The sequence below is a fragment of the Teichococcus aestuarii genome, from assembly GCF_003116135.1.
Taxonomy (GTDB): Bacteria; Pseudomonadota; Alphaproteobacteria; order Acetobacterales; family Acetobacteraceae; genus Pseudoroseomonas; species Pseudoroseomonas aestuarii.
This window is the reverse complement of sequence record NZ_PDOA01000006.1, coordinates 168,750-224,558: the sequence shown is the minus strand read 5'-3', so window position 1 is coordinate 224,558 and position 55,809 is coordinate 168,750. Positions and strand designations below refer to the sequence as shown.

At 73.7% G+C, this 55,809-nt stretch carries 50 protein-coding genes (2 of these 50 running past the window's edge); 35 read left to right on the top strand and 15 right to left on the bottom strand.

The features are described 5' to 3' along the window. The 7 genes from narI to CR165_RS11735 form a co-directional block, all read left to right on the top strand. Positions 1-44, top strand: partial view of a respiratory nitrate reductase subunit gamma gene (gene narI / locus CR165_RS11760; RefSeq protein WP_109517175.1) — the final stretch only. 742 nt of this gene lie to the left of the window's left edge; the window shows 44 of its 786 coding nt (coding positions 743-786); its start codon lies off the left edge, out of view; the stop codon is at positions 42-44. A gap of 3 nt (positions 45-47) precedes the next feature. Then, positions 48-878, top strand: a complete 831-nt coding sequence (locus tag CR165_RS11755) for a peptidylprolyl isomerase (protein WP_109517174.1) — start codon at positions 48-50, stop codon at positions 876-878. A gap of 14 nt (positions 879-892) precedes the next feature. Further along, a complete protein-coding gene (locus CR165_RS25020; protein WP_181378121.1) occupies positions 893-1,198 on the top strand; it encodes a hypothetical protein in 306 nt (101 codons plus the stop codon). After that, positions 1,195-2,457 (top strand): molybdopterin molybdotransferase MoeA, encoded by a 1,263-nt coding sequence (locus CR165_RS11750; protein WP_181378120.1) that lies wholly within the window; start codon positions 1,195-1,197, stop codon positions 2,455-2,457. The genes CR165_RS25020 and CR165_RS11750 overlap by 4 nt, the downstream gene beginning before the upstream one ends. Then, entirely contained in the window at positions 2,454-2,960 is a 507-nt protein-coding gene (locus CR165_RS11745; protein WP_245906359.1) for a group III truncated hemoglobin, read from the top strand. The genes CR165_RS11750 and CR165_RS11745 overlap by 4 nt, the downstream gene beginning before the upstream one ends. Next, positions 2,957-3,487, top strand: coding sequence for a molybdopterin-guanine dinucleotide biosynthesis protein B (mobB, locus tag CR165_RS11740; RefSeq protein WP_109517172.1), 531 nt, complete (start codon positions 2,957-2,959; stop codon positions 3,485-3,487). The genes CR165_RS11745 and mobB overlap by 4 nt, the downstream gene beginning before the upstream one ends. Before the next feature lie 151 nt (positions 3,488-3,638). After that, entirely contained in the window at positions 3,639-4,325 is a 687-nt protein-coding gene (locus CR165_RS11735) for a carbonic anhydrase (protein WP_181378119.1), read from the top strand. Positions 4,326-4,497: 172 nt separating this feature from the next. Here CR165_RS11735 and CR165_RS11730 read toward each other — a convergent pair whose 3' ends face one another. Continuing rightward, entirely contained in the window at positions 4,498-5,322 is an 825-nt protein-coding gene (locus CR165_RS11730) for a universal stress protein (RefSeq protein WP_146201888.1), read from the bottom strand. A 1,074-nt stretch (positions 5,323-6,396) separates the two neighbouring features. Continuing rightward, entirely contained in the window at positions 6,397-8,250 is a 1,854-nt protein-coding gene (ilvD, locus tag CR165_RS11725; protein ID WP_109517169.1) for a dihydroxy-acid dehydratase, read from the bottom strand. Between the two features lie 99 nt (positions 8,251-8,349). Here ilvD and CR165_RS11720 point away from each other — a divergent pair, with 99 nt between their 5' ends. Continuing rightward, positions 8,350-9,258 carry a LysR family transcriptional regulator gene (locus CR165_RS11720; protein WP_109517168.1) on the top strand — a complete coding sequence of 303 codons (909 nt, stop codon included), beginning with the start codon at positions 8,350-8,352 and terminating at the stop codon, positions 9,256-9,258. Positions 9,259-9,276: 18 nt separating this feature from the next. Here the strand turns inward: CR165_RS11720 and hisD are convergent, their stop codons facing one another. Then, the gene (gene hisD, locus CR165_RS11715; RefSeq protein ID WP_109517167.1) at positions 9,277-10,560 is read right to left on the bottom strand and encodes a histidinol dehydrogenase; all 1,284 of its coding nucleotides are present in this window, start codon (positions 10,558-10,560) and stop codon (positions 9,277-9,279) included. Between the two features lie 36 nt (positions 10,561-10,596). Further along, complete coding sequence (locus CR165_RS11710) at positions 10,597-12,201, bottom strand: ABC transporter substrate-binding protein (RefSeq protein ID WP_245906357.1); 1,605 nt, start codon at positions 12,199-12,201, stop codon at positions 10,597-10,599. A gap of 238 nt (positions 12,202-12,439) precedes the next feature. Here CR165_RS11710 and CR165_RS11705 point away from each other — a divergent pair, with 238 nt between their 5' ends. Both CR165_RS11705 and CR165_RS11700 read left to right on the top strand, forming a co-directional pair. Continuing rightward, positions 12,440-12,988, top strand: a complete 549-nt coding sequence (locus CR165_RS11705) for a cupin domain-containing protein (RefSeq protein WP_109517166.1) — start codon at positions 12,440-12,442, stop codon at positions 12,986-12,988. 146 nt (positions 12,989-13,134) lie between these two features. After that, entirely contained in the window at positions 13,135-14,631 is a 1,497-nt protein-coding gene (locus tag CR165_RS11700) for a M81 family metallopeptidase (RefSeq protein ID WP_109517165.1), read from the top strand. Between the two features lie 18 nt (positions 14,632-14,649). Here CR165_RS11700 and CR165_RS11695 read toward each other — a convergent pair whose 3' ends face one another. After that, on the bottom strand, positions 14,650-15,708 hold the full coding sequence (locus CR165_RS11695) for an alpha/beta hydrolase family protein (RefSeq protein WP_109517164.1): 1,059 nt from the start codon (positions 15,706-15,708) through the stop codon (positions 14,650-14,652). 256 nt (positions 15,709-15,964) lie between these two features. Between CR165_RS11695 and CR165_RS11690 the strand changes: the two genes are divergently transcribed. Continuing rightward, on the top strand, positions 15,965-17,566 hold the full coding sequence (locus CR165_RS11690) for an ABC transporter substrate-binding protein (RefSeq protein WP_109517163.1): 1,602 nt from the start codon (positions 15,965-15,967) through the stop codon (positions 17,564-17,566). 33 nt (positions 17,567-17,599) lie between these two features. Here the strand turns inward: CR165_RS11690 and CR165_RS11685 are convergent, their stop codons facing one another. The 4 genes from CR165_RS11685 to CR165_RS11665 form a co-directional block, all read right to left on the bottom strand. Then, positions 17,600-19,006, bottom strand: a complete 1,407-nt coding sequence (locus tag CR165_RS11685; RefSeq protein ID WP_109517162.1) for an amidase — start codon at positions 19,004-19,006, stop codon at positions 17,600-17,602. A gap of 184 nt (positions 19,007-19,190) precedes the next feature. Beyond that, the gene (locus CR165_RS11680; RefSeq protein WP_181378118.1) at positions 19,191-19,994 is read right to left on the bottom strand and encodes an IclR family transcriptional regulator; all 804 of its coding nucleotides are present in this window, start codon (positions 19,992-19,994) and stop codon (positions 19,191-19,193) included. 165 nt (positions 19,995-20,159) lie between these two features. Further along, positions 20,160-20,870 carry a FadR/GntR family transcriptional regulator gene (locus CR165_RS24505; RefSeq protein ID WP_181378117.1) on the bottom strand — a complete coding sequence of 237 codons (711 nt, stop codon included), beginning with the start codon at positions 20,868-20,870 and terminating at the stop codon, positions 20,160-20,162. Then, positions 20,867-22,276, bottom strand: a complete 1,410-nt coding sequence (locus CR165_RS11665) for an FAD-binding oxidoreductase (RefSeq protein ID WP_109517159.1) — start codon at positions 22,274-22,276, stop codon at positions 20,867-20,869. Before CR165_RS11665 ends, CR165_RS24505 begins: the two co-directional genes overlap by 4 nt. Before the next feature lie 243 nt (positions 22,277-22,519). On the opposite strand from CR165_RS11665, the gene CR165_RS25385 reads away from it, so the two are divergent. The 11 genes from CR165_RS25385 (at position 22,520) to CR165_RS11605 (ending at position 33,667) form a co-directional block, all read left to right on the top strand. Beyond that, on the top strand, positions 22,520-24,355 hold the full coding sequence (locus CR165_RS25385; RefSeq protein ID WP_219929732.1) for an amidohydrolase family protein: 1,836 nt from the start codon (positions 22,520-22,522) through the stop codon (positions 24,353-24,355). 62 nt (positions 24,356-24,417) lie between these two features. Then, positions 24,418-25,299 carry an NAD(P)-dependent oxidoreductase gene (locus CR165_RS11655; protein WP_219929731.1) on the top strand — a complete coding sequence of 294 codons (882 nt, stop codon included), beginning with the start codon at positions 24,418-24,420 and terminating at the stop codon, positions 25,297-25,299. Between the two features lie 60 nt (positions 25,300-25,359). Further along, positions 25,360-26,355: a TRAP transporter substrate-binding protein gene (locus CR165_RS11650; protein WP_109517157.1), complete on the top strand. Its 996-nt coding sequence runs from the start codon at positions 25,360-25,362 to the stop codon at positions 26,353-26,355. Between the two features lie 20 nt (positions 26,356-26,375). Beyond that, complete coding sequence (locus CR165_RS11645; protein ID WP_109517156.1) at positions 26,376-26,927, top strand: TRAP transporter small permease; 552 nt, start codon at positions 26,376-26,378, stop codon at positions 26,925-26,927. A 9-nt stretch (positions 26,928-26,936) separates the two neighbouring features. Further along, entirely contained in the window at positions 26,937-28,250 is a 1,314-nt protein-coding gene (locus CR165_RS11640; protein WP_109517155.1) for a TRAP transporter large permease, read from the top strand. Positions 28,251-28,432: 182 nt separating this feature from the next. Then, entirely contained in the window at positions 28,433-29,086 is a 654-nt protein-coding gene (locus CR165_RS11635) for a hydrolase (protein WP_109517154.1), read from the top strand. A 21-nt stretch (positions 29,087-29,107) separates the two neighbouring features. Then, complete coding sequence (locus tag CR165_RS11630; protein ID WP_109517153.1) at positions 29,108-29,365, top strand: XapX domain-containing protein; 258 nt, start codon at positions 29,108-29,110, stop codon at positions 29,363-29,365. A 74-nt stretch (positions 29,366-29,439) separates the two neighbouring features. Beyond that, complete coding sequence (locus tag CR165_RS11620; protein WP_109517152.1) at positions 29,440-31,311, top strand: amidohydrolase; 1,872 nt, start codon at positions 29,440-29,442, stop codon at positions 31,309-31,311. A gap of 3 nt (positions 31,312-31,314) precedes the next feature. Further along, the gene (locus tag CR165_RS11615; RefSeq protein ID WP_181378116.1) at positions 31,315-31,533 is read left to right on the top strand and encodes a hypothetical protein; all 219 of its coding nucleotides are present in this window, start codon (positions 31,315-31,317) and stop codon (positions 31,531-31,533) included. Next, positions 31,523-33,124 carry an MFS transporter gene (locus tag CR165_RS11610; RefSeq protein ID WP_109517151.1) on the top strand — a complete coding sequence of 534 codons (1,602 nt, stop codon included), beginning with the start codon at positions 31,523-31,525 and terminating at the stop codon, positions 33,122-33,124. Before CR165_RS11615 ends, CR165_RS11610 begins: the two co-directional genes overlap by 11 nt. A 132-nt stretch (positions 33,125-33,256) precedes the next feature. Next, complete coding sequence (locus CR165_RS11605) at positions 33,257-33,667, top strand: helix-turn-helix domain-containing protein (protein ID WP_109517150.1); 411 nt, start codon at positions 33,257-33,259, stop codon at positions 33,665-33,667. On the opposite strand, the gene CR165_RS11600 is transcribed toward CR165_RS11605, so the two are convergent. From CR165_RS11600 to CR165_RS24500, 4 genes are all read right to left on the bottom strand, one after another. Next, positions 33,649-35,235, bottom strand: a complete 1,587-nt coding sequence (locus CR165_RS11600) for an ABC transporter substrate-binding protein (protein ID WP_109517149.1) — start codon at positions 35,233-35,235, stop codon at positions 33,649-33,651. The genes CR165_RS11605 and CR165_RS11600 overlap by 19 nt on opposite strands. Before the next feature lie 56 nt (positions 35,236-35,291). Then, entirely contained in the window at positions 35,292-36,065 is a 774-nt protein-coding gene (locus CR165_RS11595; protein WP_245906354.1) for an SDR family NAD(P)-dependent oxidoreductase, read from the bottom strand. 93 nt (positions 36,066-36,158) lie between these two features. Next, positions 36,159-38,972: an ATP-binding protein gene (locus CR165_RS11590; RefSeq protein WP_181378115.1), complete on the bottom strand. Its 2,814-nt coding sequence runs from the start codon at positions 38,970-38,972 to the stop codon at positions 36,159-36,161. 404 nt (positions 38,973-39,376) lie between these two features. After that, positions 39,377-40,066: a GntR family transcriptional regulator gene (locus tag CR165_RS24500; RefSeq protein ID WP_181378114.1), complete on the bottom strand. Its 690-nt coding sequence runs from the start codon at positions 40,064-40,066 to the stop codon at positions 39,377-39,379. A gap of 91 nt (positions 40,067-40,157) precedes the next feature. Between CR165_RS24500 and CR165_RS11585 the strand changes: the two genes are divergently transcribed. The 7 genes from CR165_RS11585 to CR165_RS11555 all read left to right on the top strand — a co-directional run bounded on the left by CR165_RS11585 (position 40,158) and on the right by CR165_RS11555 (position 47,691). Next, the gene (locus CR165_RS11585; protein WP_109517147.1) at positions 40,158-41,885 is read left to right on the top strand and encodes an acetolactate synthase catalytic subunit; all 1,728 of its coding nucleotides are present in this window, start codon (positions 40,158-40,160) and stop codon (positions 41,883-41,885) included. Then, a complete protein-coding gene (locus CR165_RS11580; protein WP_109517146.1) occupies positions 41,885-42,916 on the top strand; it encodes a zinc-dependent alcohol dehydrogenase in 1,032 nt (343 codons plus the stop codon). The genes CR165_RS11585 and CR165_RS11580 overlap by 1 nt, the downstream gene beginning before the upstream one ends. Then, a complete protein-coding gene (locus tag CR165_RS11575) occupies positions 42,913-43,686 on the top strand; it encodes an SDR family NAD(P)-dependent oxidoreductase (RefSeq protein ID WP_109517145.1) in 774 nt (257 codons plus the stop codon). Before CR165_RS11580 ends, CR165_RS11575 begins: the two co-directional genes overlap by 4 nt. A 65-nt stretch (positions 43,687-43,751) precedes the next feature. Next, the gene (locus tag CR165_RS11570) at positions 43,752-44,702 is read left to right on the top strand and encodes a tripartite tricarboxylate transporter substrate binding protein (RefSeq protein WP_109517144.1); all 951 of its coding nucleotides are present in this window, start codon (positions 43,752-43,754) and stop codon (positions 44,700-44,702) included. Between the two features lie 8 nt (positions 44,703-44,710). Then, positions 44,711-45,193, top strand: a complete 483-nt coding sequence (locus CR165_RS11565) for a tripartite tricarboxylate transporter TctB family protein (protein ID WP_109517143.1) — start codon at positions 44,711-44,713, stop codon at positions 45,191-45,193. Positions 45,194-45,197: 4 nt separating this feature from the next. Continuing rightward, positions 45,198-46,688, top strand: a complete 1,491-nt coding sequence (locus CR165_RS11560) for a tripartite tricarboxylate transporter permease (RefSeq protein WP_219929729.1) — start codon at positions 45,198-45,200, stop codon at positions 46,686-46,688. A 109-nt stretch (positions 46,689-46,797) separates the two neighbouring features. Then, positions 46,798-47,691, top strand: coding sequence for an MBL fold metallo-hydrolase (locus tag CR165_RS11555; protein ID WP_109517141.1), 894 nt, complete (start codon positions 46,798-46,800; stop codon positions 47,689-47,691). Between the two features lie 15 nt (positions 47,692-47,706). Here the strand turns inward: CR165_RS11555 and CR165_RS11550 are convergent, their stop codons facing one another. After that, positions 47,707-48,318: a TetR/AcrR family transcriptional regulator gene (locus CR165_RS11550; RefSeq protein WP_109517140.1), complete on the bottom strand. Its 612-nt coding sequence runs from the start codon at positions 48,316-48,318 to the stop codon at positions 47,707-47,709. 267 nt (positions 48,319-48,585) lie between these two features. Between CR165_RS11550 and CR165_RS11545 the strand changes: the two genes are divergently transcribed. The 3 genes from CR165_RS11545 to CR165_RS11535 are packed head-to-tail and all read left to right on the top strand — an operon-like array spanning position 48,586 to position 51,694. After that, complete coding sequence (locus tag CR165_RS11545) at positions 48,586-49,032, top strand: (2Fe-2S)-binding protein (protein ID WP_109517139.1); 447 nt, start codon at positions 48,586-48,588, stop codon at positions 49,030-49,032. Positions 49,033-49,049: 17 nt separating this feature from the next. Then, a complete protein-coding gene (locus CR165_RS11540) occupies positions 49,050-51,302 on the top strand; it encodes a xanthine dehydrogenase family protein molybdopterin-binding subunit (protein ID WP_109517138.1) in 2,253 nt (750 codons plus the stop codon). Then, entirely contained in the window at positions 51,302-51,694 is a 393-nt protein-coding gene (locus CR165_RS11535) for a c-type cytochrome (RefSeq protein WP_109517137.1), read from the top strand. Before CR165_RS11540 ends, CR165_RS11535 begins: the two co-directional genes overlap by 1 nt. Before the next feature lie 40 nt (positions 51,695-51,734). On the opposite strand, the gene CR165_RS11530 is transcribed toward CR165_RS11535, so the two are convergent. Next, a complete protein-coding gene (locus tag CR165_RS11530) occupies positions 51,735-53,288 on the bottom strand; it encodes an acyl CoA:acetate/3-ketoacid CoA transferase (RefSeq protein ID WP_109517136.1) in 1,554 nt (517 codons plus the stop codon). Positions 53,289-53,428: 140 nt separating this feature from the next. Between CR165_RS11530 and CR165_RS11525 the strand changes: the two genes are divergently transcribed. The 3 genes in view from CR165_RS11525 to CR165_RS11515 are tightly spaced (each overlapping or abutting the next) and all read left to right on the top strand, a layout consistent with a single transcriptional unit that may run on beyond the window. Beyond that, the gene (locus tag CR165_RS11525) at positions 53,429-54,196 is read left to right on the top strand and encodes an enoyl-CoA hydratase/isomerase family protein (protein WP_109517135.1); all 768 of its coding nucleotides are present in this window, start codon (positions 53,429-53,431) and stop codon (positions 54,194-54,196) included. Further along, positions 54,193-55,212: a Gfo/Idh/MocA family protein gene (locus CR165_RS11520; protein WP_109517134.1), complete on the top strand. Its 1,020-nt coding sequence runs from the start codon at positions 54,193-54,195 to the stop codon at positions 55,210-55,212. The genes CR165_RS11525 and CR165_RS11520 overlap by 4 nt, the downstream gene beginning before the upstream one ends. Beyond that, positions 55,209-55,809 carry the 5' portion of a shikimate dehydrogenase family protein gene (locus CR165_RS11515; RefSeq protein ID WP_109517133.1) on the top strand. It continues 233 nt past the right edge of the window, so the window shows 601 of its 834 coding nt (coding positions 1-601); it begins with the start codon at positions 55,209-55,211; its stop codon lies off the right edge, out of view. Before CR165_RS11520 ends, CR165_RS11515 begins: the two co-directional genes overlap by 4 nt.

Genomic DNA, 55,809 nt, shown 5'->3' with positions numbered 1-55,809 from the left:
AGCCCGTGGCCGAGGCGCCTGCCCTGCCGGCCGGGGGGAACTGAGCCATGCGCCGCGTCACCCTCCGCGAGGCGGCGGCGGCGCCGCCGCCTGCCGTCGCCGTCAATGGCCATGTCATCGCGCATGCCGCCATCGCCCAGGAGGTGCAGCACCATGCCGGGGAGAGCGCCCGGCAGGCCTGGGATGCCGCCACGCGGGCGCTGGTCGTCCGTGCGCTGCTGGCGCAGCGCGCCCGGGCCCTGGGCGTGGTCGCCGCGCCCCAGCCGGGCGAGGGCCCGCGCGAGACGGAGGAGGAGCGGCTGATCCAGGCCCTCCTCCAGGCCGAGATCCGCACGCCGCAGGCCGATGAGGCGGCCTGCCGCCGCTACTACCAGGCCAACCCCGCCCGTTTCCGCGCCCCCGACCTGTTCGAGCCGGTGCACATCCTGTTCAAGGCCGCGCGCGGTGATGCCGCCGCCCATGCCGTGGCGGAGGCGCGGGCGCGCGCGGTGCTGGCCGAGGTGGCAGGCCACCCGGAGCGCTTCGAGGCCCTGGCCCGCGCCCTGTCGGACTGCCCCTCCGCCGCCGAGGGCGGCCGGCTGGGGCAGGTCGCGCGCGGCGAGACCACGCCGGAATTCGAGGCCGCGCTGCTGGCCCTGCGGCCGGGCGAGACCTGCGCCGCGCCAGTCTGCACCCGCTACGGCGTGCATGTGCTGCGGCTGGAGCGGAAGGTGGAGGGACAGGCGCTGCCCTTCGCGCAGGTGCGCGCGACGATCGCGCGCTACCTGGAGGAACATTCCTGGCGCCGCGCCGTCGCGCAGTATGTCGCCCTGCTGGCCGGGCAGGCCCGGATCGAGGGCTTCGACATGCCGGGCGCGGCGACGCCGCTGGTGCAGTGAGGAAAGGGGCCGCCATGCTCGGCGCAATTCTCGAGGGCCTGACCGATCCCGGCCGGGCCGAGGCGTTCCTCGCCATCGTCGGCCCCTCCGCGCTGCGGGAGCGCGTCGGGCAGGCGGCGCGGGCGGAAGGCGTGGCGGCCGGGCCGCTGCTGGCAGAGAGGGTCCGGCACCTGGTGGAGCATGGCGGCGAGGAGGTCTGGCTGGACCTGATGAGCGCCATGGCCGCCTCCCCGCAGCCCGCCGCCGCCGCGGTGGAGCGCCTGCTGCGCCAGGCCTTCCCAGATCCGGTGCGCGTCCGCATCACGCGGGTGCCGGCATGAACGCCATCACCCCCGGCTTCGCCCGCGCTGACCTCACCTGTCCCGGGGGCGGCATGCCGTTCGAGGAGGCGCGGGCGCGCGTCCTGGCCCTGGCGGAGGCGTCTCTGCCCGCCGAGACGGTGCCGCTGGAGGCGTGCTGCGGCCGCATCGCCGCCGCCCCCCTGCAGGCCCGGCTGGACCTGCCCCGCTTCGACCAGTCGGCGATGGATGGCTACGCCATCGCCATGGGCGCGGCCCTGCCGGGCGCCTGGCTGCCCGTCGCCGGCCGGACGGCGGCGGGCGAGGCGCCGGGATGGCTGGCGCCCGCCACGGCCCACCGCATCCTCACCGGCGCGCCGCTGCCGGAGGGGGCGGACGCGGTGATCGCGCAGGAGCATGTCGTCCTGCGGGAGGGCTTCATCCAGCTGGCCGGGCTGCCGGCACCCGGCACGAACCTGCGGCGCCGCGCCGAGGACATCCGCGCGGGCGAGGTGCTCATCCATCCTGGCACGCGGCTGGACTGGCGGCACGTCACCCTGCTGGCCGCGCAGGGCGTGGAGGCTGTCCCGGTGCGGCGCCATCCCCGGCTGGTGCTGCTCTCGAGCGGGCGGGAACTGCGCGGGACAGGCCAGCCCCTGGCGCCCGGGCAGATCCATGATTCCAACACGCCCATGCTCCGCGCGCTGCTGCGGAGCTGGGGCGTGGCGGTGCAAAGCCGCCCGGCCGTGGCCGACGAGGCCGGCGCCATGCGCGATGCCTTGCGCGAGGCCGCGGGCAAGGCCGACCTCGTGCTGACCACCGCCGGCATCTCGGTGGGCGACGAGGACCATGTCCGCGAGGCGCTGCGGGCGCTGGGCGGCGAGCTGGCGGTGCTGAAGGTGGCCATGAAGCCGGGCAAGCCGCTGGCGGCGGGGCGGATCGGCGGTGCCCTCTTCCTCGGCCTGCCGGGCAACCCGCAGGCGGCCCTGGCCGGCGCGCTGGCTTTCCTCCGCCCGCTGCTGGCCCGCATGGCGGGGGCGCCGGCGCCCCGCCCCGTGGTGTCGCGCGCCGGCTTCGCCCTGCGCCGCAGGCCGGGGCGCGCCGAGTTCCTGCCCGTCCGCCTGCACAGCCGCGACGGCGTGCTGGAGGCGGCGCGCACGGGGCCGGACGGCTCCGGCCGGCTGTCGCCCCTGCTGGGCGCGTCCGGCCTGGCCTTCCTGGAGGCCGGGCTGCAGGAGCTCCGGCCGGGGGATGCGCTGGACGTGCTGCCCTTCGGCGCGGAAGGGGAGGCGCTGGCATGAGCGGCCCGACGCACGGGCCGGAAGGCCGCGCAACCCGCGCCGCCGCCCTGATCGCTCGCCGGATGGCGGCAGCCCCTCCGGCGCCATGCCCGGCAGGGCTGGACGAGGCCATGCTGGAGCGGCTGCTCCGCGCCTTCTACGCCGAGGCGCGGCGTGACAGGCTGCTCGGCCCGCTCTTTGCCGGGGTCACGGACTGGGAAGCCCATATCGCCCGGCTGCGCGATTTCTGGTCCTCCGTGGCGCTGATGAGCGGGCGCTACCACGGCCAGCCCATGGCCGCGCATGCGGCGATGGAGTTGCGGCCGGAACATTTCGCCCAATGGCTGTCGCTCTTCGGGCAGACGGCGGAGGCGGTCTGCGGACCTGCGGCGGCGGCCTACCTGATGGAGCGCGCGCACCGGATCGCCCGCAGCCTTGAGCTGGGCATGGCCGTCCACCGAGGGGAACTGCCACGGGTGGCCGCCCGGGCGGCGGCTTCAACACTGGAGATACCCTCGCCATGAAAGTCTTCGGGATCATCGGCGGCTGCGCTGCCAAGGCAGGGCTGGCGCGCAACCTTGTCGCCGAGCTGTCGGCGCGGGGGCTGCGGGTCTCCACCATCAAGCACGTGCCGGACGATGTCGACCTCGACAGGCCGGGCACGGGCAGCTGGGCGCAGCGCGAGGCCGGCGCGCAGGAGATCATCCTGGCCAGCGGCACGCGCCAGATCCTGATGCGCGAATTGCCGGCGATGGAGGCGGAGCCGGATGTCGATGCCCTGCTGGCGCGGCTGCTGCCGGTGGACGTGGTGCTGCTGGAAGGCTTCCGGCTCTCGCCCTACCCCAAGCTGGAGGCCGTGCGGGCGGGGCAGGACCGGCGTCTGCAGGCAATGGACGACCCCTCGGTTTGCGCCGTCACCGGCAGTGCGCCGGTGGCAGCGCCCGTGCCCTTCCTCCCCTCGTCCGACATCGGCGCGCTGGCGGATTTCGTGCTGGCGCAGGCGGCCGAGGCCTGCCGGGCACCGGGCCTGCCTGCCGTTGCCCCGGCCTAGGAGCGGCATCGTCATGGCACGGAGCAGCCACTGGACCGACGCCTGCGATTGCAGCCAGCCCGGCCGGGCATTGCCTCCTTCCGCCGGCGGCCCGGCGCCGGGCAGCGCCGCCTGCGCCTCACCCGCCGGCCATGCGGCGTTGCGTCGCCTGGTGAGCGGCTTCAACCGGTTCCGGCACCAGCATTTCGAGGCGGATGAGGAACTCTACAGCCGCCTGCTGGAAGGCCAGCATCCGGAAGTGATGGTCATCGCCTGCTCGGACAGCCGCACCGACCCTGCGATCATCTGCGGCGCGCGCCCCGGGGACCTGTTCGTGGTGCGCAATGTCGCCGCCCTGGTGCCACCGCCGACGCCGGACCGCCAGCCCCATGGCACCGCCGCAGCCATCGAGTTCGGCGTCAGGGCGCTCGGCGTGCGCCATGTCGTGGTGCTGGGCCATTCCTTCTGCGCCGGCATACGCTGCCTGCTGGAACATGATCACGGGGCCGGGCGCTTCGAGTACGTCTCGGACTGGGTCGATGTGGTACGGACGGTGCGCGAGGAGATGGAGGGTCTGGTCACCGAGGCCGACCATGCTTCTGTCGCGCGCCAGGCTGAGCAGGCGGCAATCCTGGCAAGCCTACGGAACCTCGCGGCCTATCCCTTTGTTGCCGAGCGTGTGGCGCAGAGGAATCTCATGCTGCACGGCTGGTACTTCGATTTTGGATGGGGGGCGCTTCAAGCGGCCGCCGGCCCCTGCGGACCGTTCATGCAACTCGATCCGGAGGAGCCGCCACGGCCGGCCATATGCGCCTCCGGCGTGGAGGGCCCGGCGAGTGTGGCAGCCCGAGGAATTTGACGCCCGGCCTTTCATGATCTGCAGGCGATGACGATGGGCCGGGCGCCTGTCGGCAGGCATCCTGCCGTTGTTCATGGCATTGGAGAAATCAACGCGGCCGCCCGGTTTCTGGCCTCCGCTCGGCCCAGAGCGGCCGGGCGGACCAAGCCAGTGGATCGGCCGGCCGACAATCCTACGCTGCCATCAGCGTGGGCAGTGCGGGGCCCTGGTCGAGCAGATCCATCGTCGCGCTGCCGAACACCAGATTGTGCAGAGAAGCGTGGCGAACGGCCCCCATCACCAACATGTCGGCCTGGATCTCGCGTGCAACATCCATGACAGCGTGAACCACGCCGCGGCGGCCTCGTTGGACGGGGCGGAAGGTTGCGTGCGCACCGTGACGCGCCAGCAGATGCACCAACTCGACCCCAGACTGGCCGGGCCGGAACTCCTTGTCATCCGTGACGCTCACAACGGTCACCTCTTCCGCGCGCTTGATGAACGGGAGCGCTCCATGGACCGAGCGAACCGCCGCAGGGGAAGCATCCCAGGACAGGATGACGCGCGAGGGGTAGGAGGAAGCGGCGTGGCCGGGCGGCACGAGCAGCAGCGGCCGCCCGGACAAGAAGATTCCGCCGGACACCACGAAGCGCTTACCGATATCGACGCCCGGGCCGAACGACGCGATTCCAAGGTCGCTGACCCGCATCTGGTCAGCAAGGACTTCACCGACCCCGTAGGCGAAGTTGCTGCGGCCACGCACCTCAAACCGGATTCCCCGCGACTCCAGAACCTTCTGGACATGCGCGGCCACCCTCTCCTCGCGGGAAATGAGGTCCTGATCAGTCAGGAAGGTCGTGTCCGCGCCGGATGCGTCGCGAAACGCGCCTGCTCCGAACACGAGTGCGGTCACATGCGCGGCGTGGGCCTCGGCGATCGACATCGGCAGCGCAAGGCATGCGTCCACTGTTTCCGAAGCGCCGGGTTCGACATGGAGCGCAATTGTCGTGATAGCCACGGTATCTTCTCCTCGGGATTGACGCGGCTCCTGTGCACGGCCCTTCTGCGAGGTGGGCACGCACACGGAAGCAGGCTGATCTTGGCAGCGGCGCAATCTGCCAGTCGGACCAGACCTGACCGTTACCGTTGCCTCATCGTCGGCCGGGTTCCGCGGAGCAGCCTACAGGACGCTTACGCCTAGATGCATTCAATGATGCTCAAGCAGCATTGATGCATGTCAATCGCTCATTCCCATGCTCCGCCGATGGCGGAAGCAGCGCCTGGAATGGCCCCTGTTCCGGCGGGGCATCGGACATAGCCGCCGAGGGTGCAGGCTTACGCCTATGCCGGCCGACCCGGCGCGCGTACAAATCATAGCTGGCCGCGACCGCGACAGTGCCGGGCAGAAGCTCCGGGCTTGCAAGGGTGTGAAGCGCCGCTTCACAGCAGGCTGGAGGCGGGCTTCATCGAGGAAGCCTTCCAGCCGACCGGACCGCAAGGAGGCCTGCTGCCGCATGGATTCGTGCTGCCGCCGGATGGCCCCCGGCGAAGCCCGCCGCCAAGGCCCCCAGCCCCCGAGGATGCCTGGACGAGTCCGACGCCGCCTGCGACCGCGGCGAGCGGGTCCGGGTGGCGTTCACCCTCGGCTGCCGCGGCCGGGAAGCCGTCCCCCTTTGCCTACCCTGCCGGCGGCATCGACCCCGGAGCATGTCCGCAACCTGATGGTGGAGGCGGCCAAGCGCCGGTCCGGCCACATCAGCCCCGCCGGACATGGCCGAATGCTCCGGCGGTCACGGGAACTGCGGCATCGCTCGCGACGTCTCGCGGATCACACCGCCCAGAGCCCGCAGAGCAACAGCAGGGCGGAAGCCTTCGTCCGGATCTTCAGGCGTGACGACGCTCGCCTCCGGCCCGGATTCCCAGGCTGTCCTCCACGCATTTCCGGCCTGGTTCACCCACCCGACGAGGCCACCCATACAGCGCGCTCGGAGGCCGTCCCCTCACGGTTCACCGGTGCCACGTCAACGACATGACCCTGTCCGAGCATGCGGGGATGACAACACCGCCGGTGCCGTGGTGCCGGAGTGGCGGATCATCGCCGCCTCTGCTGCTCCACGTCGCGCACCGCGCCACGGGCGGCGCTTGTGGTCAGCGCCGCATAGGCCCGCAGCGCAGCGGAGACCGGCCGGTCCCGGTTCACCGGCTGCCAGGCCTGGGTCCCCCGCGCCTCCATGGCCGCGCGGCGTTGTTCCAGTTCCTCCTGGGGCACGGCCAGGCGGATGGAGCGGTTCGGGATGTCGATCTCGATCCGGTCGCCATCCTGCACCAGGCCGATCAGCCCGCCCTCCGCCGCCTCGGGCGACACGTGGCCGATCGACAGGCCGGAGGAGCCGCCGGAGAAGCGGCCATCGGTGACCAGGGCGCAGGCCTTCCCCAGCCCCTTCGACTTCAGGTAGCTGGTCGGGTACAGCATCTCCTGCATCCCCGGCCCGCCCTTCGGCCCCTCGTAGCGGATCAGCACCACGTCGCCCGGCACGATACGGCCGCCCAGGATTCCCTCCACCGCGGCGTCCTGGCTCTCGAAGATCCGCGCCGGCCCGTCGAAGACCAGGATCGAGGCATCGACGCCCGCCGTCTTCACGATGCAGCCATCCTCCGCGAGGTTGCCGTAGAGCACGGCGAGGCCGCCATCGCGGGAGAAGGCATGCTCCGCGTCGCGGATCACCCCCGCCGCGCGGTCGAGGTCCGGCGCATCCCAGCGGGCGGACTGGCTGAAGGCCTCGGTGGTCGGGATGCCGCCGGGGGCCGCGCAGAAGAACTCCCGCACGCCGCGGCTCTCCGTGCGCTTCAGGTCCCACCGCGCGAGGGCCTCGCCCATGGTCGCGGCGTGCACCGTGCCGACATCGCGGGAGATCAGCCCGGCGCGGTCCAGCTCGCCCAGGATGCCCATGATGCCGCCGGCGCGGTGCACATCCTCGACATGCACATTGGCCACCGCCGGCGCCACCTTGCACAGCACCGGCACGCGGCGCGAGAGGCGGTCGATGTCGCGCATGGTGAAGCCGATGCCGCCTTCCTGCGCCGCCGCGAGCAGGTGCAGCACGGTGTTGGTGGAGCCACCCATGGCGATATCCAGCGTCATCGCGTTCTCGAAGGCGGCGAAGGTCGCGATGTTGCGGGGCAGGGCGGCAGCGTCCTCCTGCTCGTAGTAGCGGCGGGCGAGGTCGACGATCAGCCGCCCGGCCTCCAGGAACAGCGCGCGCCGGTCCGAATGCGTGGCCACCACCGTACCGTTGCCGGGCAGCGCCAGGCCCAGCGCCTCGGTCAGGCAGTTCATGGAGTTGGCGGTAAACATGCCCGAGCAGGAGCCGCAGGTGGGGCAGGCCGAGCGCTCGATCACCGCCACCTCGGCATCGGTGATGTCGCTGTCGGCGGCGGCGATCATCGCATCGACCAGGTCGACCGAGCGCCGGACGCCGCGATGGACGACCTTGCCCGCCTCCATCGGGCCGCCGGAGACGAAGACCACCGGGATGTTCAGGCGCATCGCCGCCATCAGCATGCCGGGCGTGATCTTGTCGCAGTTGGAGATGCAGACCAGCGCGTCGGCGCAGTGCGCGTTGACCATGTACTCGACGGAATCCGCGATCAGCTCGCGCGAGGGCAGGCTGTAGAGCATGCCGCCATGGCCCATGGCGATGCCGTCATCGACCGCGATGGTGTTGAATTCCTTCGCCACGCCGCCGGCGGCCTCGATCTCCCGCGCCACCAGCTGGCCGAGGTCCTTCAGGTGCACATGGCCGGGCACGAACTGGGTGAAGGAGTTGGCGATGGCGATGATGGGCTTGCCGAAATCGCTGTCCTTCATGCCGGTCGCGCGCCAGAGGCCGCGCGCCCCCGCCATGTTGCGGCCATGGGTGCTGGTGCGGGAGCGATAGGCCGGCATGGGAACCCCGAATCTGTTGAGCGGCGCAGCGGTAGCTTGCCGCGTTCAGACTGTGAAATATATTTTAGGGGCCCGATTAGGTCGCAAGGCGTATCACCGATGGACGTCCGGCAACTCCGGCATTTCATGGCCGTGGCGGAGACCCTGCATTTCGGCCGCGCGGCCGAGCGCCTCGGCATGACGCAGCCGCCGCTCAGCCAGTCCATCCTGTCGCTGGAGCAAGCGCTGGGGGCAGCGCTGTTCACCCGCACGAAACGCACCGTCTCCCTCACGCCGTTCGGCGCGGCATGGCTGCCCCATGCGCGGGCCGCGCTCGAGCGGATGAACGCGCTGCCGGAGATCGCCCGGCGCCTGCGCGAGGGCGAGGCGGGGCGGCTGGAGCTCTCCTTCATCAGCACGGCGGATTACAGCATCCTCCCCGACCTGGTCCGCCGCTACGCGCAGCTCTGCCCCGGCGTCGAGATCGTGCTGACGGAGGCGACCAGCGACGTCCAGATCGCCGCCCTCCTGGCCGGGCGGCAGCATGCGGGCCTGATCATCCCGCCATCCGGCATGGCGCTGCCGGAGGCGCTGCGCTACCGGCCGCTGGTGTCGGAGCCGCTGGTCATGGCCCTGCCCGAGAGCTGGCTGCGGGAGGGGCGCCTCTCCCTCGCCGCCGGGCGCCTGCCGCCGGAGGCGCTGGCCGGGCTTCCCCTGATCATCTTCCCGCGCCGCTCGGCGCCGGCCTTCCATGATCTCGTGACCGGCTATTTCGCCGCGCATGTGGGCGGTGCCCATGTGGTGCAGGAGGCGATCCAGATGCAGACGATCATCAGCCTCGTCTCGGCCGGCATGGGGGTCGCCATGGTGCCGGCCTCGCTGCGCAACCTGGCGCGGGCGGGGGTGCGCTATGTGGACCTGGCAGGGCCGGCGCCCTGCCTGGAGACCGGGATCGTTTGGCGAGGCGGCGACACCTCCCCGACCCTGGAGCGCTTCCTCGCGGTCGCGCAGGCGGGCGCGGTGCCCTGACCGCGCCCTGGCGCCGCATCAGGCCGTCACGCTGTTCCGCTCCGTGCGGAAGGCGGCGGCGCGGCGGTGGCCTTCCAGCCCCTCGCGCGCGCTCTGGCGGATGGCCGGCGGGGCCACCGCCGCGACGCCCTGCGGCTCCAGCCACTGGTGGGTGCACACCTTGAGGTAGGAACCGACCCACAGCCCGCCGGTGTAGCGGCCGGCCCCCAGCGTCGGCAGGGTGTGGTTGGTGCCGCAGCACTTGTCGGAATAGACCACGCTGGCCAGCGGCCCGATGAACAGCGAGCCGTAGTTGCGCAGCTGCCGCGCCGTGGCGTGCGGGTCGCGCGTGTGCACCTGCAGGTGCTCGGCGGCGATGCGGTCGGAGCAGGCGAGCATCGCCGCCGTGTCGGCGCAGAGCACCACCTCGCCATAGTCGCGCCAGGCCTGGCCGGCGACGCCCGCGGTGGAGAGATCGGCCAGCTGGCGCTCCACCTCGGCGATGGTGGCCTCGGCCAGGGCGCGGTCGGTGGTGATCAGGCCGACGCGCGTCATCACGTCGTGCTCCGCCTGGGCCAGCAGGTCGGTCGCGATCATGCGCGGGTCGCCCGTCTCGTCGGCCACCACGTAAATCTCGCTGGGCCCGGCGAGCTGGTCGATGCCCACCGTGCCGAAGACCTGCCGCTTCGCCTCGTTCACATAGGCGTTGCCGGGGCCGAAGATCTTGTCCACCGCCGGCACGCTCTCGGTGCCATAGGCCATCGCCGCGATCGCCTGCGCGCCGCCGATGCGGAAGATGCGGTCGGCCCCCGAGAGGTGGCAGACCGCCACCATGTCCGGGTGCGCGGTGGGCGGCAGGCAGGCCACCACCTCGTCGCAGCCCGCCACGCGCGCCGGCACGATGGTCATCACCGGCGCCGAGAGCAGCGGGTAGCGCCCGCCCGGCACATAGGCGCCCACCCGCGCGATGGGGATGACGCGGTGGCCGAGATGCAGCCCCGGCAGCACCTCGGCCTCCAGCGGCAGCATGGTGGCGCGCTGGCGCTCGGCGAAGTCCCGCACGCGGGCGATGGCGAACTCGGCATCCTCGCGCGCGGCGCCGTCCATGCGCGCCACGGTCTCGGCGCGCTCGGCGGCGCTGACCTCGAAGCGCTCGAGGTCGGACTTGTCGAAGGCACGGCCGTAGTCGCGCACCGCCGCGTCGCCACGGGCGCGGACATCCTCCAGCACGGCCTTCACCGTGCCGGCCAGCGCGTCATTGTCCTGGAAGGAGTTGCGCCGCGCCGCCTTGAGGTAGGTCAGCGAATCATCGGGGAAGGGCATGCCAGTGTTCCGGTTGTGGGCGGTGCGCGGCGCGGGTCAGACGCGGCGGACATTCCAGGGGTAGCGGACGGAGCCGCCCAGCACGCCCTGCAGGTCGGCGCGGTAGGCGGTCTTGGGGAAGTAGATGCCGAGCGGCAGGCTCGGCACGTCGCGGAGCGCCAGGGCGTGGGCCTCGCGCATCAGGCGCTCCCGCTCGGCATCGGCGGTGGCCGAGAGCCATTCGGCGGTCAGCCGCTCCATCTCCGCGCTCTCGTACCAGCCGGGCCAGCCGGCGGCGCCCTCGCCGCGGATGGTGGTGTTCAGCACCGGGTTGGCGATGGCGATGCCGGGCCAGGTGCTGTGGTAGATGCTCCAGCCGCCCTGATCGGCCGGCGCCTTGGAGAGGCGGCGCTGCAGCAGCGTGCCCCAGTCCATGTCCTGCAGGTCGACGTTCAGCCCGGCCCGGCGCAGCCGGTCGGCGGTGACGAGGCCGAGCGGGGCGATGGCGGCGCTGTCGGCGGCGTTGATGATGACCACCTTCTCGCCGGCATAGCCGGTGCGCTTCAGCGCCTCGGCCATGCGGGCCGGGTCGCCGGCGAGGCTGCTGAAATCCTCGCGCCCCAGCTCCTCGACGCCCGGGATGGTGCAGGGGAACATCGCCTTGCACTCGCGCCAGTCCTGACTGTTGCCGCCGGTGACGGTGGCCAGGTAGTCCGGCTGCTGCACCACGGCCATGACGAAGCGGCGCAGCGCCGGGTTGTTGAAGGGTGCCACGCTGTGGTTGAAGCGCATCACCAGCTCGGTGCCGAGCGGGTCGGCATTCTCCACCTTCACCTGCCGGCTGCGCGCCACCAGCGGCTCAAGGTCGGCGGGCAGGTTCTCCACCCAGTCCACCTCCCCCTGCTGCAGCGCCGCGACGCCGGTGGCCTTGTCGGCGATGATGCGCCACTCGACGCGTTCGAAATTCGCCACCTTGCCGCCGGAGGTCCATTCCGGGGCGCCCGCGCGCGGCTTGTAGCCGTCGAAGCGCGCATAGGCGACGAGGTTGCCGGAATCCAGCTCGTCGGCCAGGAAGCGGTAGGGGCCGGAGCCGACCATCTCGGTGACGGGCTGGTCCGGCGCCGCGCGGGCCAGCCGCTCCGGCATGATGAAGGCGGGCGAGGAGTGCGGCTTGCCGATGGCGTCCAGCAGGCGCGGGAAGGGGCGCTTCAGGTGGATGCGCAGCACGCGGTCGTCGCTGCTGTCGTAGCGGTCCACCGCGGCGCCATAGGCGCGGCCGAAGGTGTCCCGCCGGCTCCAGCGCTCCAGGCTGGCGGCGCAGTCGGCGGCGCGCACCGGCGTGTTGTCGTGGAAGCGCAAGCCCTCGCGCAGGCGGATGCTCCAGACGCGGCCGTCGTCGCTGACCGAGGCGCCCTCGGCCATCTGCGGCTGCGGGCGCATCTTCGCGTCCACGCCGTAGAGCGTGTCGAACACATGGTAGCCATGCTGCACGGCGACGAGGGCGGTGGAGAAGACCGGGTCGAGCGAGACGAGGTCGGTGGAGGGCACCAGGCGCAGCGTGGCGGCGCGCCGGCTCTGCGCCAGGGCAGGGCGGGCGAGGGTGGCGCCGGCCAGCGGCAGGGACGCTGCGGCCAGCATCAGGTTGCGGCGTCTCAGGCTCATTCTTGGTTCCTCCGGTTGCGGTCAGCCTCCACCGCGTCGTCGTCGCGGCGCTTGCCGGCAGTCTGGCAGAGTTTCCGCGCCGGAAGGCCGCCCTGGGCCGGGGTGATGAGAATACTGAACAGCGGGGAAAGGGAGCACCCCTGCCGCTGCTGGCTTCCTCGGGGCGGGTGGAAGGGCCTTGTCGAGCATTCTGACCGGCTCCACCCTGGCCGCGGTCAGAGGTAAAGGAGGGACGGGCATGGCCATGGTGGGGGCGAAGCTGCGGGCGCTGCGGCAGCGGCGGGGTCTCGGCATGCGGGAGCTGGCGCTGCGCTCGGGGGTGTCGCACTCGGCCATCTCGCTGATCGAGCGCGAGCGGATGAGCCCGTCGGTGGACACGCTGGGCGCCATCCTGGCGGCGCTCGGCACCACCTTCTCCTCCTTCTTCGCCGACCTGGAGAGCGGATTGCCGAGCCGTCCCTTCTACAAGGCCGAGGAACTGGCCGAGATCGGCCGCGCCGACCGCATTTCCTACCGGCTGGTCGGCATGGACTATCCCAACCGCCGCATGCTGATGCTGGCCGAGCGCTACGCGCCCGGCGCCGAGACGGAGCTGATGATCACGCACAATGCCGAGGAGGCCGGCATCGTCACCCGCGGCGCGGTGGAGGTGACGGTGGAAGGCCGCAGCCAGGTGCTGCGCCAGGGCGACGCCTATTATTTCGACAGCCGCCTGCCGCACAGCTTCCGCAATGTCGATCCCGGCGTCAGCGAGATCGTCAGCGCCATCACGCCGCCCACCTACTAGAACCCTGCCCTGGCAGCCGGATGGGCAGGATAGTGGCCAGCCCGGCCGCCCCCGCTTGCGCGGCCCGCCTTGCCGGGCTGTCCTGCCACGACAGAACAAACTCCCGCGCGGCACGGCCGGCACGGGACAGGAAGCGGAGACGGGCAATGGGCAGAAGACGGATCCTGGCAGGCGGCATCGCGCAGGAATCGCACAGCTTCAACCCGGTGCCGACGGGGCGGGAGCGCTTCAACATCCAGTCCGGCGCCGCCGCCATCGCCGGCGCGCGGGGCAGCAACTCGCTGCTCGGCGGCATCCTGGACGCGGCGGCCGAGGCGGATGTCGAGGTGATCGTGCCGACGCTGTTCCGTGCCCAGTCCGGCGGCCCGGTGGAGGACGCGGTCTTCGCCGAGATGCGCGACATCCTGTGCGACGCGGCGCGGCGCGGCGATTTCGACGCCATCGTCCTGCCGCTGCATGGCGGCATGCTGACGCCGACGCTGCACGACCCCGAGGGCGCGCTGATGACGGCGCTGCGCGCCATCACCGGCCCGGACCTGCCGATGACGGCGGCCTTCGACCTGCACGCCCATGTCACGCCCGAGATCCTCGACACCTGCGACCTGCTGGCCGGCTACCTGACCAACCCGCATGGCGACCAGGGGGCCACCGGCCGCCGCGCCACCCGCGCCGCGCTCGACATCCTCTCGGGCCGGCTGCGCCCGGTGCTCTCCGCCGTGCATGTGCCGATGCTCACGCTCGGCAACGACCGCACCGACGAGGAACCGCTGCAGGGCCTGCAGGCCCGCGCGCGGGCGGCGGTGGAGAGCGGCGCCGCCTATGACGTCTCGATCTTCAACGCGCAGCAGTTCCTCGATGTGCCGGGGCTGGGGCAGTGGGTGCTCGCCTATGGCAACGGCCGCGATGCCGCGCCGGACGCCCTGGCCCTGGACCTGGCGCAGAGCCTATGGGACCAGCGCCGGGCGCTGATCGGCACCTATCCCTCGCTGGACTCCTGCCTGGACCGGGCGGAGCAGGGTACGCCCCGGCCGCTGATCCTGGGCGACCAGGGCGACCGCGTGGCCGGCGGCGGCCCCGGCGACAGCACCCATGTCCTGCGCGCCCTGCTGGCCCGGCCGAAGTTGCCGCCCTCCGTCGTGCCGCTGACCGACCCCGAGGCGGTGCGCGCCTGCCACGCCGCCGGACAGGGCGCCCGCGTGACCCTGACGGTCGGCGGCCGCCATTCCACCGTGGCGCCGCCGCTGGAGGTGACCGGCGAGGTGCTGGGCCTCGGCACCGAGGCCCATATCACCTATGACGGCCCGGCCGATGCCGGCTACAAGGCGCGGCTCGGCGCCTATGCCCTGCTCGGCCTGGGCAATGTGCAGGTGCTGCTGACCGACCAGCCCTATTCCTATCTCGACCCCGACTATTTCCGCGCCATGGGGGTGGACCCGGCGCGGATGGGCGTGGTCGTCACCCGCTCCGGCTACCACTTCACGCTGAACTTCGCGGCGACGGGCGAGTGCATCACCGTCGACACGCCCGGCATGACCTCCTACCGGGTGCAGGAGCTGCCCTTCACCGTGGCACGCCCCTTCTTCCCGCTCGACGAGATGGACTTCGCCCCGGCCCTGCACGCGCATCGCAGCCGGGCCGGCTAGGCCCGGCCCGCCGCGGGCTCAGCGCATCAGCCCGCGGCGCTCCATCCAGCCCTGGATGCGCGCGGCGACCTCGTCGCTGTTGCGGTCCATCATCAGCATGTGGCTGTTGCCGCGCACCCCCTCGGCGGGAAGGTCCAGGATGTCGGCCGTGCCGCCGGCATCGCGGATGGCGCCGGCCCAGCGCTCGACATTGCCGCGGATGCGCTGCCAGAAGGGCGAGTCCCCGAAATGGTCGCCCCAGACGATCAGGTGCGGCACGTCCTTCAGCGGCGAAGCGTCGGTCATCGCGGAGGGCGTGCCGGACGGCTCGATGGCGATCACCGCCCGCACCTTGCCGGGCGCCGCCAGCGCGGCGTTGAAGGCGAAGTTGCCGCCCTGGCTGTGCACGACGATGACGCAGGGGCAGACCTTCTCCACATAGTCGTTGTAGGCCGCCTGGATCTGGCTGTCGGTGGTCGACCAGCGCGGCACCGACTGCCGCGCGAAGGCATCCCACGCCGCGACCGGGAAGAGGGTGTCCGGAAAGGCCTTGCGGCGGGCGGGGTCGCGGCTCCAGCCCTCCTGCGGGCCGACGCGGAACAGGCCCCAGCCCTCGCCCATGGTGCGGAAGACCGGCTCGCCAGCGAAGATCTCGGGGAAGCGCGCCCAGCCCGCCCGGCCGCGCTCCACCGCGTCGCTGACATAGACGTCGTGGCCCTGCCGCAGGAAGTACATCTGCCAGCCCGGCCGCCCGTCGGGCGTCGTCTCCCAGGTGACGCCGGTCAGCCCGCCGCCATGCCAGAGCAGGAGGGGCTGGCGCGCGCGCGGCGCCGCCAGCTTCACATACTGCGCGTACATCCCCTCGACCATGAACTCGCCATTGGGATCGACCCGGATGGGCGGCGCGCCGGGGGAGGGCACCATCTCGCGCACCGGCATCCCGTCCAGCGCGCGGACCCGGCCGCCGACATGCAGGCTGCCGATCTCGCGCACCTGGAGTGGCGGGGCGGAGGTGGGCGGGGTGGCGGTGGAGGGAGTCTGGGCCTGCGCGGCGCCGATGCCGAGCGCGAGCGCGAGAACGGCTAGGTGATGCTTCAACGTTTTTCCTCCCGGTTGCCTTGGGGCGGAGGCTAGCAGCGCCGCCGGCGGGGTGGGAGCCCGGCGCCGCTCACCCCTGCGTGCCCGGCGCGGCGCCGCAATTCCGGCGAGCGGAATCGCCGCCTTGCGGCGGAGGGACCCGCATGACCCATACTTCGTTCCGCTGCCCCACCGGCACCGCGCCGCTCCGCCGGCCAGGGCGCGCCGGATGGCGCGCCACGGGGGCCAGCCGCACAAGCATCCGGGGAGTTGCTTCATGACAGACGAACCCGTCCGTGTCCGCGGACCCTTCGCCCGCATCGGCGCCGCTGCCTGCGGCGCCCTGCTCCTCGCCGCGCCGGCCGTGGCCGAGACGCTGCGGATCGGCGTCGGCGCGCCCGCCACCTCGCTCGACCCGCATTTCCACAACAACGGGCCGAACAACGCTCTGACCATGCACCTGTTCGACCGGCTGGTGGAGCGCGACGCGCGCGCCCGGCCGCAGCCCTCGCTGGCCGAGAGCTGGACGCAGCTCTCCCCCACGCTGTGGGAGTTCCGGCTGCGCCGCGACGCGACCTGGCATGACGGCCGCCCCTTCACCGCCGACGACGTGCTGTTCAGCTTCGAACGCGCGCCGGCTGTGCCGAACAGCCCGGGCGGCTTCGGCGCCTTCCTGCGCATGATCGCGCGCGCCGAGGCGGTGGACGCGCACACGCTGCGGCTGCACACGCGCCAGCCGCACCCGCTGCTGCCGGTCGATCTCGGCTCGGTCAGCATCATCGCCCGCCATGCCGCCGCCGGCGCCGGCACCGAGGACTACAATGCCGGCCGCGCCACCATCGGCACCGGCCCTTACCGCCTGGGCGAGTACCGCGCCGGCAGCGCCGCCGTGCTGCTGCGCAACGACGCCTACTGGGGCGGCGCCGAGCCGTGGAGCCGCGTCGACTACCGCTTCCTGCCGAATGACGGCGCGCGCACCGCCGCGCTGCTCGCCGGCGATGTCGACCTGATCGACCAGATCCCCACCAGCGACCTGGCGCGGCTGCGGCGCGACCCGGGCGTGACCGTCAGCGAGGTGGCCAGCCTGCGGACGATGTTCCTGGCCCCCGTCTACTCGATCGACGGCAACCACCCGCAGGTGACTGACCATGCCGGCCGTCCGCTGCCGGAGAACCCGTTCCGCGACCCCCGGGTGCGCAAGGCACTGTCCATGGCCATCCAGCGGGACGCGCTGGCCGAGCGCGTGATGGAGGGCGCGGCGCGGCCCACGGGGCAGTGGCTGCCGGAGGGCGCCTTCGGCTACAACCCGGCCGTGCAGCCGACGCCCTACGATCCGGAGGCCGCCAAGGCCCTGCTGGCCGAGGCCGGCTATCCGGAGGGCTTCCGCCTCACCATCGCCACGCCGAACGACCGCTGGCCGAACGATGCCCGACTCAGCCAGGCCGTGGCGCAGATGTGGACCCGCATCGGCGTCCGCAGCGGGGTGGAGGCGCTGCCCTACGCCGCCTTCGTGCCGCGCCGCACCCGGCAGGAGCTGCCGATGCAGATGGCCGCCTGGGGCAGTTCCACCGGCGAGGCGATCAACTACCTCGTCTCCATCGCAGGCACCTACGACCGCGCGCGGCTGAGCGGCGCGGCCAACATGTGGCGCTACTCCGACCCGAAGCTGGACGAGATGACGGCCAGGGCCGCCGCCACGCTGGACGATACCGGGCGCGAGGCGCTGCTGCGCGAGGCGGTGGCCTACTACGCCGAGACCATGCCCTACATCCAGCTGGTGCAGCTCACCACCAGCTGGGGCGTGCGCAAGGGCCTGACCCATGAGCCGCGGATGGACGAGCGCACCGTGGCCATGGGCGTCCGGCCGGCGCCGCGCTGAGGCGCCGGCCGGGCCCCGGCCCCGGCTGCCGTCTCAGGCCATGACCGGCCGCAGCGTCTCCAGCAGCCAGCGGGCGAGCGCCGTGGTGCGGGCATCCATGTGCGGCTGGCCGATGAGCTGGATGCCCATGGGCAGGCCGTGGACGCTGGCCAGCGGCACCGTCACCGCCGGCACGCCCAGCGCCGAGGTCGCGGCGTTGTAGGCGATGTCGCCGGTCGGGCGCGGATGGAGCGGCTGGCCGGGCACGTCCCCCGCCCAGGCGGGGGCGGGGCCGGGGGAGGCGGGGGCGATCAGCGCGTCCGCCAGCGGGGCGAGGGCGGCCATGTGGCGCCGCGCCTCCTCCCGTTGCAGCAGGCGCAGCCGGTAGCGCTCCAGGTCCATCCCCTCGCCGACGGCGTGCCGGCGCCGCAGCCGCTCGCTGACGCCCTCCGGCGACTGCGCCAGCAGGCTGCGGATCGTGCTGAGGTTCTCGAAGGCGCAGATCTCGTTGGTCATCGCCCGGGCATCGGCGATGCTGCGCTCGAAGGCCTCGATCCAGGGATGGTCGCCGCGCTCCAGGACCTCGACGCCGGCCGCGCGCAGCTGCGCCAGGATCTCCGCGAAGGCGCCGCGCGCGGCATCGTCCAGCATGGCCCAGCCCTCGGCCTGCAGCACGGCCAGCCGCGCCGGGCGGGCGGCGGCGGGTGGCGTGGCGGGGCCGAACAGGCCGGGCATGCCCGGGTCGCCGCCGACGCGGCGGGCGATCTCGATGGCCACCTGCCACATGTCCTGCGCGGCATTGGCGTGCACGCCCGCCGTGGCCTGGGAGAGGCCCTGCCGCTCGCCCCGGTTGATCGCCCCCTGGGTCGGCTTCAGCGCGACATTGCCGCAATAGCTGGCGGGGCGGATGATGGAGCCGCCCACCTGGGTGCCGATCGCCGCCGGAACCATGCCTGCCCCCACCGCCGCCGCCGAGCCGGAGGAGGAGCCGCCCGGGGTGTGGCCGGGGTGGAAGGGGTTGGTGGTGGGGCCTGGCTCCGACATGCCGAGCTCGGTGGTGACCGTCTTGCCGAGGATGACCGCGCCGGCGGCCCGCAGCGCCTGGATCATCGCCGCGTCGTTCTTCGGGAAGTGGCCGCGATAGGCGGCGCAGCCCATCTGCGTCGGCATGTCGCGGGTGGCGATCAGGTCCTTGATGCCGATCGGCATGCCGTCGATGGCCGAGAGCGGGTGCCCGGCGCGCCAGCGCGCGGTGCTGGCATCGGCCGCCTCCCGCGCCCCGGCCTCGTTCAGCACGACCCAGGCCCGGACCACCGGCTCCCGCGCGGCGATGGTCTCCAGGCAGCGCTCCAGATAGGCGCGCGGCGTGTCCGTGCCGGCCTGGAAGCCGGGCACCGCGTCGTGGAAGGTCGGTGCGATGCGCTGCCGGGCGTCGTACCGGGCCGGCTGGGGGTCCGCCATGGAGGCTCCTCCTCGATCAGGGGCGCGGGCGCGCCGCGCGGCAGGGGGCAGCCATGCAGCCCTGGTCGCGGCCATCGGGCACCGCCCCGCGCCGGGTGGGTGGATGGTGCGCAGACGCTAGGGGCGGGCGATGGGCACGGGCAATGCCGGGCGCCGCCCGGGTTCCGCCCAGCGGAATGCGGGCTCAGCCGCGGGCCGGCGGCGCCGGCTGGTACCCGTTCATGCGCGACAGGGCGGCGGCGCGCTGGGTCAGCAGCCGGGCGAAGCGTTCCTCATCGGCGGCGGAGAAGCGCGACTGCGGCAGGGTGAGGCAGAGATCGCCGACGATCTGGCGGCTGGCGCCGAACACCGGCGCCGCCATGCCCACGGCCTCCCGCGTCTGCTCGCCGCGCGTCAGCGCATAGCCGCGGCGGCGGATGCGGGCCAGCCGGTCGGCCAGCGCGGCGCCGTCGGGGGGCGAGCGGCCGTCGAGCGGCGAGGGCTCGCCACGGCGCAGCACCCGCTCCACCGCCGAGGGGCCGAGCCAGGCCAGCAGGCACAGCCCGGTCGCGCCCCAGAGCAGGGAGCGGGCACGGTGCATGCGGACCGCGTAGGGCAGGGGCCGGGCCGAGGCGGCCTTGTCGACGAACATCATGGTCAGGGTCTGGGGCAGCAGCATGCCGAGCATGCAGGTCTCGTCGGTCTCCCGCGCCACCTCCTGGATCACCGGGCGGGCCAGGCGCAGCACCCCGGCCTTGCGCGCCGCTAGGGCGCCGATCCGGCTGAACTCCCCGCTCACCCGGTAGCGCCGCCCTGGCGTGCGCTCGACCAGCCCCGCCGCCACGAGCTGGTCGAGCAGGCGGTGCACGGTGCTCGGCGCCAGGGCGAGCTGCCCGGCGAGGTCCTTGATGGACAGGCTCTCCCCGCCCTCGGCGAAGGCCCGCAGCAGCGCCACGACGCGCGCGACGACGCTGGTTCCGTCCTCGGCCTGCTCCACCGCCTGGGCCACCGCAGCTCCCTCCCCGCCGGGGGCGGCCGTGGCCGGGGCAGGGGGCTCACCGTGCCGGCTTCGTCGCGCGCCCCGCGCCCCGCGCCCCGCCTGGACCGCCCCGTCCCGGCGCCACGGAAGTAGACCGTGGCGGCCGCCGGATTTCAATGCCGGCCTTCCGCCCCCTCAGAGCGAGAGGGCGAAGCCGAGCCGGCCGGCGGCGTTGTGGATGTGCGCCGCCATGGCCTGGCGGGCCGCCTCCGGCAGGCCGGCGATGATCGCCTCGTGGATGGCGGCGTGCTCGGCGAGGGTGACTGCGATGACCGACGACACCGTGCTGCCGGGGCGCGTGCGGGCGACCATGATGGTCTCGCGGATCTGGTCCGACAGGAAGCTCACCACGCGGGCGATCTGGTCGTTGCCGGCGGCGCGGGCGACGGCGCGGTGGAAGTCGAGATCCGCGTCCACCCCGGCCGAATCTCCCTCCACCTCGCGCTCCATGTGGCGGAAGGCTTCGGTGATGGCGGCGATGCCCTCTGCGGTCCGCCGCGCCGCCGCCAGCCCGGCCGTCTGGATCTCGAGGAGCGCGCGCAGCTCGAAGAGGTTGCGGAAGGTCGTGCCGTCCTGCAGCGCCTCGGCGTCGAAGCGCAGAACGCCGGTGCCCTGGCGGCGGACGACGAAGGCGCCGACCCCCTGGCGCGACTGCACCAGCCCGTCCGCGCGCAGGCGCGAGACCGCCTCGCGCACCACGTTGCGGCTGACGCCATAGGCCTCGGCCAGCGCCTGCTCGGCCGGCAGGCGCTCCCCCGGCTTCCAGCGCCCCTCGGCGATGCCGGCGGCCACCAGCTCGGCGATGCGGGAGGGCAGCTGGGGCGGGCGGCTGACGCGTTCGCTCATGATCCGTCCCCGGCGAGGAGGCGCCCCGGGCTCATGCATCCCCGGGGGTCGAGGGCCGATTTGATGCCATGCAGCAGATCGCGGTCAACGGCGCCCAGCCTGCGCAGGAACGGCTCCCGCTTGACCCGGCCGATGCCGTGCTCGGCGCTGATCGAGCCGCCGAAGCGGTCCACCAGGGCGAAGACCAGCTCCTCCGCCCGGTGCAGCAGCGCATCCTGCGCGTCGTCGTCCAGGCCGGGCGGCGGCAGCACGTTGTAGTGGACATTGCCGTCCCCGACATGGCCATAGGCCACCGGCAGGGCCTCCGGCAGATGCGCGGCCATGGCGGCGTCCGCCTCGCGCATGAAATCCGGCAGGCAGGAGATCGGGATCGACACGTCGGTGCGCAGGTGCCGGCCGCGGCGGTGCTGCGCCTCCACCAGATCCTCGCGCAGGCGCCAGAACCCGGCGGCCTGCGCCCGGCTCATGGCCACCGCGCCGTCGAGGATGGCGCCCCGCTCCAGGCAGCCGCCCAGGAACTGCTCCATCAGCGCGGCGAGGTCGACCAGCCCGCTGGCCGAGGCCTCCATCAGCACATAGACCGGGGCCGGCGCCTCCAGCGGCTCGCGCAGGGCGGGGTGGGCCTCGAGGGTGATCTCGATGCAGCGGCGGGGCAGCAGCTCGAAGGCGGAGAGCAGGTCGGAAAGCTCGCGGCGCGCGGCGGCGTAGAGCCGCATGGCGTCGGAGACGGATGCCAGGCCGAGCATGGCGGTCTGCACCTGGCCGGGGCGGGGAAACAGCTTCAGCGCCGCCGCGGTGACGATGCCGAGCGTCCCTTCCGAGCCGATGAAGAGCTGCTTCAGGTCATAGCCGGTGTTGTTCTTGCGCAGGCTGCGCAGGCCGTTCCAGATGCGCCCGTCCGGCAGCACCACCTCCAGCCCGAGCACCAGGTCGCGCGCCATGCCGTAGCGCAGCACGTTCACCCCGCCGGCATTGGTGGCGACGTTGCCGCCGATCTGGCAGCTCCCCTGCGCGCCGAGCGAGAGCGGGAAGTGCAGGTCGTGTTCCTCGGCGGCGCGGTGCAGCGTCTCCAGCACGCAGCCGGCCTCGGCCACCATGCTGAAGTTCAGCGGGTCGACCGAGCGGATGCGGTCGAGCCGCTCGAGGCTGATGACAAGCTCCCGGCCCTCCGGCGAGGGCACGGCACCGCCCACCAGCCCGGTATGGCCGCCCTGCGGCACCATGGGGATGCCGGCCTCGGCACAGAGGCCGACGAGCCGTGCCAGATGCCCGACGCTGCCCGGGCGCGCCACGGCCAGCGGCCGGCCGCTGAGGTCGCCGGACCAGTCGCGGCTGTAGCGCGCCATCTGTTCGGGCGCGGTCAGCAGCCCCTGTTCCCCGAGCAGTTCCCGCAAACGGTTGATCATGCCACCGCCAGTCTCCAACGAGCGACCCTCCTGTCGTGCCGGCCCGGAATACCGCGCTAGCCGGGATCATGGATATCCGGCCTGGAATGAACTTGTCCAACAATAGGACATGTGCCAGGGTCCAGCAACAAGGAAGACCCGGGCGAGGCGCCCGGAAGGCCCGCGAGGGCAGGGAAGGAAACGAACGCCGATGGCCCGACACGCCACAAGCGCGGCCCGCCGCGCCGCCGCGAGCCTGCGCCCGTGACCGCCGCCGCGGAACGGGGCGGCCCGCCGCCCGCCGGCACCCGGCCGCGCCTCGGCTTCATCGGCATCGGGCTGATGGGCACGGCGATGAGCCTGCGGCTGCTGGAGCGCGGCTGGCCGCTGACGGTGTGGAACCGCGAGCGGCCCGCCCTCGACCCCGTGCTGGCGGCGGGTGCCAGCGAGGCCGGCTGCCCGCGCGAGGTGGCCGAGCGCAGCGACATCGTGCTGATGTGCGTGCTGGACACCCCCGCCGTGGAGGCCTGCGTCTGGGGCGAGCAGGGCGTCGCCGGGGCCGGGGGCGGCGCACGGCTGCTGATCGACTTCTCCACGATCGACGCCGGGGCCACCCGAGACTTCGCCGCGCGGCTGCGCGCGCGGACGGGCATGGGCTGGATCGACGCGCCGATCTCCGGCGGCCCTTCCGCCGCCCGGCAGGGCGCGCTCACCGCCATGGTCGGCGGCGAGGCGGCGGAGCTGGCGGCGGCGGCGGCGGTGCTGGCCGACCTGGCCGGGAATGTCACCCATATGGGCCCGGTGGGCGCCGGGCAGGTGACGAAGGTGGTGAACCAGGCGATCGTCGGCTCCGGCTTCATCGCCATGGCCGAGGCGCTGCACCTGGCCGAGGCCGCCGGCATCGACGCCGCGGCGCTGCCCGCCTGCCTCGGCGGTGGGCTGGCCGACAGCGTGCTGCTGCAGCGCATCTACCCGCTGATGCAGCGCCGCGCCTTCGACCCGCCGCTCGGCTATGCGCGCCAGCTGCTGAAGGACCTGAAGGCGGTGAAGGGCTTCGCCCACGGGCTCGGCCTTTCCCTGCCGGGCGTGGAGAATGCGGCGGAGCGCTTCGGCGCCTATGTCGGCCAGGGCAACGCCATGGCCGACATCGTCTCCATCATCCGCCTCTATGAGCAGGAGCGGCAGGCGGGCGGCGCGGCGGCGGAGCCGCTGCCGGTGATCGACGCGCACCAGCATTTCTGGGACCTTGGCGAGAATCACCACCCCTGGCTCTGCGACGCCGAGCCGATCCCGTTCCGCTACGGCGACTATGGCGCGCTGCGCCGCAACTACCTGCCGGCCGACTACCGCGCCGACACGGCGCGGCACCGCATCGCCGGCACCGTGCACATCGAGGCGGAGTTCGACCCGGCCAACCCCGTCGGCGAGACGGCGTGGCTGGAGCGCCTCGCCGCGCGCGAGGGGCTGCCGACCGTCTGCGTCGCCCAGGCGCGGCTCGACGACCCGGAGGTGGCGGCGGTGCTGGCGGCCCAGGCGGCGCGCCCCATGGTGCGGGGCATCCGCCACAAGCCCCGCGCGGCGGCGCGGCCGGAGGAGGCCAGGCGCGGCGCCCCCGGCTCGATGGACGACCCGGCCTGGCGGCGCGGCTACGCGCTGCTGGCGAAGCACGGCCTGAGCTTCGACCTGCAGACGCCCTGGTGGCACCTCGACGCCGCCCACGACCTGGCGCGCGACTTTCCGGAGACGCAGATCATCGTCAACCACACCGCGCTGCCGGCCGACCGCAGTGTGGAGGGGCTGCGCGCCTGGCGGGCGGCGCTGGCCGGGCTGGCGCGGGCGCCGAACGTGGCGCTGAAGATCTCCGGCCTGGGCCTGCCCGGCCAGCCCTGGCCTGCTTCGGCCAATGCGGCGGTCATCCGCGACGCCATCACCCTCTTCGGCGCCGATCGCTGCCTGTTCGCCAGCAACTACCCGGTGGACAGCCTGGTGGGCAGCTTCGACGCCATCATGGACGGCTTCCTGCTGGCCATCGCCGACCGCCCCGAGGCGGAACGGCGGCAGTTGCTGCACGACAACGCGGCCCGGCTCTACCGCTTCTGACCCGGCCCGGGGCGGCGAGGCCGCCCCGCGCGGCCGCGGCATCATCGATGGGAATTTGGCATATGGCTCGTATCGGATTCATCGGCCTTGGCGTCATGGGGCGCGAGATGGCGCTGAACCTCGCCAGAGCGGGGCACGCGGTCACCGGCCACGACGCCGTTCCGGGGGTCGCGGCCGGCCTCGCGGAGCAGGGCATCACGCCGGCGCGGGACCTCGCCCACGCGGCGGAGGGGGCCGAGTTCGTCATCCTCATGCTGCCCGACACGCCGCAGGTCGAGGCGGTGCTGACCGGGCCGGAGGGCCTGCTGCCGCGGCTGCGGCCGGAGCAGATGGTGATCGACATGAGCACCATCTCGCCCGTCGCCACGCGCAGCATGGGCGAGGCGCTGGCCGCGCGCGGCGTGGCCATGCTGGACGCGCCGGTCTCGGGCGGGGCGGCCGGCGCCAAGGGCGCGCGCCTGTCCATCATGGTGGGCGGCGAGGCCGCCGCCTTCGCCCGCGCGAAGCCGGTGCTGGAGGCGATGGGCACCAAGGTCGTGCATGTCGGCGAGATCGGCAACGGCCAGACCGTGAAGCTGTGCAACCAGCTGGTCTGCGCCATCAACATCCAGGCGATGTGCGAGGCCGTGGCGCTGGCCCGTGCCTCCGGCCTCGACCCGGCCGTGGCGCGGGAGGTGCTGATGGGCGGCTCCGCCAATTCCTGGATGCTGGAGAATCTGGGGCCAATGGTGCTGGCCAAGGATGCCAGCGCCGGCTTCCGCATCGACCTGAAGCTGAAGGATCTGCGGCTGGCCAACGACCTCGCCTTCCAGAAGGGCGTGCCGCTGCCCGGCACCGCCCTGGTGACGAGCCTCTACCTGGAGGCGCGGGCGCATGGCGAGGGCAGCAACGGCAACCAGGCGCTGTTCCGCGTCTACGACCGGATGACGGCGCAGGGAGGCTGAGACGCCCCGCCGGGCGCCTTCCGGCGGACAGGGAACTTCCAGGAAAGCAGGAGAAGAAAAATGTTCAGTCTCAAGGCGGCCTTCGCCGCGGCCGCGCTGGCTTCCTCCATCATGCTGCCGGGCGGCGCCTTCGCGCAGACCGTTCTGAAGCTCGGCCATGTCTGGCCGGCGGCCGAGATCCATGCCCGCGCCGCCGAGCGCTTCGCCGCCGATGTCGCGCAGGCGACCAATGGCGCGGTGAAGGTGGAGATCTACGGCGGCAGCACGCTCGGCAGCGACCGCGAGCTGGTCGAGGGCCTGCGCTTCGGCTCGAACGACATCTGGGTGGGCGGCGCCGGTGTCCTCACCGCCGCCTCGGACACGGCGAAGATCTTCGCCATGCCCTTCATGATCCGCGACGCGGCGCATTTCGGGCAGGTCTTCAACGGCCCCATCGGCCAGGAGGTCACCGAGGCCGTCCGCAAGGAATCCGGCCTGCAGATCCTCGCCTACTGGCTGCGCGGGCCGCGCTGGCTGACGACCAAGGCGCCGGTGCGCTCGCCCGCCGATCTCTCCGGCCTCAAGATCCGCGTGCCGGACAGCCCGGTGTCGGTGGCCTCCTGGAAGGCGCTCGGCGCCGCGCCGACGCCGATGAACTTCGGCGAGGTGTTCAGCGCCCTGCAGCAGGGCGTGATCGACGGGCAGGAGAACCCGCTCTCGCTGATCGAAAGCTCGAAATTCTCCGAGGTGGTCAAGTACCTCGTGCGCACCGAGCATTCCTACGAGCCCATCGTCATCGTGATGAGCGCCAGCCGGCTGAACCGGCTGCCCGAGGCGCAGCGCAAGGCGGTGCAGGCGGCCGCGACCGGCGCCGCGCAGGCCTTCGCCGCCGAGGAGGTCGCCAAGGGCGAGACCGCCTTCCTCCGGATGCTGCAGGAGCAGCGCATGACCCTGATCGAGCCGGACAAGGCGCCGTTCCGCGCCAAGGTGGGGCCCGCCTTCGTGAAGGCGTCCTTCCCGTCGATCGCCGCGCTGTACGAGAAGGTGGTCGCCGTCGGCGCCCCCGCCGCGCGCTGAAGGGAGGGGAGAGGAGCGCCATGAACCCCGCCCCACGCGCCGAGGCCGCGCCCGCGGCCACCGCCCCGGGCGCCCTGCCATGGGCGCGTGGGGTCCGGATCGTCGACCGCTTCAACGAGGCGCTGCTCGCCTTCCTGGCGGTGACGCTCGGCATCCTCGCGCTGCTGGCCTTCGCGCAGGTGATCGCCCGCTACATCGTCGGCGCGCCGCTCACCTGGTCGGAGGAGGTGATCCGCTACGCCCTGATCTGGTCGGTGTTCCTGGGCGTCGGGATCGGCGTCCGCCGGGGGATGCTCGCCTCGGTCGAGGTGGTCAACGCGGCCCTGCCGCCACGGCCCGCCCGGCTGCTCCGCTGGGCCAGCCTCTCTCTCTCGGCCGCCTTCTGGGCGGTCATGGTGAGCTATGGCTGGATCATCCTGGGCAATGTCGAGGGGATGCGCTCCGGCGCGCTGGAGATCCCGATGACCTATGTCTACGCGGCCGTGCCGCTGGGCAGCCTGCTCGCCCTGGTGAACACCCTGGCCATCGCTCTCGCGCCGCCCGCCGGCTTCGCAGAAATGCCCGTGGACTGAGGACACGCCATGAGCCCCATCACGATCGGCGCCGCCCTCCTCCTGCTCTTCGCGCTCGGCGTGCCCATCGCCATCTCGCTGGCGGGGACGGCCGCGCTCGCCATGCACGCCTCCGGCATCCCGCTGCAGGCGATGGTGCAGCGCATGTTCGCCGCCCTCGATTCCTTCCCGCTCACGGCCATTCCGTTCTTCATCCTGGCCGGCGCGCTGATGGAGGCGAGCGGCATCTCGCAGCGCCTCATCGGCTTCGCCCAGGCGCTGGTCGGGCGTGCCACGGGCGGCCTCGGCCTGGTGACGGTGGTCTCGGCGATGTTCTTCGCCGCCATCTCCGGCTCCAGCGCGGCGACCACGGCGGCGATCGGCGGCACGCTGATCCCGGCCATGGCGCGGCGCGGCTTTCCGCGGCCCTTCGCCACCTCGGTGCAGGCGGCCTCGGGCGAGCTGGGGGTGATCATCCCGCCCTCCATCCCGATGATCATCTTCGCCCTGACGGCCGGCGTGCCGGTCTCGATCGGCAGCCTGTTCATGGCGGGGGTGGTGCCGGGGCTGCTCGTCGGCGGCTCGCTGCTGGTCACCGTCTATGTCATCTGCCGGTTCCGCGGCTATGGCCGGGTCACGCCGCCCGCCGGCGGCGCGGCGGAGCCGGGCGTGCTGGGCGAGCCCGAGGGCATCGGCGCGGCCTTCCGCGCGGCGCTGCTGCCGCTGCTGCTGCCGGTGATCATCCTGGGCGGCATCTATGGCGGCATCTTCACGCCCACCGAGGCGGCGGCGGTCGCGGTGTTCTTCGCGCTCTTCGTCGGCGCCGCCGTCTACCGCACGCTGACGCCGGCGCGCCTCTTCACGGCGCTGCGCGTCTCGCTGCTCAGCACGGTGGTCATCCTGATCATCATCTCGGCCGCCAGCGTGTTCGGCTGGGTGCTGACGGCCAACCGCATCCCCGAGATGATCGCCCGCTTCTTCATCGCCCTGTCGGACGATCCGAAGGTCTTCCTGCTCCTGGTCAATATCTTCCTGCTGCTGGTGGGGATGTTCCTGGAGACGGGCGCCGCGATCACCATCCTGGCGCCGATCCTGACGCCGGTCGCGGTGGTGATGGGCATTGATCCCGTGCATTTCGGCATCATCATGATCGTGAACCTCGCGGTCGGCATGACGACGCCGCCGGTGGGGGTGAACCTTTTCGTCGCCTGCCAGGTAGCCGGGCTGCGGATCGAGCAGATCCTGAAGAGCATGCTGCCCTTCTACTTCGTGCTGCTGCTCGACATCCTGCTCCTGACCTACCTGCCGCAGATCTCGATGTGGCTGCCACGCGCCCTCGGCTGAACGGGCGGCCGGGCGGGGCCTCGCCGCCCCGCCCGCCAGCTTCTCGTTGCCGCCGGAAAACAGGTCTCAACCATGCAAGCCCATGGTTGCGCGGCCGGGCCATGCTGCGCGCAGCGCCAGAAGCCCCGCCGTAGAGGCGGTCGGGGTGAAGGCCGGACGCAACAGCGCGAGAGAACACCGCCATGGCCCCCACCGCGACCCCGACCCCCGGCAGGCTGCTGCTGAACCCGGGCGACCACACGCTGATCATGATCGACTTCCAGTCGCAGATGGCCTTCGCCACCAAGTCGATCGACCCGGTGCAACTGCGCAACAACGCCGGCCTCGTCTCCGCCGCCGCGGCCGGCTTCGGCGTCTCCACCATCCTCACCACCGTGGCCGAGAAATCCTTCTCCGGGCCGATGTTCGAGGAGGTGACGGCGCCCTTTCCCGGCCAGGCGCTGCTCGACCGCACCTCGATGAACACCTGGGAGGACGCGGCGGTGATCGCGGAGGTCAACCGCATCGGCAAGCCGCGCATCGTGCTGGCCGGGCTCTGGACCTCCGTCTGCATCGTAGGTCCCGCACTGTCCGCGCTCGACCAGGGCTTCGAGGTGTATGTCGTCGCCGATGCCTGCGGCGACATCTCGGCCGAGGCGCATGAGCGGGCGGTGGAGCGCATGGTCCAGGCCGGCGCGCGGCCGATGACGGCGCTGCAATACCTGTTGGAGCTGCAACGCGACTGGGCGCGCACCGGCACCTACGAGATGACCACCGGCATCGCCAGGCGGCTGGGCGGCGGCTACGGCCTCGGCATCACCTACGCCAAGACGATGTTCAACGCCCACGAGGGCTGACCCGACGCCGGGGAGGCCGCGATGAAGCCTTATCTCCTCTCGCTCGGCGCCGGGTTGCTGGTGGGCGTGGTCTACAGCCTGCTCAACATCCGTTCGCCGGCGCCGCCGGTGGTGGCGCTGGTCGGCCTCCTCGGCATCCTGCTCGGCGAGCAGGCCGTTCCTGTGGCGAAGCGCCTGCTGGCGGGGCATTCCCTTGGCGCCTCGGTGCTGCGCGAGGATTGCGCGCAGCACCTGTTCGGCCGGCTGCCGGGCCGGGGCAACCGCGACACCAGCGGATGACCGCCCCCGCGCGCCGCGCCGCCGCCGGGGGCCCCGCCGCCCCCGGCCCCGCCCTTTCCAGCCGGAGCCCCGCCATGGCCGCCGACACCGCCCCCGACATGATCCTGCACAATGGCCGGATCACCACGCTGGACCGCGCCAACCCGCAGCCCGAGGCGGTGGCCATCACCGCCGGCCGCTTCAGCGCCGTGGGCGCGGCGCGGGACATCCTGCCCACCGCCGGCGCCGGCACGCGGGTGATCGACCTCGCCGGCCGCCGCCTCATCCCCGGCCTGTTCGACAACCACCTGCATCTCATCCGCGGCGGCCTGAACTACAACATGGAGCTGCGCTGGGACGGCGTGCGCTCCCTCGCCGACGCGATGGCGATGCTGAAGCGGCAGGCCGCCACCACGCCGCCGCCGCAATGGGTGCGCATCGTCGGCGGCTTCACCGAGCACCAGTTCGTGGAGAAGCGGCTGCCGACGCTCGACGAGATCAACGCCGCCGCGCCGGAGACGCCGGTCTTCATCCTGCACCTGTATGACCGCGCGCTGCTGAACGCCGCCGCCCTGCGCGCCGTGGGCTACGACAGGGACACGCCGAACCCGCCCGGCGGCGAGATCCAGCGCGGCCCGGACGGCACGCCCACCGGCCTGCTGCTGGCCCGCCCCAACGCCACCATCCTCTACGCCACCCTGGCGCGCGGCCCGAAGCTGCCCTTCGACTACCAGCTCAACTCCACCCGCCACTTCCTGCGCGACCTGAACCGGCTCGGCGTCACCAGCGCCATCGATGCCGGCGGCGGCAACCAGAACTACCCGGAGGACTACCAGGTCATCCAGAAGCTGGCGGCCGACGGCCAGCTGACCGTGCGCATCGCCTACAACCTGTTCACGCAGAAGCCGAGGCAGGAGAAGGAGGATTTCCTCCGCTGGACGGCGGAGAACACCTACCGGCAGGGCGACGACTATTTCCGCCTGAACGGCGCCGGCGAGATGCTGGTCTATTCCGCCGCCGACTTCGAGGATTTCCGCGTCGAGCGGCCGGAGATGCCGCCCGCGATGGAACCGGAGCTGGAGCAGGTGGTGCGGGTTCTGGTGCAGAACCGCTGGCCCTGGCGGCTGCATGCCACCTACGACCAGACCATCGCCCGCGCCCTCGACGTGTTCGAGAAGGTCGATGCCGAGACGCCGATCGGCGGGCTGCACTGGATCTTCGACCATGCCGAGACGGTGAGCGAGCGGTCGCTCGAGCGCATCGCGCGGCTCGGCGGCGGCGTCGCGGTGCAGCACCGCATGGCCTACCAGGGCGAGTATTTCGTCGAGCGTTACGGCGCCCGCGCCGCCGAGGCCACGCCCCCCGTGGCGAAGATGCTGGAGATGGGCGTCAAGGTCTCGGCCGGGACGGATGCCACGCGCGTCGCCTCCTACAACCCCTGGGTGGCGCTGTCCTGGCTCACCACCGGGCGCACCGTCGGCGGCACCCGCATCACGCCCGAGCGCAACACGCTGGACCGCGAGACGGCGCTGCGCATGCTGACCGAGAAGGTCGCCTGGTTCTCCAACGAGGAAGGCAGGAAGGGCCAGATCGCGGAAGGTCAGCTCGCCGACCTCGCCGTGCTGGACCGCGACTACTTCGACGTTCCCGGCGACGAGATCCAGGACATCACCTCGGTGCTGACGGTGGTGGGCGGCCGCGTCGTGCACGGCACTGGCGGCTACGCGCCGCTGGCGCCGGAGCTGCCGCCGGCGATGCCGGACTGGTCTCCCGTGCGCCGCTTCGGCGGCTACCAGGACCGGCGCGGCCCGGAGAAGCGGGGCGCCTTCGCCCGGCTCGCGGCCTGCTGCGCCACGGCCTGCGGCGTGCACGGGCACGGCCATGCCCGCGCCTGGGGCGCCGCCACGCCCGCCGGGCAGGATGCCGGCTTCTGGGGCGCGCTCGGCTGCTCCTGCTGGGCCTTCTGAGCCATGCCGCGCCTGCTGCCCCACAGGCATCCCGCGCTGGCCCGGCTCGGCGCGCCGGCGCTCGGCGCCTTCGCCCAGGTTGCCACCTTCATCGCCAACCGCTGCCGGGCGCTGCCGCCCGGGCAGGAGCGTTTCATGACGGCCGATGCCTTCCACGAGCATCCGGGCCTCGCCGGCGCCTTTCTCCCGGTCGTCCCGTGGTACCACGGCCATGGCCGCTGAGCCGCGGGCACGCGGCGGCTTCGGGCCGCTGCTGCAGCCCACCTTCGCGCTGCTCTGGGGCGCGACCGTCATCGGCAACATCGGCAGCTTCATGCGCGACGTCGCCAGCGCCTGGCTGGTCACCGAGGCCGCCGCCGGCCCGGCCGCCGTGGCGCTGATCCAGGCCGCCGCCACGCTGCCGGTGTTCCTGCTGGCCATCCCCGCCGGCGTCCTGGCCGACATCCTCGACCGCCGAAAGTTCCTCCTCGCCGTGCAGCTGCTGCTGGCGGCGGTCAGCCTGTCGCTGATGCTGCTGGCGCAGGCGGGCCTCGCCTCGGTGGCCGCGCTGGCGGGGCTGACCTTCCTCGGCGGCATCGGCGCCGCGCTGATGGCGCCCACCTGGCAAGCCATCGTGCCGGAGTTGGTGTCCCCGCGCGACACGCGCGACGCGGTCGCGCTGAACTCGCTCGGCATCAACATCGCCCGCGCCATCGGGCCAGCGGCGGGCGGGCTGCTGCTGGCCAGCTTCGGGGCTGCCGTCACCTATGCGGCGGATGTCGCCAGCTATATCGTGGTCATCGCCGCGCTGCTGCTCTGGCGGCGGGCGAAGCGGGCGGAGGACCCGCTCGACGAGCGCTTCGCCGGCGCCTTCCGCGCCGGGCTGCGCTATGCGCGCGCCAGCCGGGAGCTGCATGTGGTGCTGCTGCGCGCGGCGCTGTTCTTCCTGCTGGCCAGCGCGGTCTGGGCGCTGCTGCCGCTGGTGGCGCGGCAACTGCTCGGCGGCGACGCCAGCTATTACGGCCTGCTGCTGGGCGCGGTGGGGGCGGGGGCCATCCTCGGCGCCATGGTGCTGCCCTGGCTGCGCGCGCGCCTCGACATCGGCGGGGTGTTGCTGGCCTCGGCCCTGCTCACCGCCGCCGTCATGGCGCTGCTCGCCTTCGCGCCGCCGCGCGCCCTGGCGCCGGCGGTGCTGGTGCTGCTCGGCATGGCCTGGATCGCCGCGCTGACCGGGCTGAACGGCACCGCGCAGGCCATCCTGCCCAACTGGGTGCGCGGCCGGGCGCTGGCGGTCTATCTCACCGTGTTCAACGGCGCGATGACGGCGGGCAGCCTGCTCTGGGGCGCGGTGGCCGAGGCGCTCGGCGTGCCCTGGACGCTATGGGTGGCCGCGCTGGCGCTGGCGGCCTCGGCCCTGGTGCTGCGGCGCATCCCCCTGCCGCGCGGCGAGGCGGACCTCACCCCTTCCAACCACTGGCCCGAGCCGCTGCTGGCCGCGCCCGTGGCGCAGGACCGGGGGCCAGTGCTGGTCCTCATCGAGTACCGTGTCGCGCCCGCGGCGCGGGGCGCGTTCCTGGCGGCCATCCATCGCCTCTCCGCCGCGCGGCGGCGCGATGGCGCCTATGGCTGGGGCGTGGCCGAGGATGCCGCCGATCCGGCGCTGATGGTCGAGTGGTTCATGGTGGAATCCTGGGCCGAGCACCTGCGCCAGCACCGCCGCGTGGCGCGGGCCGATGCCGACCTGCAGGCCGAGCTCCACCGCTTCCACACCGGCCCCGAGGCGCCGCGCGTGCGGCATTTCCTGGCCAGCCAGAGCATCCTCCGGCCCGGCTGATTCCGCCCGGCCGGAGGATGCTCCAGCGGGGCGCTTCACAGCTTTTCACGGCAGTTCACTCGCTCCCGCCGGGCACCGGCGGAACTCTCCCGGCAGCGGCGCCACGGGGCGCCCTTGCCGAGGACCGTGACCATGCCGCAAGCATCCCTCTCCAGCCGCCTGGCGCCCTGGCAGATCGGCAGGATCCTGCGCCATGTGGACGCGCATCTGGCCGAGGAGATCCCCATCTCCAGCCTGGCCGGGCTGGTGGGGCTCAGCGCCGGCTATTTCTCGCGCGCCTTCCGCGCCAGCCTGGGCACCTCGCCGCACGCCTTCATCCTCGAGCGGCGGCTGGCGCGGGCGCGGGCGATGATGCTGGGCACGGCGCTTGGCCTGTCCGAGATCGCGCAGGAATGCGGCTTCTGCGACCAGCCGCACCTGACCAAGCGCTTCCGGCGGGCGATGGGCGTCAGCCCGGCGGCGTGGCGCCGCAGCCAGGGGCGCCGGCCCGCGGCGGCGCGGGCCACCCCGCCGGAGTCCGTGCTTCAGGGTGCGGCCGCCTGATGCGCGTCCAGCGCCAGGGTCAGGCTGTCCACCCGCGCGTCGTAGGTGATGCCGGCGCGCATCGCCCAGGTGCTGGCCTGGTGGAACAGCGGCAGCAGCGCCACGTCCTCGTCGAGGGCAAGGCGCGCCGCTTGCCGCCACAGCGCGTTGCGCGGCCCGGCCCCCGGCGTGGCAAGGGCGGTGTCGATCAGCGCGTCGAGGCGCGGATTGCCGTAGCCGGTGCCGTTCAACGCGCCGCGCCCGCGCGCCGGGTCGCGGCTGGCGAGCAGGGCGGTGAGGAAGCTGTTCGGCTCGCCCGGCCCAGTCAGCCAGCCGAACAGGGCCATCGAGAACCGCCCGGCGCCGTAGCGCGGGAAGAAGCTGACGGCGGGCGAGGCCTCGACCGAGACCTCGATGCCCGCCTGCCGCCACATCTGCGCCAGGGCCTGCAACAGCTGCTCGTCATTGGTGAAGCGGTCGGTGGTGCCGGACAGTTCGAGCCGCAGCCCCCGGCTCCAGCCGGCCTCCTCCAGCAGCCGGCGCGCCCCGGCGCGGTCCGCTGGCACCGGCCGCAGGGCGGGGTCGGCTGAGTCACGCCCGGGCGGCATGATCTGCGCGGTCGGCGCCGCCTCGCCATCCATCACCTGGGTGGCCAGCGCGGTGCGGTCCAGCGCCAGGGAGAGGGCGCGCCGCACACGCGGGTCGGCCAGCGGGTTGGCCTCGCCGGGGCGGAGCTCCGGGCGGTGGTTGAGCGCCACATACATCACCCGCGTGCCGGGCTGGCGCACCAGGCGCAGCCCCAGGGTTCCGGCCACGCCCTGCGCGTCGCGCGGCGGCAGGTTCTCGATCAGGTCCAGCTCCCCGGCCAGCAGCGCGCCGAGCCGGGCGCTGTCCTGCGGCAGGACGCGCAGGCTGACCCGCTTCCATTCCGGTGCCGGCCGCCGGGCGACCTGCCACCAGCCCTCGTCGCGCTCCAGCAGGGCGCCCTCGCCACGGCGATAGGCGCGCAGGCGGAACGGACCGCTGCCCAGGACGGCGGCGCCGGCGTTGAACGCGGCCGGCGCTGCCGTGGCGGCGATGCGGGCGGGCACCACCAGGATGGTCGTCAGCCCGTTCGGCAGCAGCGGCGCCGGGCCGTCGGTGTACAGGCGCAGCACGTCCGGCGCCGCCACCTCCACACGCCGCAGCCCCACCAGGAAGGGCGTGTAGCGGCCGGGGCTGTCGGGGATGGTCATGGCGCGGTGCAGGCTGGCGGCGGCGTCCTCGGCCCGCACCGGCGTTCCGTCGGCGAAGCGCGCCGCGGGGTCCATCCGCAGCTCCCATCCCGCGCCGCCGGCCAGCGGTGTCCACTGGCGGGCCAGCATCGGCAGCAGGCGGCCGTCATGGCTCCATTGCAGCAGGGCCTCGAAGAGATGCCGCTGCAGGGCGAAATTGGCCGCGTCGGCGTGGAAATGCGGGTCCAGCGTGGTTGGCGAAACCGCCATGCCGATGCGCAGCTCCGCCGCGCCGCCGGCCGGCGCGGCCGCCAGGGCCGGCGCCAGGGCCAGGAGAATCCGCCAGATGGGCCGGCGGGGTTCATGCGTTGACATGCGCGCAAAATGCGCCGGGGCGCCTTGCCCTGCCAAGCCCGGCGACGGGTGGCCGCTCAGGCGCCGTAGCCGCCGTCGATCGCCAGCACCGCCCCGGTGACGAAGGAGGCCTCCGGGCTGGCCAGGAACAGGATGCCGGCCGCCACCTCCTCCGGCTCGCCGAAGCGGCCGAGCGCGGTGCCGCAGCGCTGCGGTGCCGCGAAGGGGCCGTCGGCCGGGTTGTGCTCGGTGTTGATCGGCCCCGCCTGCACCACGTTGACGGTGATGCCGAGCGGCCCGAGGTCGCGCGCCGCGCCCTTGCTGAAGCCGACCACCGCAGCCCGCGTGGCGGCATAGTCGGCCAGCCCCGCGCCGCCGACGAAGCCGGCCACGGCGCAGCCCATGGTGATGATCCGCCCGCCCGGCCGCATCAGCGGCGCCGCCGCGCGGATGGCGGTGAAGACGCCGCCGATGTTCACCGCCGCCTGCGCCGCCAGGGCCGCGCCGTCGATATCCGGGTCGTCCACCGGGCCGGTGACGAAATGCGCCGCGTTGTTGACCAGGATGTCGAGCGCGCCGAACTCCTCGCGCACGGCGCGCACCATGCGGTGGATGTCGTCTGCCCGCCCCTGGTCGGCCTGGTAGGCGGCGGCCCGCCCGCCGCGCCGCCCGATCGCGCGCACCACCTCGGCGGCGCGGTCGGCATCGTGGCGGAAGCTGATGGCCACCGCCGCGCCGGCTTCCGCCAGGGCCAGCGCCGCCGCCCGGCCGATGCCGCGCGAGCCGCCGGTGACCAGCGCCACCTTGCCGGCCAGCCTGCCCGCGCCGCCATTGCCCGCCCCGAACGACACGCCGCGATCCTCGCCCTGGCCATCACCATCCGCCATCCGGCGGAGGCGCAGCATGGTAAGGGGCGCGGGCGGTCCGCTTGGCCGATCCTGCCCTCAACCGTCGCCGAGCAGCGCGCGCGCCGCGCGCAGATCGGGCGTGTCGGCCCGCGGCGGGAAGCGGGCGACGATGCCGGCCAGCAGTGCCTCCGCCGCCGGATCTGACGCACACTCCCGCCGCATCCGGGCGAAGCTGGTGGCGGCGCGCAGCGACCAGGCGGGCGCCGCCTGTCGCGCCGCCAGCGCCAGCGCCGCGCGGAACGCCGCCGCCGCCGCGCCCGCATCCCCCAGCGCCAGCCGGCATTCGCCGCCCAGGCGGAGATATTCCGGCTCGAACCAGGCCTCGCCGCAGCCGCGCGCATCGGCCAGCGCGGCCTCGACCGCCACCAGCGCCTCCGCCGGCCGCCCCAGGCGCAGCAGCGCCGTGGCGACGCCGGCATGCAGGATCGGCAGCCGCGCGCTGAAGGCGGTGGGCGCCATGCCCGCCATGCGCTCGCGCAGCTGCGCCAGGCCCTCCTCCATCCGGCCGGCGGCAATCCACTCCAGCGCCCGGTAGCTCTCGCCCCAGAGCACCCAGGCCTGGGTCTGCCGCAGCTCGCCCAGCATCCTGGCGCGCACCGCGGCGGCGCGCGCCATGTCGCCCGCCAGGAAGGCCACCGGCCCCGCGCCCAGCGCCAGGGCGAAGAAATGGCTGAAGGGGTGCTCCAGCGCGCGCGCCTCGGCCGCCGTCTCGTCGGCCAGCGCCAGGGCCGCCTCCGTCTCGCCCTGCAGCCACAGGATGCGGGCCAGCACGCTCTTGGAGAGGATGCGCTGGTCGTAGAAGTTCAGCTTGCTCTGGTGCGGCTGCAGCGCCCGGCGCGGGTAGCGGGCGAGCATCGCCTCGGTCAGCCGGCGCGCCTCTGCCTGCTCGCCCTGCATGTGCAGGATGTAGCCCACCAGTCGGTCCCCCACAGGCCCGTCATCGGGCTGGCCGGAGGCCCAGGCGATGTCGCGGAAGCGGTGGGCATAGGCCAGCGCCTGGCCGTAGTCGCGCCGCATGGCGCCGAGCGCCAGCCCGTTCAGCGCGCGCAGCTGGTGCTCCACGTCGCCGAGCTGCTCGGCAAAGACCAGCGTGTTGACCCAGGCGGATTCCAGTGTGCCCGACTGGAATACCGTGATGGTGCCGAGCGCGGCGTAGAGCCGCATGCCGAGGCGCGGCTCCTGCTCCACCTCGGCGCGGAAGGCGGCGATGGCCGCGTCCAGCCGCCGCCGCGTCTCGTCGATCAGGCCGAAGGAGGACCAGAGCGGCACGCCGGCGAGGGTGAGGGCGATGCCGGTGCGCCGCTGGCAGGCGGGGCCCAGCGCCCAGTCGATGGCGGCGCGCAGGTTGTCGATGTCGGGCGCCAGCCGGGCGCGCGCCTCGGCCACCGGCACGGCGGCCCACAGCGCCTCGGCCCGCCGGAACACCGCCTCGAAATGGCTGGCGTGGCGCAGCGCGGTGGCCTCCGCCTCGCCCGCCTCCTCCAGCTTGCCGGCCAGGTAGAGCCGCGTCGTGTCGAGGCAGCGATAGGCCGTGCCGCCCGGCCGCGCCTGCAGGGCGAGGAAGGACTTGTCCAGCAGGCTGCCGAGGCGGTCGATGATCTCGGCCTCCGTCTCTCCCTCGTCGGCGCCGACGGCCAGCGCCGCCTCCAGCGTGAAGCAGCCCTGGAACACGGCGAGCCGGCGCAGCAGGCGCTGCTCCTCCGGCGGCAGCAGGCCGTGGCTCCAGTCCAGCGTGGCGCGCAGCGTCTGGTGGCGGGGCAGGGCGGTGCGGCGGCCCTGCATCAGCAGCCGGAAGCGGTCGCCCAGCCGCTCCGCCAGGGCCTGCAGGCCGAGCTGGGCGGCGCGGGTGGCGGCCAGCTCGATGGCCAGCGGAATGCCGTCCAGCTGGCGGCAGATCTGCGCCACCAGCCCTGCCTCCGCATCGGTGAGCGCCGGCATGGCGCCGGCGGCCTGCAACCGCTCGACGAACAGGGCGATGGCGGGGAAGCCCATCGCCTCTCGCGCGCCCGGCGCGGCGCCGGGCGGCGGCGCCTCCATCGAGGGCAGGCGGTAGGTCCATTCCCCCTCGGCCCGCAGCGGCTCGCGGCTGGTGGCCAGCACATGCAGCCGCGGCGCCGACTGGAGGAGGTGTTCCGCAAGGCGCGCGGCGGCGCCGATCACCGGCTCGCAGCTGTCCAGGATGACCAGCCGGTGCGCCCCGGCCAGCGCGGCGGCGAGGCCGCCTTCGGCCCGCCCCTCCGCCTCCAGCGCGGCGAGGACCCGGCCCTGCGCCAGCGCGCCGTCGGTCAGGGTGCCGAGGTCGATGAACAGCGGCGGCTGTGCGTATTCCGCCGCCAGCCGCCGCGCGACGGACAACGCCACGGTGGTCTTGCCGATGCCGCCCGCGCCGGTGACGCTGACGAAGCGGTGCTCCCGCAACCGCCCGGCGATGAGGCCGATATCGGTCTCGCGGCCCAGCACGGGCTGCAGCCGCACCGGCAGCGTGGCCGCCGCCGGCGGTGTGGCGGGGCGTGGAACGGGGGGCGCCGGCCCTGTCTCCAGCGGCGCGACGAAGCTGTACCCGCGGCCCGGCACAGTGAGCACGTGGCGCGCCTCCGCCTCGCTCTCGCCGAGCGCCCGGCGCAGCGCGGCGACCTGGGCGCGCAGGTTGGAGTCCTCGATGTGGCGGCCGGGCCAGACGGCGGGGAGCAGCGCGTCGCGGTCGAGCACCTCGCCCGGCCGCTGCGCCAGCGCGATCAGCAGGTCGAGCGCCCGTTGCCCGATGCGGACCGGCTCACCCTCCCGCAGCAGCCGCTTGCGGCGGGGGAGCAGGGTGAAGCCGCCGAACCGGATCTCCTCGCCGCTCTCCACACCCTCCTCCGATCGTCCCTGCGGACCCGGTGCCCGTGCGGGATGCGCGATATATGTCGGCTTCTCAGCCGGTGGCAATGTCAGCGCCGGCCATGGGCGCCCAGGCCACTTCCCCCGGGTCCGCTCCAGCGGGACGGGCGCTTCCGCTGCCCCCGCCAAAGTCCTCGATCCGCCAGGGCAGCGCGGCCTCCGCCGCACTGGCGCGCATCCATCGGGCAAGAATGCGGTGCCTCCGGGTGCCTCCGCCCGGCGCCGCGCCCCGGCAGGGCGGCCTCCCGGGCTGCCGCGGCGGCCGGCCCTACGGCGCTGCCGGCCTCCCGCCGGCAAGGTGAGGACTCTGGCGGGAGCCGCCCCGGCTGGCCGGGGCGGGGACTTGGGCGGGAAGGTTGGCGGCGGGCGCGTGCTCAGCCGGCCGGCGCGGCGGGCCGGGCCAGCATGTCCGCCAGCACGGCGCCATGCTCGCGCAGGTCGCGCTCCACGGCGGCGCGGGCGGCGACGGGGTCGCGCGCCGCCAGCGCGGCGAGCAGCGCCACATGCGGGTGGTCCTGCGGCGCCACGGGGCGCGGCACGGTGAACAGCAGGTTGATGGTGGGGCCGGCCTGCACCCAGAGGCTCTCCACCATGCGCTGCAGCACCGGCATCCGCGCCAGGGCGATGGTGTGGAAATGGAACAGCTCGTTCTCGGTCAGCACCATGCGCGCATCGTTGCGCAGCCGGCCCTCGGCGACGCGGGCATGGATGGCGCGCAGCGCGGCGATGTCCTCCGGCGTGGCCAGCTCGGCGGCGCGGGCGGCGGCGCGGCCTTCCAGCTCCACCCGCAGCTCCATGATCTCTTTGTAGCGCTCCGGCGCCAGGCGCGGCACCCAGGCGATGCCGCGCGCGTCGAGGTCGAGCCCGCCTTCCGAGACCAGGCGCAGCAGCGCCTCGCGCACCGGCGTCGGGCTCACCTGCATCTCCTGCGCCAGCAGCCGGTGCACCAGCTTCTGGCCGGGCGAGAGGCGGCCGGACATCAGCGCGGCGCGCAGGCGGCGATAGACCTTGCCGGCGAGGCTTTCCTCGCGGTCGACGGGGGCAAGCGGGGGAAGGGCATCCATGGCGGCGGGACTCATCGGGGGGCGCCCTTGACGTGTCAAGCAAACCGGCATTTGCTATAGCAAACACCAAATACCACGAGGAAACCTCCGGATGCCAGACAGCGCCCCCTCCCTCGCGGCGAACGCGACCGTCGCCCTGCGCCTGGCCGAGGCGCTCGCCCGCCACGGCGTCACCCTGACCTTCGGGCAGAGCCTGCCCTCGGCCTTCCACCTCGCCGCGCCGCATGCCGGCATCGCGCAGAAGGTCTACCGGCAGGAGAACATGGGCGGTACGATGGCCGACGGCTATGCGCGCATCTCGGGCAAGGTCGGCATCGTCACGGCGCAGAACGGGCCGGCCGCCACCCTGCTGGTGCCGCCGCTGGCCGAGGCGCTGAAGGCCAGCGTGCCGGTCATCGCGCTGGTGCAGGAGGTGACGCGCGACAGCGCCGACCGCAACGCCTTCCAGGAATTCGACCACCTGAAGATGTTCGACCCGGTGGCCAAGTTCGTCCGCCGCATCGACCGCGCGGACCGGCTGGAGGACTATGTGGACATGGCCTTCGTCGCCGCCACCTCCGGCCGGCCGGGCCCCGCCGTGCTGCTGCTGCCGGCCGACCTGCTGCTGGAGCGGGCCGCCCCCGTGGCGCGGCGCCGCGCCAATCTCGGCAGCTACCCGCTGGACCGGCCGCAGCCGGAGGCCGCCCGCATCGAGGAGGCGGCGGCGCTGCTGGCGGGGGCGGCGCGGCCCATCGTCATCGCCGGCGGCGGCGTGCATCTCTCCGGCGCGGCGGCGGAGCTGGCGGCGCTGCAGGAGGAGGCGCACCTGCCCGTGGCCACCACCTTCATGGGCAAGGGCAGCGTGGCGGAGACGCATCCGCTCTCGGTCGGCGTCGTCGGCAACACGATGGGGCAGGGCGCCCGCGCCCGCGCGCTGCGGCCGCTGGTGGCGGAGGCCGATGTGGTGCTGCTGGTGGGCAACCGCACCAACCAGAACGGCACGGACAGCTGGACGCTCTACCCGCCCGATGCCCGCTACATCCACATCGACCCCGATCCGCTGGAGATCGGCCGCAACTACGAGGCGCTGCGCCTGACGGGCGACGCGCGCGCCACGCTGGCGGCGCTGCGCGCGGCGATGGCGCGGCAGGACCTCGCCGCCCGCGCCGCCGCGCGCCCGGCGCTGGAGCGGCAGATCGGCGCCGCGGTCGAAGAGTGGCGTGCCCTGGTGGCCGGCGTCTGCGCGCGCGACGGCGGGCCGGTGCGCCCCGAGCGCGTCGCCGCCGAGATCGACCGCCGCCTGCCGGAGGACGGCATCATGGTGGCCGACGCCTCCTACTCCTCCAACTGGATCAACATCTACATGACGGCCCGGCGGGCCGGGCAGCGCTTCCTGACGCCGCGCGGCCTGGCGGGCCTCGGCTGGGGCGTGCCGCTGGCCATCGGCGCGCAGGTGGCGGCGCCGGAGCGGCGCGTGGTCTGCCTCTGCGGCGATGGCGGCTTCGGCCATTCCTGGGCGGAGCTGGAGACGCTGCAGCGGCTGGCGCTGCCCGTCACCGTGGTGGTGCTGAACAACGGCATCCTCGGCTTCCAGAAGCATGCCGAGGACACGAAGTTCGGCGAGCACACCATCGCCTGCGATTTCGGCGCGGTGGACCACGCCGCCATCGCCCGCGCCTGCGGCATCGCCGGGCACCGCGTGACGAAGGGGGAGGAGCTGGGCGCCGCGCTGGACGCCGCCTTCGCCTCCGGCGCGCCGGCGCTGATCGAGGTGCTGACCGACCCGGACGCCAAGCCGCCGCTCACCATGTATCACGGCCACTTCCCCGAGCCGTTCTGATGCTGGCGCTGCGCAAGACGCGCCCCGCGCCCGGGCTGGAGGCGCTGGACGCGCCGGAGCCCGGCGCCCCCGGCCCGGGCGAGGTGCTGCTGCGGATCGAGGCCGTGGGCATCTGCGGCAGCGACGTGCACGCCTATGAGTGGACCGAGGGCTATGGCCACATGGCGCCGCACCTGCCGCTGACCATGGGGCACGAGATGGCGGGCCGCGTGCTCGCCGCCGGCCCTGGCGCCGGCATCGCCGAGGGCACGCGCGTGGCGGCGCATCCCGGCCTCGTCTGCGGGGAATGCCCGGCCTGCCGGCGCGGCGAGCCGCGCGGCTGCGAGCGCCGCCGCACCCTGGGCCTGACCTGCGATGGCGGCTTCGCCCGCCTGCTGCGCCTGCCCGCCGCCAATGTGCTGCCGCTGCCCGCGGCGGTGGATGCGGAGCTCGGCGCGCTGGTCGAGCCGCTGGCCGTCGCCGCCGAGGCGGTGCGGGTGGGGGAGGTCTCGCTGGGCGACACGGTGCTGGTGCTGGGGCCGGGCACCATCGGCCAGGGGCTGGCGCTCATGGCGCGCGCCGCCGGTGCGGGGCAGGTGATCGTCGCCGGGCGGGCGGACGCGCCACGCTTCGCCGTGCTGGAGCAACTCGGCTTCACGGACCGGGTGGATGTGGCGGAGGGGCCGCTCGCCGCGCAGGTGCTGGCGCTGACCGGCGGCCGCAAGGTGGACGTGGTGCTGGAGGCCACCGGCCACCCGCCCTCCATCGCCGGGGCGCTGGGCGTGCTGCGGCGCGACGGCGTGCTGGTGGTGGCCGGCATCCACGCCGCGCCGCTCGCCCTGCCGCTCACCGACTTCGTCCGCAACCGCCACCAGCTCCGCGCCTCGCACGGCTCGGCGCGCGGCACCTGGGACCGGGTGCTGGCGCTGCTGGCGCGCGACCCGGAGGGGTTCCGCCCGATGATCACCCACCGCCTGCCGCTCGAGCGCGGCCTCGAGGGGTTCGAGCTTTCCCGCCAGCGTGCCGCCAGCAAGGTGATCCTGACGCCATGAGCCTTCCCGCCCTCCGCCCCGATGACCGCGTCGCCCTCGTCACCGGCGCGGCGCGCGGCCTCGGCGCCGCCATCGCCCGCGCGCTCGCCGCCGCCGGCCACCCCGTCATCCTGGCCGATGTGCTGGAGGGGGTGGAGGCGCTCGCGGCGGAGCTGAACGCCGCCGGCCACCGCGCCCGTGCCCTGCCGCTCGACGTCGCCGACGAGGCCGCCATCGCCGCCCTGCCGCAGGCGCTGGGCGCCTGGTGGGAGGCGCTCGGCGTGCTGGTGAACAATGCCGGCATCTCGCCCAAGGTCGATGGCCGCAAGCGGCTGGTCGAGGAGATCCCGACCGAGGAATGGCGCCGCGTGATGGACGTCAACCTCACCGGCCCCTTCCTGCTCTCGCGCGCCGCCATTCCGGTGCTGAAGCGCCGGCGCTGGGGCCGCATCGTCATGATGACCAGCCAGGCGGCGCATGTGCCGAGCAGCATCACCGGCGCCTATTACGGCGCCTCCAAGGCCGGGCTGATGGGCTTCGCCCGCAACCTGGCGGCGGAGCTGGGGCCCTTCGGCATCACCGTCAACAGCGTGGCGCCGGGGCGCATCGCGACCGACATGGTGGCCGGCGCCGCGCCGGGGATGAACGAGGCCTTCATCGCCCGCATCCCGCTCGCCCGGCTGGGGGAGCCGGCGGAGGTGGGGGCGGTGGTCCGCTTCCTCGCCTCGGACGACGCCGGCTACCTGACCGGCACCACCATCGACGTCGGCGGCGGCAGCTACATGCCCTGAGCGCGCCGCCCCTGGTCCAGGCGCGCCAAGCGCCGGGCCGCTCATCCCGGGAGGAAGGAAGAACCATGCAACGACGCACCCTGCTGGCGGCCGCGCCCGCCGCCCTGCTCGCCCCGCGCCTCGCCCGCGCCGCCACCTGGCCGGAGCGCGAGATCTCCGTCATCGTCCAGTACGGGCCGGGCGGCTCCACCGACGTCTCCACCCGCGCCATCGCCGCCGAGGCGGAGAAGATCCTCGGCGTGCCGCTGCAGGTGGTGAACCGCCCCGGCGGGCAGGGCACGGTGGGGCCGCAGCAGGTGGCGGCGGCGCGGCCGGATGGCTACACGCTGGGCACCACCGGCCTCGCCGGCCTGGCCATCGCGCCGCACATGCTGGACGTGCCCTACAGCGCCGACAGCTTCACCTTCCTGCCCGCCTTCGCGCGCTACCTCTACGGCATCGCCGTGCGCGCGGAATCGCCGCACCGGAGCATCGCCGACCTGCTCGCCGCGGCGAAGGCGAAGCGCACCACCTTCGCGGCGACCGGCGCACCCAACAACATCGGCATGTTCGACCTGGGGCGGAAGGCGGGGGCGCGCTTCCAGTTCGTCCCCTTCGGCTCCGGCGCGGAGGCGGTGACGGCGGCGCTGGGCGGGCATGTGGACGCGGTGATCCAGAACCCGCCCGAGATGCTGCCGGCGCTGCAATCCGGCCGGCTGCGCCTGCTCGCCTCGGCCAGCGCCGGCCGCTGGAAGGAGTACCCCGACGTGCCGACGCTGCGCGAGCAGGGCCACGACGTGGTGGTGGATTCCATGATCGGCTTCATCGCGCCCAAGGGCGTGCCGGAGGAGCGGCTGGCGGTGCTGAGCCGCGCCTTCCTGGAAGCCGCGCGGAAGCCGGCGCTGGCGGAGATCCTCGGCCGCTTCGGCATGGTGCCGGCGGTGATGCAGCCGGACGAGTTCGAGCGCACGGTGCGCGAGGCGCATGACCGCTTCGGCCCCGAGCTGCGCGAGGCCGGCCTGGCGCGGAAGCGTTGAGCGGCGGCATGACACGGACCGCGCGCTGGGTCGCCCTCGGCGGCCTCGCTTTCGCCCTACTCGGCTGGCGGGAGGCATCGCGGCTGGAGCGCTGGGGCTGGGACGGCCCCGGCCCCGGGCTGGTGCCGCAGGTGCTGCTGGTGCTGATCGGCCTCGCCGCGCTGGCGGTGCTGGCCTGGCCGGGCGACGCCACGGCCGAGGCGGAGGGCGGCGCGGCGCCGCACCGCAGCCGCACCTTCCTGGCCTATGCGGCGGCCATGCTGGGGGTGGCGCTGGCGCTGCCCTATGCCGGCTTCATCCTGCCGATGCTGCTGGCGGTGCTGCTGATGCTGCGGCTGGGCGAGGGTGCGCGCTGGCGCACCGCCGGCCCCTACGCCGTGGCGCTGACGGCGGGCACGGTGCTGCTGTTCGGCACGCTGCTCGGCGTGCCCTTCCCGCCCGGGCCGGTGGAGCACGCGCTCTCCGGCCTCGGCCTGCTGCGGGGGGCGTGAGGCCATGATGGACGGGCTGCTGCACGGCTTTGCCGTGCTCTCCACCTGGCAGAATCTGAGCCTCTGCCTGCTCGGCGCGGTGCTTGGCACGGTGGTGGGGGTGCTGCCGGGGCTCGGCCCCGCCACCACCATCGCGCTGCTGCTGCCGATCACGCTGAAGCTGGACCCGACGGGCGCCATCATCCTGCTCGCCGGCATCTACTACGGCGTGGCCTATGGCGGCACGCTGACCTCGGTGCTGATGCGCATCCCCGGCGAGGCCTCCTCCGTCGTCACCTGCCTCGACGGCTACGAGATGGCGCGCAAGGGGCGGGCGGGGGCGGCGCTCGGCATCGCCGCCATCGGCTCCTTCTTCGCCGGCACGGTGGGCATCCTCGGCGTCATGCTGCTCTCGCCGCCGCTGGCGGAGCTGGTGATCGCCTTCGGGCCGTGGGAATACGCGGCGCTGATGCTGGCGGGGCTGTCGCTCATCGCCTTCTTCGCCGCCTCGGGGCTGGCCAAGGCGGCGCTGATGGCGCTGCTCGGCCTGCTGCTGGGGGCGGTCGGCATCGACCCCATCGCCGGCACGCCGCGCTTCACCTTCGGCATCCCCGAGCTGGTGGACGGCATCAACATCACGCCGCTGGCGCTTGGCCTGTTCGGCCTGTCGGAGCTGCTGTTCCTGGCGCTGGTGCCGGCTGGCCGCTCGGAGATCCTGCGCCCGCCCTCCTCGCTGCTCGGCTTCCTGCCCAGCCGGGAGGAGGCGCGCCGCTCCGTGGCGCCGGTGCTGCGCGGCACCGGCCTCGGCTTCCTGGTGGGGCTGCTGCCCGGGGGCGGTGCGGTGCTGGCCTCCTTCCTCTCCTACGCGGTGGAGAAGCGGCTGGCGCGGCGCCCGCAGGAATTCGGCCGCGGCGCGGTGGAGGGCGTGGCGGGGCCGGAGGCGGCCAACAATGCCGGCACGGCGGGCGCCTTCATCCCGCTGCTCACCCTCGGCATCCCGGCCAATGCGGTGACGGCGCTGCTGCTGGGCGCGCTGCTGATCCATGGCGTGCAGCCGGGGCCGATGATCCTGGAGCGGCAGCCGGAGATCTACTGGGGCGTCATCGCCTCCATGTATCTCGGCAATGTCCTGCTGCTGGTGCTGAACCTGCCGCTGGTCGGGCTGTTCGTGCGGGCGCTGGAGATCCCGCGCCGCTTCATGGCGGCGGCCATCCTCTCCATCTGCGTCATCGGCGTCTACAGCACCAACCTCGCCAGCTTCGACGTGCTGCTGGCGGTGGGCTTCGGCCTGCTCGGCTTCGTGCTGCGGCGCGGTGGGTTCGACCTTGGGCCGCTGGTGCTGGCCTATGTGCTGGGGCCGACCTTCGAGCGCTCGCTGCGCCAGGGCCTGCTGATCTCGGATGGCGACCTGACGGCGCTGCTGGAGCGGCCGATCGCGCTGGGCTTCATCGCCGCCGCCACGCTGACGCTGCTGGCCGCGATGCTGCTGCGCAACCGCGCCCGGGTGGCGGACTGAGCCGGTCCGCCGCCCCCATCCGATCCTGCCACGCTTGCGCGCGGCCGGCCGGCGGCGGCATGATCCGCCGCCGGCCACCGACGGGCCGGCCCGGAGGAGGAGAGGGCCCATGACGCCAGCGTCCGAAGCGCCGAGCCCCGGCGCCACGCCACGGATCACGCCGTTCTTCGACAAGGAGAGCAACACCATCAGCTACGTGGTGCGTGACCCGGCCTCGCTGTCCTGCGCCGTGATCGACAGCGTGCTGGATTTCGACTACGCCGCCGGCCGCGTCTCCACCGCCTCGGCCGATGCCGTCATCGAGCACATCCGGCGCGAGAAGCTGCACCTCGAATGGCTCATCGAGACGCATGTGCACGCCGACCATCTCTCGGCGGCGCCCTACATCCAGCAGCGCCTGGGCGGCCGCATCGGCATCGGCGAGGGCATTCGCGCGGTGCAGGACACCTTCGGCAAGGTGTTCAACGAGGGCACCGAGTTCCGCCGCGACGGCAGCCAGTTCGACCACCTGTTCCAGGACGGCGACACCTACGAGATCGGCGCCCTGCGCGGCACCGCGCTCAGCACCCCGGGCCACACCCCCGCCTGCATGACGCATGTGATCGGCGATGCCGCCTTCGTCGGCGACACGCTGTTCATGCCCGATGGCGGCACCGCGCGGGCCGATTTCCCCGGCGGCGACGCCCATGCCCTCTACCGCTCGATCCGCCGCGTGCTGGCCCTGCCGCCGGAGACGCGGCTGTTCATGTGCCACGACTACGGCCCCAACGGGCGCCCGATCCGCTGGGAGACGACGGTGGCCGAGGAGCGGGCGCACAACATCCATGTGCGGGACGGCGTGACGGAGGAGGAGTTCGTCGCCCTGCGCACCGCGCGGGACGCGACCCTGGCGATGCCCCGGCTGATCATCCCCTCGATCCAGGTGAACATGCAGGCGGGCCAGCTCCCGCCGGCCGACGGCGCCGGCCGGCGTTTCCTCAAGGTGCCGCTCAACGGGCTCTGAGGGCGGCGGCCGGCCTCAGCCCGGCGGCCGGAGCAGGCGGCGGGCGGCCTCCACCACCGCCGCCCGGTGGAGCGCCAATGGGGGCAGCGCCAGCGGGTGCGGCGCCAGCGGCGGCTCCGCCGCCCCGGCCAGCTGGCGCACTTCCTTCGGCATGTGGCACCAGCTGCGGGCGAGGGCGATGAGAAGGCTGAGCAGCGCCGCCGGGTCCCAGCCCGCGTCGATCAGCCCCGCCTGCTGCGCGCCGCGCAGCTTCTCCACCTTGGCCCGGTAGGCGGCCAGCCGGGGATGGTCCTCCGGCAGGCTCTGGCCGGTGTCCTCCAGGGCGCACCAGGCGGCGATGCGGTGGTGGTCCGGGTGGCGCTGGAAGTGGTCGAACAGCCGGCCGACATAGCCGGGCAGGTCGGCGGGGTCCATCGGCACGGCACGGGCGATCTCGGCCATCTGCTGGGCCTTGATGGTCTCCAGCAGCTCCTCCTTGTCGTGGAAATAGGCGTAGAGCCGTTCCTTGCTGGTGCGCGCCGCCGCGGCGATGCGGTTGATGCGTGCGCCGGCGATGCCGTGATCGGCGAATTCCCGCAGGGCCGCCTCCAGGATGCGCGTGCGCGTCGTCTCGTCCGCCGGTGACATTGCCCTGACCCGCTCCCGTGGTGCCCCGCTCCTGCCGGGCTTCCGCCCTGACCGAACCATTTGGTTTGACATCCTGGCCGGGGCTTGGCTAAACCCGAACCGTCTGGTTCTGCCAGCCCGGCCCGCCCTCCTGTGTAGGGCCTCGCCGCCGGGCGCGACAGGGCCGCAACCGCTTTTCCCCTGGCCCCGCCCGGCCTGCCAGCCGGCGCCGCCAGCCTTCGCCCACCCCGCTTCCTGCTGCCCCGCTTCCCCCGAAGGACGGTCCCCATGGAACTGATCATCAACGGCACGCCGCGCCGCGTGGAGTCCGAGGCCGACACCCCCCTGCTCTGGGTGATCCGCGACGAGCTCGGCATGACCGGCACCAAGTATGGCTGCGGCGCCGCGCAGTGCGGCGCCTGCACCGTGCTGGTGGACGGCCAGCCGACGCGCTCCTGCGTCACGCCGGTGGAGAGCGTCGCCGGCCTGCCCGTCACCACCATCGAGGCGATCGGCGAGGACCCGGTGGGCCGGAAGGTGGTGGAGGCCTGGGTGGCGCAGCAGGTGCCGCAATGCGGCTACTGCCAGTCCGGCCAGGTGATGGCGGCCACCGCGCTGCTGAAGCAGACGCCGCAGCCTTCGGACGAGGACATCGCCGCCGCCATGACCAATCTGTGCCGCTGCGGCACCTACAACGCCATCGCCGCCGCCACGCGGCAGGCCGCGCAAGGCTGAGCGGGAAGCATCGCGCCATGAACGCCATCACGCCCCCCGCCCTGGTCGAGGCCCTCGCGCTGCGCGACGCGCTGCCCGAGGACCGGCCGCTCAACCTCTCCCGCCGCGGCCTGCTCGGCGCTTCGCTCGGCGCGCTGGTGCTGGGCGCCGCGCTGCGCGCCGCCCCCGCCCGCGCCCAGGCCGCAGCCGCCGCGGCGAAGCCCGGCACCCGCGTGCCCGCCTTCCTCGAGATCCGCCCCGACGGCGCCATCCTGCTCAAGAGCCCCTTCGTCGAGGGCGGGCAGGGTGTCTCCACCGCCATGGCGCAGATCGTCGGCGAGGAGCTGGACGCCGACCCCGCCCGCTTCACCGTGGAATGCGCGCCGCCCGGCGCGGACTACCTGGTGGTGAACGGCATGCGCATCACCGGCGGCAGCTACTCGGTGCGCAGCAGCTACGCCACCATGCGCCAGCTTGGCGCCAGCGCCCGGCACATGCTGCTGCAGGCCGCCGCCACGCGCCTCGGCGTGCCGCCGGAGAGCCTTTCCACCGCGCCGGGCCGGGTGGTCCATGCCGCCTCCGGCCGCACGCTGGACTATGGCGCGCTGGCCACCGAGGCCGCCGCGCTGCCGGTGCCCGAGGGCGTGGCGCTGCGCGCGGAGAAGGATTTCCGCTGGATCGGCAAGCCGGTCGCGCGGCTGGACGTGCGGGAGAAATCCACCGGCAAGGCCACCTACGCCATCGACATGGCGGTGGAGGGCATGTTGCAGGCCGCCGTGCAGCACGCGCCACGCCTGGGCGGCGAGCCCGGCGCCATCGCCAACGAGGCGGCGGTGCGGGCGATGCCGGGGGTGCACTCCATTCACCGCCTGCCGGGCGCCGTGGCCGTGGTGGCGGACCGCTGGTGGCGCGCCCGCCGCGCGGCGGAGGCGCTGGAGGTCACCTGGACCGCCCCCGCCGCCGAGGCGCGCAACGCCCTGCCGGCCGATTTCTCCTCGGAGGGGATGCGCGCCGCCCTGGCCGCCGCCCCCGGCCCCGGCAACGCCGCCGAGACGGAGGGCGATGCCGCCGCCGCGCTGAAGGGCGCTGCCCGCACCGTCGAGGCGACCTATGACGCGCCCTACCTGGCGCATGGCCAGCTCGAGCCGCCCTCGGCCCTCGCCCGCTGGAACGCCGATGGCACGCTCGACCTCTGGCTGCCCAACCAGGCGCCGGAGATGTTCCAGCGCGTCGCCGCGCAGCTGGCCGGCATCGCACCCGAGAAGGTGAGGATCCACTCGCCGATGCTGGGCGGCTTCTTCGGCCGCCACTTCCTCTACGACGCGGCCAACCCCTTCCCGCAGGCCATCCAGCTTGCCAAGGCGACCGGCCGCCCGGTGAAGCTGATCTGGAGCCGCGAGGAGGAGTTCCTGCGCGATGCGCTGCGGCCGATGGGGCTGGCGCGCTTCCGCGCCGGCCTCGGCGCCGACGGGATGCCCGTGGCGCTGGAGGCCGAGGCGGTGGGCGAGGGGCCGATCGGCCGCTACTTCGGCACGAAGCCCGGCGCGGCCGACCCCTCGGTGGTGGAGGGCATCGCCGGCAAGCCCTACGCCATCCCCAACCGCCGCGTGGCGCAGGTGCCGGTGAAGCACCCGGCGGTCATCGGCTTCTGGCGCTCCGTCGGCCACTCGATGAACGACTTCTTCTACGAGGCCTTCCTCGACGAGATGGCCGAGGCCGGCGGCCAGGACCCCTACGCGCTGCGCCTGCGCCTGCTGGCGGGGAAGCCGCGCCACAAGGCGCTGCTGGAGGCGGTGGCCGACCTCTCGGGCGGCTGGAAGCGCGGCCCCTACGAGGCGGCGGACGGCACCAGGCGCGCCCGCGGCGTCGCCATGGCCTCGCCCTTCGGCAGCGAGGTGGCGACCATCGCCGAGGTCTCGCTGAAGGGCGGCGAGGTGGTGGTGCACGATGTCTGGGTGGCGATCGACCCGGGCCGCATCGTCAACCCGGCCATCATCGAGGCGCAGGTGAACTCCGCCGTGGCGCTCGGCCTCTCCTCGGCGCTGCTGGAGGAGGTGGTCTATGCCGATGGCGCACCGCAGGCCCGCAATTTCGACGGCTACCCGATCCTGCCGCCGGACCGCATGCCGCGCGTGCATGTGCGCATCGTCGAGAGCGGCGCGCCGATGGGCGGGATCGGCGAGCCGGGCCTGCCCGGCGTGCCGCCCGCCGTGGTCAACGCGGTGGCCGCGCTGACCGGCCAGCGCATCCGCAGCCTGCCGCTTTCCAAGACCCGCCTCGGAGCCGCCTGATGATCGCCTGTCGCCTGTCCGCCGCCGCCCTGCCCATTGCTGCCCTGCTTGGCGCCGCCCTGCTCGCCGCCCCCTCCGCCCGCGCGGAGGAGGGGGATGCGGCGCGGGGCCGCACCCTGTTCCAGCGCCAGTGCCAGTCCTGCCACCAGGTGGCGCAGCCGCGCAACGGCGTCGGTCCCACGCTGCAGGGCGTGGTCGGCCGCGCATCGGCCAGCGTCGAGGGCTACAACTACTCGCCGGCGCTGAAGGCGCTGGGCCAGAGCTGGACGCCCGAGACCCTCGGCGCCTTCCTGGCCAACCCGACCGGCGTGGCGCGCGGCACCCGCATGGTGCAGCGCGTGGCGGCCGAGCAGGACCGCAAGGACATCATCGCCTTCCTCGCGGCGCCCTGAGGCCCGCCGCCCAGGGCTTTGCTGCCCAGGGCTTTGCAGCTCAATCCGCCGCCTCTGCCATGCCGAGGCGGCGCAGCGCGGCGCGCGGCCGCGCCGGCGGCAGGCGGTGGGCCAGCCCCATCGGCGCCTCGGCGAACAGGGCGGGGTCCATCTCCCGCAGTTCCGGCGCGATGCGCGGGCGGAAGCCCATCACCCCCAGCACGTCCTTCTCCAGATCCATCCCCGGCGCGATCTCGACCAGCTCCGGCCCTTCCGCGCCGAGGCGGAACACGGCGCGCTCCGTCACGTAGAGCACCGGCTGGCCGCGCTGGCGCGCATAGGCGCCGGAGAAGGTGACCTGCTCCACGCGCTGCACCGCCTTGGGCGCGCCATTGGCGGTGAGCGTGCCGCCGAAGATGACCGACTTCGCCCCCTGGCTGATGTTGACGAAGCCGCCCGGCCCGACGATCCGCCCGCCGAAGCGCGAGACGTTCACATTGCCCTCCGCGTCGAACTCGGCGAAGGAGAGGAAGGCGAGGTCGAGCCCGCCGCCATCGTAGAAGTCGAACTGGTAGGGCTGGTCCACCTGCGCGTCGGGCGAGCGGGCGGCGCCGGCCTCGTTGCCGCTGGCCGGCGCGCCGCCGATGTTGCCCTGCTCGTTGGTCAGGCAGACGCGGCGCAGCACGCCCTCCTCCGCCGCCACATTGGCCATGCCGGTGAAGATGCCGGAGCCGAGGTTGCAGATGGCGCCCTCGAACAGCTCGCAGGCGCCGCGCCGGGCGACAACGCGGCGCGGCCCCGGCGGCAGGCGGGGGATGTCCTCCAGCGCCACGCGCTGATGACCGGAATAGGCGGGGCTGTCCTCCGTCTCGAAGGTCTGCCACTGCTCCGGCTCGACCACCAGCGCATCGACCAGGATGCCCGGCACCTTCACCAGCTTGGGGTGCAGGCTGCCGCGCGGCACGATGCGCTTGACCTGCGCGATGACCAGCCCGCCCGAGCGCCGCGCCGCCTGGGCGATGCTCAGCATCTCCAGCGTCACCGCCTCGTGCTCCATGGAGATGTTGCCGTCCTCGTCGGCGGCGGAGCCGCGCACCAGCGCCACATCCACCGCGTAGGGGCGGTAGAACAGGTATTCCTCGCCGCGGAACTGCACCAGCTCGACCAGATCCTCCCGCGCGCTGGGGCTCTGCCGCCCGCCCTCCAGCCGCGGGTCGGCGAAGCTGTGCAGGCCGATCCGCGTCATCAGCCCCGGCCGCCCCGCCGCCATCTCCCGCATCAGCTGGGAGAGCGAGCCCTGCGGCAGGGTGTAGGCCTCGATCTTGTCCTCCAGCGCCAGCCTGGCGATGCCGGGGCTGTTGACGAAGGTGCCGGAGACGACGCGCTTCAGCAGCCCCTCCTGCGCCAGGTGCCCGGCGCCGCGCGTCTTGCCGTCGCCCAGCCCCACCGGATGCAGGGCGGTGATGCCGCGCGGGTGGCCGCTCTGGCGGAAGCGGTCGCCGATGGCGGCAAGCAGCGCATCCGGCACCGCGTGGCCGCCGCCCGAGCCGCCGATCAGCAGTGTGTCGCCATCCCGCAGCAGCAGGGCCGCCTCGGCCGCGCTCATCCGCCTCATGGCTTTCTCCTCCCCTGTGTCGCCTTGCCCGATTCATCCTGCATTGGAACGTTCCGATCAAGCCCGGCCGGGGCTTCCCCGCGCGCAAATTGGAACGTTATAATCAACGGCAGAAGAAACAGCGGGAGGGGGACGAGGCCATGCAGGGTGCGGTGACGCTGGACTGCGCCGATGGCATCGCCGAGCTGGTGATCGACCGGCCGGCGAAGCACAACGCGGTCACGCCCGAGATGGCGCGGCAATTCGCCGGCCATGTCCGCCGGATCAACGAGGATGATGCGGTGCGCGCCGTGCTGCTGCGCGGCGCCGGCGAGCGTGCCTTCTGCGCCGGCAGCGACCTCAACGCGCTGGCCGCCTATCCCACCGCCTGGCACTTCCGCAACCGCGTGGAATACGCGGCGGAGATCCGCCTCCTGCGCAAGCCGGTGGTGGCGGCGCTGCAGGGCTGGACGCTGGGCGGCGGCGCCGAGCTGGCGCTGGGCGCCGACCTGCGCGTGGCCGCCGAGGGCACGCGCATCGGCTTCCCCGAGGTGGAGCGCGGCTGGGTGGGCGGCGGCGGCGCCTCGCAATTGCTGCCGCGGCTGGTCGGCCAGGCGGCGGCCGCGCGGCTGCTGCTGCTGGGCGAGCCGGTGGAGGCGGCGGAGGCGCTGCGGCTCGGGCTGGTGCACGAGGTGGTGCCGCCGGCTGGGCTGCTGCCGCGCGCCCGCGCCCTGGCGGCGCGGCTGGCGGGCTTCAGCCCCGTCGCCGTGCAGGCGGTGAAGGCCTCGCTGCGGATGGCCATGGAAGCGCCGCTGACGGCCGGCCTCGCCTATGAGAACGAGATGAACGTGCTGTGCTTCAGCGCAGGCGACCACCTGGAGGGCATCCGCGCCTTCAACGAGAAGCGGCCGGCGGCCTTCACACGATGAGCGGGGTGGAGGCGGTGGGCGTCGGGCTGGTCGGCCTCGGCATGGCGGTGAAGCCGCACATGCTGGCGCTGCGCGAGCTGGAGGCGGAGGGCGCGGTGCGGATCATGGGCGGCCACGCGCCCTCGGCGGAGCGGCGGGCCGCCTTCGCCGCGCAGTGGGGCGTTCCGGTCTTCCCGACGCGGGAGGCGCTGCTGGAGCAGCCCGGCCTGGGGCTGGTGCTGGTCCTGACGCCGCCCGGCAGCCACCTGGAGGTGGCGCGGGCCGTCGCCGCCACGGGGCGGCACATGATCGTCGAGAAGCCGCTCGCCCTCGACGTGGCGGAGGGCGAGGCGCTGGCCGCGCTGGCGGAGGCGGCGGGTGTGCGCTGCGGCGTCTGCCTGCAGCACCGCTTCCGCCCGGCGGCGCTGCGGCTGCGGCAGGCGGTGGAGGCGGGCGCGCTGGGGCGGCTGCTCTCGGCCAGCGCCTCCATCCGCTGGTGGCGGGATGCCGCCTACTTCGCCACGCCGGGGCGCGGCATGCGCGCGCGCGATGGCGGCGGCGTGCTGCTCACCCAGGCGATCCACACGCTCGACCTGCTGCTGCACCTGGCCGGGCCGCACCGGCAGGTGATGGGCTTCGCCCGCACCTCGCCGCTGCGCCGCATCGACACGGAGGACATCGTGGCCGCGGCCATCGCCTTCGGGAACGGTGCCATCGGCGTGCTGGACGCCACCACCGTCGCCCGCCCCGGCTATGCGGAGCGGATCGAGCTGGCGGGGACGGAGGGCTCGGCGGTGCTGGAGGGCAGCCGTCTGGTGCTGCACGGGTGCGACGGCAGCACCACGCTGGGCGGCGCGCTGGAGGGCGGCGGCGGCGCCGACCCGATGGCCTTCGACCACGGCCCGCACAAGGCGATGATCGCCGAGGTGCTGGCCGCCATCGCGGAAGGACGCCCGCCGATGAACGATGCGCGCTCCGCCCTTCCGGTGCAGCGGCTGATCGAGGACCTGCTGGCCGATGCGGCGGGCCGCGCATGAGCGGCGGCATCACTGGTAGTATCACTGGCGCCACGCGCCTCTACGCCATCCTGGGCGACCCGGTGGCCCCGCTGCGCTCGCCGGCGCTGTTCAACGCCGCCTTCGCGCGGCTGGGGCGGGATGCCGCCTTCCTGCCCCTACAGGTGCCGGAGGGGGCCTTGCCGGAGGTCTGGGCCGGGCTGCGGCGCATCGGCAATCTCGACGGGCTGGTGATCACCATGCCGCACAAGGCGGCGGCGTTGCCGCTGCTGGACGCGCTGGGCCCGACCGCCACCCTGACCGGCACCGTCAACACCGCCCGCCGCCGCCCCGATGGCGGGTGGGAGGGCGAGATGTTCGATGGAGAAGGCTTCCGCGACGGGCTGGAGCGCGCCGGCCACACCCCGCACGGCGCGCGGGTGCTGCTGGTGGGGTGCGGCGCGGCGGGGCGGGCCATCGGCTTTGCCCTGGCGCGGGCGGGGGTGGCGCATCTGGCGCTGCGGGACGCGGCGCCGGGCCGGGCGGAGGCGCTGGCGGCCCGGCTGGCGGAAGCCTTCCCGGCGCTGCCCGTCTCCACCGGCGCGGCCGGGCCGGAGGGGCGGGACATCGTCGTCAACG

What these genes read in the sequence shown, in the direction of transcription:
- CR165_RS11755 (WP_109517174.1), top strand. Translation starts at nt 48, where the DNA reads ATGCGCCGCGTCACCCTCCGCGAGGCGGCGGCGGCGCCGCCGCCTGCC.
- CR165_RS25020 (WP_181378121.1), top strand. Translation starts at nt 893, where the DNA reads ATGCTCGGCGCAATTCTCGAGGGCCTGACCGATCCCGGCCGGGCCGAG.
- CR165_RS11750 (WP_181378120.1), top strand. Translation starts at nt 1,195, where the DNA reads ATGAACGCCATCACCCCCGGCTTCGCCCGCGCTGACCTCACCTGTCCC.
- CR165_RS11745 (WP_245906359.1), top strand. Translation starts at nt 2,454, where the DNA reads ATGAGCGGCCCGACGCACGGGCCGGAAGGCCGCGCAACCCGCGCCGCC.
- mobB (WP_109517172.1), top strand. Translation starts at nt 2,957, where the DNA reads ATGAAAGTCTTCGGGATCATCGGCGGCTGCGCTGCCAAGGCAGGGCTG.
- ilvD (WP_109517169.1), bottom strand. Translation starts at nt 8,250, where the DNA reads ATGCCGGCCTATCGCTCCCGCACCAGCACCCATGGCCGCAACATGGCG.
- CR165_RS11720 (WP_109517168.1), top strand. Translation starts at nt 8,350, where the DNA reads ATGGACGTCCGGCAACTCCGGCATTTCATGGCCGTGGCGGAGACCCTG.
- hisD (WP_109517167.1), bottom strand. Translation starts at nt 10,560, where the DNA reads ATGCCCTTCCCCGATGATTCGCTGACCTACCTCAAGGCGGCGCGGCGC.
- CR165_RS11710 (WP_245906357.1), bottom strand. Translation starts at nt 12,201, where the DNA reads ATGAGCCTGAGACGCCGCAACCTGATGCTGGCCGCAGCGTCCCTGCCG.
- CR165_RS11705 (WP_109517166.1), top strand. Translation starts at nt 12,440, where the DNA reads ATGGCCATGGTGGGGGCGAAGCTGCGGGCGCTGCGGCAGCGGCGGGGT.
- CR165_RS11700 (WP_109517165.1), top strand. Translation starts at nt 13,135, where the DNA reads ATGGGCAGAAGACGGATCCTGGCAGGCGGCATCGCGCAGGAATCGCAC.
- CR165_RS11690 (WP_109517163.1), top strand. Translation starts at nt 15,965, where the DNA reads ATGACAGACGAACCCGTCCGTGTCCGCGGACCCTTCGCCCGCATCGGC.
- CR165_RS11685 (WP_109517162.1), bottom strand. Translation starts at nt 19,006, where the DNA reads ATGGCGGACCCCCAGCCGGCCCGGTACGACGCCCGGCAGCGCATCGCA.
- CR165_RS24505 (WP_181378117.1), bottom strand. Translation starts at nt 20,870, where the DNA reads ATGAGCGAACGCGTCAGCCGCCCGCCCCAGCTGCCCTCCCGCATCGCC.
- CR165_RS11665 (WP_109517159.1), bottom strand. Translation starts at nt 22,276, where the DNA reads ATGATCAACCGTTTGCGGGAACTGCTCGGGGAACAGGGGCTGCTGACC.
- CR165_RS11655 (WP_219929731.1), top strand. Translation starts at nt 24,418, where the DNA reads ATGGCTCGTATCGGATTCATCGGCCTTGGCGTCATGGGGCGCGAGATG.
- CR165_RS11650 (WP_109517157.1), top strand. Translation starts at nt 25,360, where the DNA reads ATGTTCAGTCTCAAGGCGGCCTTCGCCGCGGCCGCGCTGGCTTCCTCC.
- CR165_RS11645 (WP_109517156.1), top strand. Translation starts at nt 26,376, where the DNA reads ATGAACCCCGCCCCACGCGCCGAGGCCGCGCCCGCGGCCACCGCCCCG.
- CR165_RS11640 (WP_109517155.1), top strand. Translation starts at nt 26,937, where the DNA reads ATGAGCCCCATCACGATCGGCGCCGCCCTCCTCCTGCTCTTCGCGCTC.
- CR165_RS11635 (WP_109517154.1), top strand. Translation starts at nt 28,433, where the DNA reads ATGGCCCCCACCGCGACCCCGACCCCCGGCAGGCTGCTGCTGAACCCG.
- CR165_RS11630 (WP_109517153.1), top strand. Translation starts at nt 29,108, where the DNA reads ATGAAGCCTTATCTCCTCTCGCTCGGCGCCGGGTTGCTGGTGGGCGTG.
- CR165_RS11620 (WP_109517152.1), top strand. Translation starts at nt 29,440, where the DNA reads ATGGCCGCCGACACCGCCCCCGACATGATCCTGCACAATGGCCGGATC.
- CR165_RS11615 (WP_181378116.1), top strand. Translation starts at nt 31,315, where the DNA reads ATGCCGCGCCTGCTGCCCCACAGGCATCCCGCGCTGGCCCGGCTCGGC.
- CR165_RS11610 (WP_109517151.1), top strand. Translation starts at nt 31,523, where the DNA reads ATGGCCGCTGAGCCGCGGGCACGCGGCGGCTTCGGGCCGCTGCTGCAG.
- CR165_RS11605 (WP_109517150.1), top strand. Translation starts at nt 33,257, where the DNA reads ATGCCGCAAGCATCCCTCTCCAGCCGCCTGGCGCCCTGGCAGATCGGC.
- CR165_RS11600 (WP_109517149.1), bottom strand. Translation starts at nt 35,235, where the DNA reads ATGTCAACGCATGAACCCCGCCGGCCCATCTGGCGGATTCTCCTGGCC.
- CR165_RS24500 (WP_181378114.1), bottom strand. Translation starts at nt 40,066, where the DNA reads ATGGATGCCCTTCCCCCGCTTGCCCCCGTCGACCGCGAGGAAAGCCTC.
- CR165_RS11585 (WP_109517147.1), top strand. Translation starts at nt 40,158, where the DNA reads ATGCCAGACAGCGCCCCCTCCCTCGCGGCGAACGCGACCGTCGCCCTG.
- CR165_RS11580 (WP_109517146.1), top strand. Translation starts at nt 41,885, where the DNA reads ATGCTGGCGCTGCGCAAGACGCGCCCCGCGCCCGGGCTGGAGGCGCTG.
- CR165_RS11575 (WP_109517145.1), top strand. Translation starts at nt 42,913, where the DNA reads ATGAGCCTTCCCGCCCTCCGCCCCGATGACCGCGTCGCCCTCGTCACC.
- CR165_RS11570 (WP_109517144.1), top strand. Translation starts at nt 43,752, where the DNA reads ATGCAACGACGCACCCTGCTGGCGGCCGCGCCCGCCGCCCTGCTCGCC.
- CR165_RS11565 (WP_109517143.1), top strand. Translation starts at nt 44,711, where the DNA reads ATGACACGGACCGCGCGCTGGGTCGCCCTCGGCGGCCTCGCTTTCGCC.
- CR165_RS11560 (WP_219929729.1), top strand. Translation starts at nt 45,198, where the DNA reads ATGATGGACGGGCTGCTGCACGGCTTTGCCGTGCTCTCCACCTGGCAG.
- CR165_RS11555 (WP_109517141.1), top strand. Translation starts at nt 46,798, where the DNA reads ATGACGCCAGCGTCCGAAGCGCCGAGCCCCGGCGCCACGCCACGGATC.
- CR165_RS11550 (WP_109517140.1), bottom strand. Translation starts at nt 48,318, where the DNA reads ATGTCACCGGCGGACGAGACGACGCGCACGCGCATCCTGGAGGCGGCC.
- CR165_RS11545 (WP_109517139.1), top strand. Translation starts at nt 48,586, where the DNA reads ATGGAACTGATCATCAACGGCACGCCGCGCCGCGTGGAGTCCGAGGCC.
- CR165_RS11540 (WP_109517138.1), top strand. Translation starts at nt 49,050, where the DNA reads ATGAACGCCATCACGCCCCCCGCCCTGGTCGAGGCCCTCGCGCTGCGC.
- CR165_RS11535 (WP_109517137.1), top strand. Translation starts at nt 51,302, where the DNA reads ATGATCGCCTGTCGCCTGTCCGCCGCCGCCCTGCCCATTGCTGCCCTG.
- CR165_RS11530 (WP_109517136.1), bottom strand. Translation starts at nt 53,288, where the DNA reads ATGAGGCGGATGAGCGCGGCCGAGGCGGCCCTGCTGCTGCGGGATGGC.
- CR165_RS11525 (WP_109517135.1), top strand. Translation starts at nt 53,429, where the DNA reads ATGCAGGGTGCGGTGACGCTGGACTGCGCCGATGGCATCGCCGAGCTG.
- CR165_RS11520 (WP_109517134.1), top strand. Translation starts at nt 54,193, where the DNA reads ATGAGCGGGGTGGAGGCGGTGGGCGTCGGGCTGGTCGGCCTCGGCATG.